At 48.3% G+C, this 57,671-nt stretch carries 44 protein-coding genes and 1 rRNA gene (1 of these 45 running past the window's edge); 4 read left to right on the top strand and 41 right to left on the bottom strand.

Features of this window, described 5'->3' with window-relative positions:
- The 7 genes from LBW89_RS12810 to LBW89_RS12840 form a co-directional block, all read right to left on the bottom strand.
- Positions 1–351, bottom strand: a 16S ribosomal RNA gene (locus LBW89_RS12810); the annotation flags it as partial.
- 398 nt (positions 352–749) lie between these two features.
- Entirely contained in the window at positions 750–2,171 is a 1,422-nt protein-coding gene (locus LBW89_RS12815; RefSeq protein ID WP_225039272.1) for an ABC transporter substrate-binding protein, read from the bottom strand.
- Positions 2,172–2,196: 25 nt separating this feature from the next.
- Positions 2,197–3,588: an ABC transporter substrate-binding protein gene (locus tag LBW89_RS12820; protein WP_225039273.1), complete on the bottom strand. Its 1,392-nt coding sequence runs from the start codon at positions 3,586–3,588 to the stop codon at positions 2,197–2,199.
- Between the two features lie 297 nt (positions 3,589–3,885).
- The gene (locus tag LBW89_RS12825) at positions 3,886–5,268 is read right to left on the bottom strand and encodes a radical SAM/SPASM domain-containing protein (RefSeq protein ID WP_225039274.1); all 1,383 of its coding nucleotides are present in this window, start codon (positions 5,266–5,268) and stop codon (positions 3,886–3,888) included.
- 181 nt (positions 5,269–5,449) lie between these two features.
- Positions 5,450–7,471 carry an NAD-dependent DNA ligase LigA gene (gene ligA, locus LBW89_RS12830; RefSeq protein WP_225039275.1) on the bottom strand — a complete coding sequence of 674 codons (2,022 nt, stop codon included), beginning with the start codon at positions 7,469–7,471 and terminating at the stop codon, positions 5,450–5,452.
- Positions 7,472–7,557: 86 nt separating this feature from the next.
- Entirely contained in the window at positions 7,558–9,903 is a 2,346-nt protein-coding gene (gene pcrA / locus LBW89_RS12835; RefSeq protein ID WP_225039276.1) for a DNA helicase PcrA, read from the bottom strand.
- 489 nt (positions 9,904–10,392) lie between these two features.
- Complete coding sequence (locus LBW89_RS12840) at positions 10,393–11,109, bottom strand: heptaprenylglyceryl phosphate synthase (RefSeq protein WP_225039277.1); 717 nt, start codon at positions 11,107–11,109, stop codon at positions 10,393–10,395.
- A 285-nt stretch (positions 11,110–11,394) separates the two neighbouring features.
- Here LBW89_RS12840 and LBW89_RS12845 point away from each other — a divergent pair, with 285 nt between their 5' ends.
- A complete protein-coding gene (locus LBW89_RS12845; protein ID WP_225039278.1) occupies positions 11,395–12,519 on the top strand; it encodes an acyltransferase in 1,125 nt (374 codons plus the stop codon).
- A gap of 70 nt (positions 12,520–12,589) precedes the next feature.
- Here LBW89_RS12845 and LBW89_RS12850 read toward each other — a convergent pair whose 3' ends face one another.
- From LBW89_RS12850 to LBW89_RS12955, 22 genes are all read right to left on the bottom strand, one after another.
- Positions 12,590–13,474 carry a phosphatidylinositol-specific phospholipase C/glycerophosphodiester phosphodiesterase family protein gene (locus LBW89_RS12850; RefSeq protein ID WP_148452768.1) on the bottom strand — a complete coding sequence of 295 codons (885 nt, stop codon included), beginning with the start codon at positions 13,472–13,474 and terminating at the stop codon, positions 12,590–12,592.
- A gap of 130 nt (positions 13,475–13,604) precedes the next feature.
- Positions 13,605–15,116: a sugar transferase gene (locus LBW89_RS12855; protein WP_225039279.1), complete on the bottom strand. Its 1,512-nt coding sequence runs from the start codon at positions 15,114–15,116 to the stop codon at positions 13,605–13,607.
- A gap of 24 nt (positions 15,117–15,140) precedes the next feature.
- Entirely contained in the window at positions 15,141–16,073 is a 933-nt protein-coding gene (locus LBW89_RS12860) for a glycosyltransferase family 2 protein (RefSeq protein ID WP_225039280.1), read from the bottom strand.
- Between the two features lie 144 nt (positions 16,074–16,217).
- Positions 16,218–17,183 carry a glycosyltransferase family 2 protein gene (locus tag LBW89_RS12865; RefSeq protein WP_225039281.1) on the bottom strand — a complete coding sequence of 322 codons (966 nt, stop codon included), beginning with the start codon at positions 17,181–17,183 and terminating at the stop codon, positions 16,218–16,220.
- A gap of 103 nt (positions 17,184–17,286) precedes the next feature.
- Entirely contained in the window at positions 17,287–18,162 is an 876-nt protein-coding gene (gene rfbD / locus LBW89_RS12870; protein WP_225039282.1) for a dTDP-4-dehydrorhamnose reductase, read from the bottom strand.
- The gene (gene rfbB, locus LBW89_RS12875; RefSeq protein ID WP_225039283.1) at positions 18,159–19,181 is read right to left on the bottom strand and encodes a dTDP-glucose 4,6-dehydratase; all 1,023 of its coding nucleotides are present in this window, start codon (positions 19,179–19,181) and stop codon (positions 18,159–18,161) included. The genes rfbD and rfbB overlap by 4 nt, the downstream gene beginning before the upstream one ends.
- Positions 19,182–19,194: 13 nt before the next feature.
- A complete protein-coding gene (gene rfbC / locus LBW89_RS12880; RefSeq protein ID WP_225039284.1) occupies positions 19,195–19,743 on the bottom strand; it encodes a dTDP-4-dehydrorhamnose 3,5-epimerase in 549 nt (182 codons plus the stop codon).
- A gap of 19 nt (positions 19,744–19,762) precedes the next feature.
- Entirely contained in the window at positions 19,763–20,506 is a 744-nt protein-coding gene (locus LBW89_RS12885) for a sugar phosphate nucleotidyltransferase (RefSeq protein WP_225039285.1), read from the bottom strand.
- A gap of 48 nt (positions 20,507–20,554) precedes the next feature.
- Complete coding sequence (locus LBW89_RS12890; RefSeq protein ID WP_225039286.1) at positions 20,555–21,037, bottom strand: GtrA family protein; 483 nt, start codon at positions 21,035–21,037, stop codon at positions 20,555–20,557.
- 1 nt (position 21,038) lies between these two features.
- Positions 21,039–22,019, bottom strand: a complete 981-nt coding sequence (locus tag LBW89_RS12895) for a glycosyltransferase family 2 protein (protein WP_225039287.1) — start codon at positions 22,017–22,019, stop codon at positions 21,039–21,041.
- A 38-nt stretch (positions 22,020–22,057) separates the two neighbouring features.
- Positions 22,058–24,733: a YfhO family protein gene (locus tag LBW89_RS12900; RefSeq protein WP_225039288.1), complete on the bottom strand. Its 2,676-nt coding sequence runs from the start codon at positions 24,731–24,733 to the stop codon at positions 22,058–22,060.
- A 52-nt stretch (positions 24,734–24,785) separates the two neighbouring features.
- Positions 24,786–25,376: a hypothetical protein gene (locus tag LBW89_RS12905; RefSeq protein ID WP_225039289.1), complete on the bottom strand. Its 591-nt coding sequence runs from the start codon at positions 25,374–25,376 to the stop codon at positions 24,786–24,788.
- The gene (locus LBW89_RS12910) at positions 25,373–26,974 is read right to left on the bottom strand and encodes a glycosyltransferase (protein WP_225039290.1); all 1,602 of its coding nucleotides are present in this window, start codon (positions 26,972–26,974) and stop codon (positions 25,373–25,375) included. The genes LBW89_RS12905 and LBW89_RS12910 overlap by 4 nt, the downstream gene beginning before the upstream one ends.
- Complete coding sequence (locus LBW89_RS12915; RefSeq protein ID WP_225039291.1) at positions 26,956–29,160, bottom strand: hypothetical protein; 2,205 nt, start codon at positions 29,158–29,160, stop codon at positions 26,956–26,958. The genes LBW89_RS12910 and LBW89_RS12915 overlap by 19 nt, the downstream gene beginning before the upstream one ends.
- A 51-nt stretch (positions 29,161–29,211) precedes the next feature.
- Positions 29,212–29,853, bottom strand: a complete 642-nt coding sequence (locus LBW89_RS12920; RefSeq protein WP_225039364.1) for an ABC transporter ATP-binding protein — start codon at positions 29,851–29,853, stop codon at positions 29,212–29,214.
- A gap of 127 nt (positions 29,854–29,980) precedes the next feature.
- Complete coding sequence (locus LBW89_RS12925) at positions 29,981–30,766, bottom strand: ABC transporter permease (RefSeq protein WP_225039292.1); 786 nt, start codon at positions 30,764–30,766, stop codon at positions 29,981–29,983.
- A gap of 30 nt (positions 30,767–30,796) precedes the next feature.
- Positions 30,797–31,918 carry a DegT/DnrJ/EryC1/StrS family aminotransferase gene (locus LBW89_RS12930; RefSeq protein ID WP_225039293.1) on the bottom strand — a complete coding sequence of 374 codons (1,122 nt, stop codon included), beginning with the start codon at positions 31,916–31,918 and terminating at the stop codon, positions 30,797–30,799.
- 6 nt (positions 31,919–31,924) lie between these two features.
- Entirely contained in the window at positions 31,925–32,551 is a 627-nt protein-coding gene (locus LBW89_RS12935; RefSeq protein WP_225039294.1) for an acetyltransferase, read from the bottom strand.
- A 21-nt stretch (positions 32,552–32,572) separates the two neighbouring features.
- On the bottom strand, positions 32,573–33,505 hold the full coding sequence (locus LBW89_RS12940) for a GDP-mannose 4,6-dehydratase (RefSeq protein ID WP_225039295.1): 933 nt from the start codon (positions 33,503–33,505) through the stop codon (positions 32,573–32,575).
- 24 nt (positions 33,506–33,529) lie between these two features.
- Positions 33,530–34,504, bottom strand: coding sequence for a GDP-mannose 4,6-dehydratase (gmd, locus tag LBW89_RS12945; protein WP_225039296.1), 975 nt, complete (start codon positions 34,502–34,504; stop codon positions 33,530–33,532).
- A 36-nt stretch (positions 34,505–34,540) separates the two neighbouring features.
- A complete protein-coding gene (locus LBW89_RS12950) occupies positions 34,541–35,620 on the bottom strand; it encodes a mannose-1-phosphate guanylyltransferase (RefSeq protein ID WP_225039297.1) in 1,080 nt (359 codons plus the stop codon).
- Positions 35,621–35,622: 2 nt separating this feature from the next.
- Positions 35,623–36,660: a glycosyltransferase family 4 protein gene (locus LBW89_RS12955; RefSeq protein WP_318249372.1), complete on the bottom strand. Its 1,038-nt coding sequence runs from the start codon at positions 36,658–36,660 to the stop codon at positions 35,623–35,625.
- Between the two features lie 360 nt (positions 36,661–37,020).
- Here LBW89_RS12955 and LBW89_RS12960 point away from each other — a divergent pair, with 360 nt between their 5' ends.
- Positions 37,021–39,477 (top strand): Wzy polymerase domain-containing protein, encoded by a 2,457-nt coding sequence (locus LBW89_RS12960; protein ID WP_225039299.1) that lies wholly within the window; start codon positions 37,021–37,023, stop codon positions 39,475–39,477.
- Between the two features lie 21 nt (positions 39,478–39,498).
- Here the strand turns inward: LBW89_RS12960 and galU are convergent, their stop codons facing one another.
- The 6 genes from galU to uvrB all read right to left on the bottom strand — a co-directional run bounded on the left by galU (position 39,499) and on the right by uvrB (position 49,428).
- A complete protein-coding gene (galU, locus tag LBW89_RS12965; protein ID WP_263639150.1) occupies positions 39,499–40,383 on the bottom strand; it encodes a UTP--glucose-1-phosphate uridylyltransferase GalU in 885 nt (294 codons plus the stop codon).
- 177 nt (positions 40,384–40,560) lie between these two features.
- Positions 40,561–40,758 (bottom strand): hypothetical protein, encoded by a 198-nt coding sequence (locus tag LBW89_RS12970; RefSeq protein WP_225039301.1) that lies wholly within the window; start codon positions 40,756–40,758, stop codon positions 40,561–40,563.
- Positions 40,759–41,169: 411 nt separating this feature from the next.
- Complete coding sequence (locus LBW89_RS12975; protein ID WP_225039302.1) at positions 41,170–43,686, bottom strand: U32 family peptidase; 2,517 nt, start codon at positions 43,684–43,686, stop codon at positions 41,170–41,172.
- A 264-nt stretch (positions 43,687–43,950) separates the two neighbouring features.
- The gene (locus LBW89_RS12980; RefSeq protein WP_213509198.1) at positions 43,951–44,160 is read right to left on the bottom strand and encodes a DUF2759 family protein; all 210 of its coding nucleotides are present in this window, start codon (positions 44,158–44,160) and stop codon (positions 43,951–43,953) included.
- 396 nt (positions 44,161–44,556) lie between these two features.
- Entirely contained in the window at positions 44,557–47,415 is a 2,859-nt protein-coding gene (gene uvrA, locus LBW89_RS12985) for an excinuclease ABC subunit UvrA (RefSeq protein ID WP_225039303.1), read from the bottom strand.
- 18 nt (positions 47,416–47,433) lie between these two features.
- Positions 47,434–49,428 carry an excinuclease ABC subunit UvrB gene (uvrB, locus tag LBW89_RS12990; RefSeq protein WP_148452818.1) on the bottom strand — a complete coding sequence of 665 codons (1,995 nt, stop codon included), beginning with the start codon at positions 49,426–49,428 and terminating at the stop codon, positions 47,434–47,436.
- A gap of 237 nt (positions 49,429–49,665) precedes the next feature.
- Here uvrB and LBW89_RS12995 point away from each other — a divergent pair, with 237 nt between their 5' ends.
- Positions 49,666–50,451, top strand: coding sequence for a flagellar motor protein (locus LBW89_RS12995; RefSeq protein ID WP_148452820.1), 786 nt, complete (start codon positions 49,666–49,668; stop codon positions 50,449–50,451).
- Complete coding sequence (locus LBW89_RS13000; protein ID WP_225039304.1) at positions 50,448–51,314, top strand: flagellar motor protein MotB; 867 nt, start codon at positions 50,448–50,450, stop codon at positions 51,312–51,314. The genes LBW89_RS12995 and LBW89_RS13000 overlap by 4 nt, the downstream gene beginning before the upstream one ends.
- A 75-nt stretch (positions 51,315–51,389) precedes the next feature.
- Here LBW89_RS13000 and LBW89_RS13005 read toward each other — a convergent pair whose 3' ends face one another.
- The 6 genes from LBW89_RS13005 to ftsE all read right to left on the bottom strand — a co-directional run.
- The gene (locus LBW89_RS13005; protein WP_225039305.1) at positions 51,390–51,683 is read right to left on the bottom strand and encodes a hypothetical protein; all 294 of its coding nucleotides are present in this window, start codon (positions 51,681–51,683) and stop codon (positions 51,390–51,392) included.
- Between the two features lie 178 nt (positions 51,684–51,861).
- Entirely contained in the window at positions 51,862–53,181 is a 1,320-nt protein-coding gene (locus LBW89_RS13010; protein WP_148452824.1) for a PDZ domain-containing protein, read from the bottom strand.
- A 96-nt stretch (positions 53,182–53,277) separates the two neighbouring features.
- The gene (locus tag LBW89_RS13015) at positions 53,278–54,744 is read right to left on the bottom strand and encodes a S41 family peptidase (protein ID WP_225039306.1); all 1,467 of its coding nucleotides are present in this window, start codon (positions 54,742–54,744) and stop codon (positions 53,278–53,280) included.
- Positions 54,745–54,915: 171 nt separating this feature from the next.
- Complete coding sequence (locus tag LBW89_RS13020) at positions 54,916–56,160, bottom strand: murein hydrolase activator EnvC family protein (protein ID WP_148452828.1); 1,245 nt, start codon at positions 56,158–56,160, stop codon at positions 54,916–54,918.
- 101 nt (positions 56,161–56,261) lie between these two features.
- Positions 56,262–57,176 carry a permease-like cell division protein FtsX gene (ftsX, locus tag LBW89_RS13025; protein ID WP_148452830.1) on the bottom strand — a complete coding sequence of 305 codons (915 nt, stop codon included), beginning with the start codon at positions 57,174–57,176 and terminating at the stop codon, positions 56,262–56,264.
- Positions 57,166–57,671, bottom strand: partial view of a cell division ATP-binding protein FtsE gene (gene ftsE, locus LBW89_RS13030; RefSeq protein WP_148452832.1) — the 3' portion only. Its footprint extends 181 nt past the window's final position; only the last 506 of its 687 coding nucleotides appear in the window; the start codon falls outside the window, past its right edge; the stop codon is at positions 57,166–57,168. Before ftsE ends, ftsX begins: the two co-directional genes overlap by 11 nt.

Consider the following 57,671-nt stretch of genomic DNA (forward strand, 5'->3'; position numbering starts at 1 on the left):
GAGTCTGGGCCGTGTCTCAGTCCCAGTGTGGCCGTTCACCCTCTCAGGTCGGCTACGCATCGTCGCCTTGGTGAGCCGTTACCCCACCAACTAGCTAATGCGCCGCAGGCCCATCCGTAAGTGACAGATTACTCCGCCTTTCCCAAGCCTCCCATGCGAGAAACTTGATTATCCGGTATTAGCTAACGTTTCCGCTAGTTATCCCGGTCTTACGGGCAGGTTGCCTACGTGTTACTCACCCGTCCGCCGCTAAGTCAACCAGGAGCAAGCTCCCGATTAACTCCGCTCGACTTGCATGTATTAGGCACGCCGCCAGCGTTCGTCCTGAGCCAGGATCAAACTCTCCAATAAGGGATGGAAGGATCTACTCGCCCAAAAGGGAGTGGCTTTCCATCCGAGTTGAAACTTATTGAATAAGCTGATAGCTCATTTTGAATCTGACGATTTATAAAAATCATCTAAATTGACGTGTTCCATTTGTTCAGTTTTCAAAGAACTTGATTTGTTCGCTAAAAGCAATCTAACAACCAACTTTTGTCGAACAGTATCTCATTATAGCGAAAATCCATTTCGCTGTCAACTTCTTTTTTTTAAAACGCTAGCTGCTAAGCAAGCATTCGTTCGAAGCGACAAATAATAATTTATCACGCCCTTGCTTGGTTGGCAACAGGTATATTTTCCCATCACAAAAAAAGAAGGTCGATCCCGTTTCTACGGAACCAACCTTCTCATGTTGCTTTTCGGATTATTTATTTTGCCGCATCGCTTCCGGCAGCCGAACCTTCTTTGGCTTTCTTCGCCTCTTGGTCCTTGACCGCCTTGTCGAGGGTAACCTGAGCCTCTTGTTCTATGACTTTAAGCGCGTCCTCGATGGACTTCTTCTTATTCTCAACCAGGCCAAGTTCCCGATCCATGATCGTTTGATATTGTTGGTAGAACTCCATCGGAATTTTATCGGAGCTGGAATACTGATCCTCCGAAACATTCGGTTTCAACTTATAAAACACATCGAGACTATGACCGTCGTACTCCTTGCTGTAGCCCATGCGGGAGAGCAGACCGTTATTCATGGATCTCGATTTGACTTTGGCGTAATCTTCCCCATTGATGAATTTGATGAAATCCCATGCCGCATCCGCGTTAGGAGAACCGGCACGGATCCCGAAGATTTCGCTAAAGTAGATGTTTCGGCTCGTTTCGGGGTTGGTCGGATCAACCGGTCCAGAGACCATCCCAAGTTCAAACGGCTTGTAATCCTTCATGGCGCTTCTGACTTCCTTCAAGCTCTGAAGCATATAAGGATCGCCTGTAGTAAGCGCAATCCGTCCCATCAAGAACATCTGGCTCTTATAATACTCTTCCATGGATCCGCCTTGGAATCCGCCGTCTTTCGGGTTGTAAACCGCTCCCGCACTGATGGCGTCCAAAGCCATTTGATAGGCTTTTTTCCAAGAATCCGTGTTCAATGTCACCTTTAAGGTGTCCGGATTAATGGCGTTCAAACCTTCCGCAGAGGCGATCTGCTGGGCCAATTGACTAAACGTCGTGGAGTAATTCGTTCCATATCCGTATATCCGGCTTTTCTCATCCCCCTCCGTAGGGAAACGCCGGGCAAGATCGAGAATCTCCTGCCAGGTCATTCCGTCGTGGGGTGGCTCGACACCGTATTTATTGAATAGATCGGCATTATAGAAAATGGCGTTTGCGTTAAAAGTCGGGCTCAGACCGTACAGCTTGCCGTTGCCCTTTTGCTTCAACATCTCGATCAATGCGGGATAAATCGTTTCGGTATTGTATTTGTCCCGGTCGATCAGCGTGTCCAGTTCCATTAATTTGCCGTCATTGGCCATCTTGCTGTAAGTTTCGGGATTCAGCATGACAACGTCCGGCTGCTCTTTATCGATAAAGTCCATCATCGCCTTGTTATAATCCTCGACCTGCCCGCCGCTATAGATAGATTGCGTATTGACCACTTCAATCTCAACATTAGGATACTGCATCGCAAACATGTCACCATACTGTTGAAAGAAGTAGCTCTCATCAAAAAACATCACTTTCATCATGCGCTGCGTCTCCGCCTGCTTGCCCTGTCCCGGGTTACAGCCCGCAATCAGCACCATTATAGCGCTGAGCGCCAGCAATAGGAGCTTGTTCAACTTGTTACCTTTCAAGGTATACCCTCCTCATATTCTTCGATTAATTAGTTTCCGCGTCCTTCTTGTCCTTCTTATCCTTCAGCGCCTTATCCAACTGAGCCTGTGCTTCCTGCTCAATGGTTTTCAAGGCTTCATCCACGGATTTGCTCTTCTTCTGAAGCAGTCCGGTCTCCCGCGAGAGAATAGAATAGTATTGCTCGTAGAACGCCGAAGGGATCTCGTCTTCCGACGATAAAAGGTTGCTCTCTGAACTCGGCTTCAGCTTATAAAAAGCATCCAGGTTGACACCCTCGAATTCTTTCACACTGCCCATCCGGGTGAGCATCCCTTCATTCAACGTTCTGGACTTAATTTTGGCGTATTCCTCGCCGTGTACAAATTTCATGAAGTCCCATGCCGCTTCAACATTCGGCGTATTCGCCCGGATCGATAAAACGCGGCCAAAATAGATTTCCCGCGATTCATCCGGTTTGGCCGGATCCACCGGGCCCGCAACGATGCCCAGTTGGAACGGTTTGTAATCCTTTAACCGGGTTTTGACGTCCCTCAGGTTCTGAAGAAAATAAGACCCGTCCGTAGTCATCGCCATGCGTCCCATCAGAAAGGGTTGGCTATTATAATACTCTTCCATCGATCCACCTTGAAATCCCCCGTCCTGCGGGTTGTATATGGCTTTGGATTCGATGGCATCCAGTGCGAGTTGATAAGCTTGTTTCCAACCTTCCGTATTTATAGTAACTTTCCGGGTTTTCGGGTCCACTTCTTTAATTCCATGGGTACTTGCGATCATGGACGCCAGGTCCTGAAGCTGATAACCGAAATTCGAGCCGAAACCATAGACCCGGCTTTTCTCGTCCCCATCGGTCGGGAAACGGCGGGCGGTATCGATAATCTCCTGCCAGGTCATCCCGTCATGCGGCGGCTCGACCCCGTATTTCGCAAACAGATCCGCATTATAGTAAATCACGTTCGCATAAAAGTAAGGGGACAGTCCATAGAGCTTGCCGCCGCCTCGTTCCTTTAACATCTCCAGCATCCCGGGAAGGAACGAGGACGTGTCAAATTTGTCACGGTCGATCAACGTCTGCAAATCCATCAAAAGCCCCTCGGAAGCCAGGATACTGTAGCTGTCTTTATCCAGCATCAAAACATCGGGCTGCTCCTTGTCCAGAAGCTCCTTCAGCGCTTTTTTCGTATCCTTCTCTTCCGCGTCATAGACGCTTTGCATGCTTACGACTTCAATGTTCACATTCGGATATCTCATGGCAAACAAATCGCCGTAGGTTTGATAGAAATACCCCTCATCTCCAAACAAAACCTTGAGCGTACGCTGCTCATTTTCCGCTTTGGTTCCCGTCTTCGCGCAGCCTGCAGCGAGCAAGCAAACGATGAACAGGATCAGCGGCTTATGTAGCTTTCGAAAAATCATCATTACCCCCTGTATAATAGATTCGAAATAATAACATTCCATCCTTATAACGTTTGAAAGGAAATGAAAGTTACACTTTTCGTATAATTTTTCCATTAGTATTAAAATGGCATTAAAAAATCCCCCGCCACGGAAGCAGGGGATAAGGAACATCCGAAATGGAATATTAGCTTAAATTGCCGGGCACCGACTTCGAAACCCGGCCCGTTTTGACCAACGCAGGCGCGGCTGCAGGGCGGATAATTTTCACGGCTCTCACCTCCTTTACAAGCTTCCCGGTATATCCGCTTCACATCGCGGTTACTTCATGAAGCTGGCCTGCTTGCTTTCGTTCTGCAGCCAGACGGTGCGCAGCGTCTGTTTGATCTGCCTCTTCTCATAAGAGCAAGGCCGCTGACCGGTCCGCATCCGATAGAGCGGACAGTGATTGCCCTGGCAAGCCGGGCGAAAGAAGCAGGCGCGGCAGTTTTCGTCGTGTTCCTCCCCCGAGGTCGTCCACAGCGCCAGCTTATCGTTATCCAGCTCCAGCGTGCCGTCCCGATATATCCGCCCGAGCCGGTTGTTATCCTGCTCCAGGGCGACGGAGCATTTATACAGCACACCGTCGGAACCGACGACGAATGAATTCGGCTTGGCCGCGTAGCATATGGCCCCGGTGGGCAGCAAAATATCGGAGATGAACGAACTGATGTGCAGCCCTTCGGCGATGGCCATTTCGTTGAACTCCCATATTTTATGGTCCTTGGTGCGCTCGTCGCACACCGGAAGATTCAGATCGTTCTCTCCCCCCATACAGCCGACGGGACGAAAGTAAACTTTAAACCGCGGATCGTCCGCAAACAAATCGCGCAGCACCGGAATAAAGCCAGCAACGGCCTCAAGATTGCTGTTGTCAAAATTAACGCGAAGATTGATCTCAAAGGGGCGGTCGACGTCTTTCAACGAAAGCAGGTTGTTCACGATCGTACGATACGTTCCGCCTCCGCCATGCAGCCCTCTGCGCTTGTTATGAACCTCTTCCTCCCCGTCCAGCGTGACCATAAATCGCCCGACATGCAAATCCAGTAGTTGATTTAATCGTTCGCGCGTCAAAAAATACCCGTTGGTGGACATCTCGGCCTCATAAACCACATCATTCGCTTCGCAAGACGCGATAAAGGAACGCGACAGCCTTTCGATGAGATGCGGCACCAACAGCGGCTCACCGCCATGCCAGCTGATCGTAAGCCGGTTCAGCGTTTTGCTCCGGGATGCGATATAAGCCTCCAGTCCTTCCATCACTTCCTGGCGCATCGCCCCTCTCGGAAAAGACTCATAACAATAGGTACAGCGGAAGTTACAGGCTTCGGTTGCCAAAAGAACCAGGTGCATCGTATCGGCCGCATGCAGGGATTGATGCAGAAACAAGGCTCTGCGCAGCTCATCCGTGTCCTCCCTGACCAGAAATCCCTGCTCTACGAGCAGCGGATGCAGATCCGCAGCAGGACCGGATGGGGGTTCGCCCGGCCGGAGGCATAGCATCAACGCCGCTCTCTCCTCCGCGGAAAAGGAGGCTACCGCCCCGGTATAACTGTTGTAAAGCACCACTCCTCCGTCATCGCTTTCACTTTGCGCATTAAACCGCGAAGGCTTCCAACCGAGTCCGTTTCCCATCAAGAACATCCCCATCCTTTTCATCTTCATTTCAAAGGAAGACTCGCCGGCTCCCCTGATCTAATCATCATGAAAGGAAATAGGCCGATGGTTCAATGACCCGCATCACTTCGCGGCAATGAACTTTGGCGGCGCAAAAAAAATCCCGGGCCGTCGGCGTGCTTAAAATGCACCGTTTCCCGGGATTACTCACTCTTTACCATGAAGAAAATTACTCGTTTTGTCCGTTCAACAGCTTGATCAATTCATCCTCGTCTTCGATTACCGGAATGCCCAGTTCCTGAGCCTTGGCCAGCTTGCTGCCGGCCTTCTCACCGGCGATGACCAAATCCGTCTTCTTCGAAACGCTGCCGGTCACCTTGGCGCCGAGCGCTTCAAGCCGCGCCGTAGCCTCGTCCCGGCCGAGCTGATGCAGCGTACCGGTCAGCACGACGGTTTTGCCGGAGAAGAAGGAATCCGTCACCGGAGCCGCCGCCTGCTGCGGCGGCTTTGCCTCCACGCCCAGGGACAGCATCTTATGGATACCGGCCTGCATGAACGGGTCGGCAAAAAAGGACACGATGCTCTCGGCCACAATCCCGCCGATATCCGGAAGCTCCGTCAGTTCCTCTACCGTGGCGTTCATGATTTTGTCCAAATCCCGGAAATGGTCCGCCAATACTTTGGTCGTCGATTTTCCGGTGTTCGGGATGCCCAGCGCATACAAGAACGAAGCCAGGTCCCGTCCCTTGCTCTCCTCGATCGCCTTCAGCAGGTTGTTCGCTTTCTTCTCACCGAAGCGCTCCAGCTTGATCAATTCCTCAAACGTGAGCGTATACAGTTCGGCTGGCTCGCGAACGTTCAGTTCATCGTGCAGTTGTTCGGCGGTCTTCTCGCTGAACGTTTCGATGTCCATCGCGTCCCGGGACGCGAAGTGCGTGATCCGGCTGACGATCTGCGGCTTGCAGTCCAGCCGGTTGTTGCAGAACAGATGAGCGCCGCGCTGTTCCAGCGGGAAGCCGCAGGCCGGGCAGTTTACCGGGTAGACGATCTCTCCGCCGTCCTGTTCCTCGGTCACTTTGCCGAGAATTTCGGGGATGACATCGTTCGAGCGGCGGATGAACACCCGGGTGCCCAGGGCGAACTTCAGGTTTTTGCGCTCGATATCGCCGACGTTGTTGAGCGTGCAGTTTTGCACGGTGACCCCGGCGAGCTCGACCGGTTCGACTCTGGCGAGCGGCGTGATTTTGCCGGTGCGGCCCACGTTCCAGGTCACGGACTCCAGCACCGTGGTCGTCTCCTCCGCTTCAAACTTAAAGGCGACCGCCCAGCGCGGGAACTTGTCCGTATAGCCCAGCACCTCGCGGGTGCGCATGTCGGTGATTTTGATGACGGCCCCGTCGATCAGGTAATCCAGCGAGGAACGTTTGTCCACGATGGTATGGAGGACATCGATCACTTCCTGGAAACTGTCGTGATACGTTACATGCGGATTGACTTTGAAGCGGTTCTCTTTGAGAAAAGCCACCATCTCCTGATGACTGGAAAACCGGATTCCGTCGGAATAACCGACATTATAGAAGTAAGCGTTCAGCTTCCGTTCCGCCGTCGTCCGCGGATTCAAATTGCGCAGTGCGCCGGCGGCGGCGTTCCGCGCGTTCTTCAAGGGCTCGGCGGCCGTCTCGTTGTATTTGGCGAGCACGGACAAATTCATAATGCCTTCGCCCTGAACTTCGATCGTCCCCGCGGTGAATGGAATGGTCAACGGCACCGATTTGATCGTTTTGACCTGAGCCAGAATGCCTTCCCCGACCACCCCGTTGCCCCGGGTCGAGGCTTGAACCAGCTTGCCGTCCGTGTACGTCAAATTCAACGTCAGGCCGTCGAATTTGAGCTCCACTACATAGGTAGGGTCCGGCAGCGGCGTATCGGGATTTTTGCTGTTGTAGTCGGCAATCAATCGCAGCACCCGATTGTTCCAGTTGATCAGTTGCTCCTCGTTCTGCGCTTTATCCAGACTCCACAGCGGAGCCAGATGGCGATGGGGCTTAAAGCCCTGAAGCAACTCGCCGCCGACCCGTCCCGTAGGCGAATCGGGGAGCGTTATCCCGGTCTCCGCCTCCAGCGCGGTCAATTCGTCGTACAACAGATCGTACTCCTTGTCGCTGACGAGCGGCTGGTCCAGGGTGTAGTAGTGGTAGTTATACTGGTTTAACTGCTCTACAAGCTGTTCCATTCTTTGCATTTTATCCATGCGGGGACAACCCTCCTTATTATGTAGGACGGAGGGACCGCCTGACCCGTTCGTTCAGGGGCCCTCCGCGTATTGATGACGGCTCCTTAGCCCTCGGTCACCTTCGTGATCGGGGCAAAGCTGGCGAGCAGGCGCTTCAAACCGATCGGTGCCGGAAAAGCGATCGTCAGCTCCGTATTATTGCCGGAGCCGGTGATCGACACGATGGTGCCGACGCCCCATTTGCCGTGCGACACTTTGTCGCCGGCCTGGAATTCGCCGGGGTCGGTCGACCCCGGCGGCTTGGCCATGGCGGACGACCCGGAGGCGCCCACCGTCATGGTCACGCCGCTGCGGCCGCCCGCAGCCGGCCGCGAAGCGGGGACTTCGGCAGCGCCGCGGTGGCCGAAGTTGCTTCCGCCGCCGCTGCCGAAGCCGCGGCCGCTGTACGCGCCGCCGATCCCCGCCCCCCGGCGGTACCGATCGCGCGCGATGCCCGTATCTTCTTTGAGTTCCTCCGGAATCTCATCCAGAAACCGCGAAGGCGGGTTGGCGGTGGTCCGGCCGAACAAGGTGCGCATCTGGGCGCAGGAGAGGAACAGCTTCTCTTCGGCACGGGTAATGCCGACATAAGCCAGCCTGCGCTCCTCCTCCAGCTCCTCGTTGTCGAGGAAAGCCCGGCTGTGCGGGAACACGCCTTCTTCCATCCCGACGATGAACACGACCGGAAACTCCAGGCCTTTGGCGCTGTGCATCGTCATCAGCACGACCGCGTCGTCGTTCTGTTTCTCGGCGTCACTGTTATCGTTCATGCTGTCGATATCGGCGATCAGCGCGAGGTCGGTCAGGAAAGAAACGAGCGACTTGTCTTCATTATTATTCTCAAATTCCATCGTTACCGACAGGAATTCATCAATATTTTCGAGGCGGGACCGCGATTCGATCGTATTCTCGTTCTGCAGCTCCAGCCGATACTGCGTCATTTCCAGCAATTTCTCGGTCAGTTCGGTGACGGAGAGATACTCGACCATTTGATGCAGCGCCGCGATCATATCGTAAAACTCAACCAGCGCGTTGCGGGTCCGCCCCGCGATGCCGAGATCGTCGACCGTCTCCAGCACGCGGAAGATGGATACTCCCCGCTGTGCCGCCGCGTCGGCCAGTTTGCCGACCGTCGTATCGCCGATGCCTCTTTTGGGCACATTAATGATCCGGGTTAAGCTGATATCATCGTCAGGGTTGGACAGCAGCCGCAGGTAAGCGAGCAGGTCCTTGATTTCTTTGCGGTCGTAGAACTTGATGCCCCCGACAATCTGGTAAGGGATATCCGATTTGATGAGAATTTCCTCGATGACCCGGGATTGCGCGTTGGTCCGGTAGAGGATGGCGTGGTCGCGGTATTTTTTGCCGGCCTTGATGTTGTTGGATATCTCCGACGTGACAAAATACCCTTCATCATGCTCCGAATCCGCCCGGTAGACCTTGATCTTGTCGCCCTCGCCCTTGTCGGTCCACAGCTTCTTCGGCTTCCGTCCCGTGTTCCGCCCGATCACCCCGTTGGCCGCGTTCAGAATCGTCGCGGTGGAACGGTAGTTCTGCTCGAGCATGATCGTCGTCGCTTCCGGATAATCCTGCTCGAAATTGAGGATATTGGTGATATCCGCCCCGCGCCAGCGGTAAATCGACTGGTCGCTGTCCCCGACGACGCAGATGCGGTGATGTTTGTCGGCCAGCATCCGGCACAGCATATATTGCGCCCGGTTGGTATCCTGGTATTCGTCGACGTGGATGTACTGGAATTTTTTTTGGTAAAAATCCAGCACCTCCGGCGTTTCCTTAAACAGCTCGATCGTCTTCATGATCAAATCGTCGAAGTCGAGGGAGTTGTTGCTGCGGAGCCGCTTTTGATACATCGTGTAGACTTTGGCGACGATCCCTTCGAAAAAGTCCCCGATCTTCTGTTCATACTGCTGCGGTGTGATTAGTTCGTTCTTCGCGGTGCTGATCATCGATTGAACGGCCTTCGGCTCGAACTTCTTCGTGTCGATGTTCAGTTCCTTCATAATGTTGCGGATAACGGAGAGCTGGTCGGTCGAATCCAGAATGGAAAAATTCGACGTAAACCCGATGCGCTCGATATCGCGCCGCAAGATCCGCACGCACATGGAGTGGAAGGTGGACACCCAGATGTCCCGGCCCTCCGCGCCGCCGACGAGGCGGGATACGCGGTCCTGCATCTCGCGCGCGGCCTTGTTGGTAAAGGTGATCGCCAGAATGGCCCAGGGCGGCGCCTTGCGGGTGGCGATCAGGTAGGCGATGCGGTGCGTCAGCACGCGCGTCTTGCCGCTGCCCGCGCCGGCCATGATCAGCAGCGGCCCTTCCGTCGTGACGACGGCTTCCCGCTGCTGCGGGTTCAGACGGGCGACCGCCTCTTGTATGTTAACAGGTTGCATAGAAATCATGCTCCTTTCTTAATATCGCTTCAACTGTCCAACTCAAGGTAAGGGTCAAGGATCGGATAAGGGATCCGATCTCTGGCGCTTAAGCCTTTTGCAGACATTTAACGGACTTTTGGGCCGTTATTGCGGCCGAACCTGGGATGATACCCCCAGCTTCTCTTGCCGACCGCGGAATAACGGTCTTTTAGGCCGTTATTTGGGCCAGATTCGGCTCCAAGGGCAAAATAGAGGTCAAAAAGGGCCTTATTTACTTTGTGCGGACCCCAAATCAGGGTTTGGAGCGCTTTTTTCCAAAAATAAGAGCCTAAACAGCCGCTATTCGGTTCCGATGAGCCAAATTCGACAAAATAGCGCCTTAAAAGTCCCTTATTCACCTACCCTACCTCAAACGGAGTTGGCCGCTATCCAATTTGCTCGTGTAATGCAACGCTAGCGCCCTAATTTCTCCTATTTTCCCACCTCGGGCCCCAGAACAAGGTTCTGTCAAACTTCTTCGTTTATCATTCGCCGCTCTTGCACCGCCTTCACCGTTTCAAGCGCCCGGTCGAGATCGGTGTACACCGCGTTGCCGACGACGATGGTGTCGCTGACCGCGGCCGCCCGCCGGGCCGACTCCGCGTCCGCGATGCCGCCGCCGTAAAACAGGCGGGCTTCCCCGAGCGAGCGGCGGACGTCCGCCACCAGCTCGAGATTCCCAAACGTGCCGCTGTACTCCACGTACACGATCGGTAGGCGGAGCAGTTTGTCCGCGACCTGCGCGTAGGCGGCGGCCTGAGCGGCCTCCAGCCGCGTATCCGCGGATGTGATCCGGGCCACGGTCGAATCGGGGTTCAGCACGATGTAGCCTTCCGGAACAAGCATGTCCCACGGGATCATGTAGCCAAACTGTTCCACCGCCCGGGCATGCTGCCCGACCAGCCAGTCGCTCTGCCCCGTGTTCAGCACCATCGGAATCAGGTACAGGTCGAACCCCGGCACGACGGCCTCCAGGGCGGAAACCTCGAGCACGCAGGGGAGCTCATATTGACGAATCCGGGACAGAAGGTCCACGGTATTGTCATAGGTCACTCCGCTGGACCCCCCTACCATGATCGCGTCGCTCCCGGACAAGCAGACCGCCTCCAACGCTTCGTCCGTCAATATCCGATCCGGGTCCAATTTAAAAACATGCCGCCAGTTTTGCCAATTTTGCCGCTGCATGAACACCCCATCCACCAAGCCTTTCCAACCGATTCAGCTCCCTATATGGTCGCGAAAAACGGGGCCTCTTTCCCGCCCCGCATCCAGTTTATGCCGCTTTTTTCACAGTACTGTACATCATAACATTTCTAGTCTAAGTTACCCCGGGGGGACTGTCAATGTTCGCATCGGAGGCGAACAAAAAAAGTTGGCCTCTTCCGTGTGATTCGATTCTATGGTCGGTTGACGGGCCAATTCCCCTTTTAATAAACTGGTCATAGTTCACAAAGATAAGAGGGGGATTATTTGAGAAAAGCCAAATTAGAAGAGATTGAAATATTGCGCGGACTGGCCTTTTTAGCCGTTGTTTTGCAACACGTCATCGCCGGTCTCTTTTACCAGCCTGGGTTGAGTCCCGGGGCGCTTACGGTCGGAACGACCGCACTCGGACTGAGCCGGTATGCGGTGCCTATGTTCGTCTTCATTACCGGGGTGGTTCTTTTTTATAATTACGACGGAGAATTGAAGTTCGGAGCCTTTCTGCGAAAAAGATTTCAGCAAGTCGTTGTTCCCTATGTGGCCTGGACCGTTTTCTACTATGTTTGGGTCGGCTTCCTGAGCGGGGTCTCCGCCAAAAGCACCTGGCTGCAGCTTTACGACATCCTTGAGTTGTCTTTGACCGGCAAAGCTTCTTATCATCTATGGTTTATGGTCATGATTATTCCTTTTTACCTGCTTTACCCTCTATTTCGGCTTCTGTTGTCCAGGCAAAGATCATGGCAGGTGAATCTTGCCGTTGCGGGCGCCATCTTGATGATCAACCTGCTGCTCGTTTACGCCCTTTCCCAAGGGAAAATTTACAGCGACAATCCTAACCTGGGCTTTATTTTTCAATATCTGGACCGAAATTTCGTCTTCTGGATCTTTTACTTTATGCTGGGCGGGTTGGTAGGCATATATTATGAACAGTGGAAAACCTTTGTACGGAAAACCTGGCTGATCAGCGCCTCGCTTCTGGTCCTCTGCATGGTTCGGATCTACTTTAAAGTCGCTGAGATCAATGAAGGCGTGACGGACAATCCGTATCTGTTCAGCTCGAATGTCACTGCCCCGTTAAATCCTTTTATGATGGCGACGATTATCTTCCAGATTCTACTGATCTTCCTTCTGGCCGAAAAAATAGCCGCTTCCTCCGGACGGGGCGCCAAAATGCTAAGAACGTTCGGAAAATACTCTTTCGGAGCTTACCTGGCCCACGCCTTCGTTCTGAATGTCGTCAGCAATTCGGTTATCGCCTATCTGGGTGTCCTGGGCGTCTACGCTCAAACGCTCGTGTCCTTTATCCTTTGTGCGGTTCTTAGTCTGGGGCTCTGTGTAGGTCTCAGCCGAATGAAGACTTCGGTTGGCGAAACGTTGGTAGGTAGAGTTTAAGGGTTTGGTGGGGAGGCTCCCCCCCCCCATCATCTCCCCCCACGGCATGGAAACGAAGCAACGGAGAGCATTAAAATCCGAGATAAGCGGTCCAGCCTGCCCGGGCGGCATCCTGCTCGCTCAAAAAATCGGTGTAGAATCCGTAAACTCCCATCCGCTTGAACTTCGCGATGCTTCTGGGCTCATTCACGGTATGAACATAGGACGGGACCCCGATGCTATTCAGGGCGGTCACGAGTTTTTCCGTGGCCCGGGTTTCCGACATGGTGACGGCGGCGAGCCGCTTTTCCTTGGCAAATTCGATGACCTGCTCATCCGAATCCTCGGATTGATAGAGCGTATAAATCACCTGCTCGAAAGAATGCAGCCTCTCCACGTCTCCCCACATCTCCCGATTGTAAATCTGCGGCACAACGCGATCCAACAGGGCAGCGTCCCGCTTTTTGGCGCTTTGCACGATCTTGGTGTAAATGCGATTAAACTCTTCCGTCTTAATCTGCTTGGTATCGGTAACCACATAGATGTCGGGATAGCGTTCCATCAAGTCCAGAATATCCTCCCAGCCCAAAGGTTCATACCGGCCGAGGATTTTGGCCTCCTTGAATTCCCGGTAGCTCCACACCGTCCCGCGCTCGTCAGGCTTCACCATCGCCTCCTGGCCCAGCATCTCGGTGAACTTCTCGCCCCATTCATGCCGGGCGATCAGCCGGTCATCTTTGCTTAAAAGGAGGTCCGCCTCGAAAACGCGGGTCCCTTTTTCATAGTTGGCAATGAAAGCTTCATAGCTGTTCGTATACGTCAGCCCCTCGATCCCGCCCATGGCGTGGGCCACCACCCGGTGCGCCTGAAACCCCGGAGCCGATGGCACCGATGCCTGCGGTTTGGAAAGGGTGAAGAACATAAGAACGGTAACGCCCGCAAACAGCAGCAAGTAATGCAGGGGTTTTGGATTCATGCTGTGCCGCCCCCTTTTTAGGATGATTTCGCCCGGAATCGGGCTCGCGATTTCTTATTAACTAATAAACGTAAAAAAGCCTGCAGACTCAGGGGAGTCTTGCAGGCTTTCACGATGCTATTTTATGAAATTAATAGGCCCCCGTACCTTTTATGACGATCGGCAGGGTCTTAAAGAGGATTTTCATCTCCAGGCCGAAGCTCCAATGCTCGATATAATATAAGTCCAACTTTACCCATTCTTCAAAAGGCAGGTCGCTTCTGCCGTTAATTTGCCAAAGCCCCGTAATGCCCGGACGAATATCCAGCCGCCGCCATTCGTAGTCCGTATATTGCTCCACTTCCTTCGGAAGCGGAGGGCGCGGACCGACCAGACTCATATGGCCGAGTACGACATTCAAGAGCTGCGGCAGCTCATCAATGGAATATTTGCGGATAAACCGCCCCACTCTTGTCACGCGAGGATCGTTCTTTATTTTAAATACCGGGCCGTCCGCCTCGTTTTGCGTAGTCAATTCCACTTGCAGCTGCTCCGCGTTCTCCACCATGGATCTGAACTTATACATGTTGAACGGAGCCCCGTTTTTGCCGATCCGCCGCTGTTTGATCATCACGGGTCCTTTGCTGTCCAGCTTGATGCTTACGGCTACGATGAGCAGTAAGGGAGAGATTAGGATCAGGCCCACTATGGAGAGCACCAGATCCGAGGCCCTTTTCAAGATTAGGTTAAGCCCACGCAACGGCGTCTTGACGATCTCGATACAAGGATATTCATAGGCCTGGTCAAACACGACGCCCGACGTCACCATTTCGAACATCTCCGGAATGATCTTAATACGGACATCATATTTGCGGATACGAGTGATCATGTTATTAATTACGTTCCGTTCCGAGGGAATCGTAATGTAAATCTCATGGATTTCGTACTGCTGTAGCAGCCTTTCCACCTGATCAATTGAACCGATCACCTGCTCCGTATCCTTTTTATAATCATCCAAAAAGCCTACAAACCGGTATCCGTTTGTTTTCCCGCTAAACAGGTTATCCCGGATTTCCTCGCCTACCCGCCCGGCGCCGATTATAAGGACATTCTTGCTGTATATGTTTTTGCGGGTTAAAAGAACCATGACCCCCTGGCGCAGCAGACGGGAGATAAAGGCGCTAACCACGATCAAGACCGCAAAAGAGAAAATGACCAAGCGGGAATAGACTACCCCGGTTTTCAAGAAAAAGATAAGGCCGAGAGCGATGAGGAAAGAAAAAAACACGGCTTTTCCCGCTTTTAGGGTGTCATCGATAACTCTAATATCCCGGTCCCATTTGTAAAGTCCGTGATGGGTCGTATAAATCGCGTAGATGGTAAAAATCACACCCAATAAGAGCAGATAATCTCTTCCCACCGGCAGCGTCTCCCAGTGATTGAACAGGTCGGTGACGCTGTCGATTTTATAGTCGGGGAGTACCCGGATAAAAAACAGCAGCATAAAACTGCAGATGTAAAAGACATATTCCAGCGCGATCAAACCAATGTTAAGAAACCTCTCCAAACGAAGCGTCCGTTTCTTGTACATGGAGATATTCTCCGCGATTAATAGATTGGTTGCATTCAATGATTTATTGTTCATGGATACCGACGAGCTCATTTCCACACTCCCCAAAAAGCATTGCTAGTTCATGCCTACACCGGAACCCTTATCCGAACTTTTCGGGAGCGATTCCGGTTTCCTGGTTCCTTTAAGCGGGAATGAGAGAGCGGATTTGGCCACCGCCATCATAAATTGAACACCGATTCCCGCGTAAATCACGGCACTTACCAAAGGATTATATTTCTTCCTATAGTGTTTATTATAGAACAACACCATGGAACGATGAAATTCGTAAATGATTTTTAAAGGTCTGCGAGGCGCACTGCCTCCTTTATAATGGACAATTGTGGTACGCGGATAATAATAATTGACCCATCCGGCCTCTTTGATCCGGTAACACCAATCCGTATCTTCCGCATACATGAAGAAGTCTTCGTCCAGCATGCCTACCTGCTCGATCGTCTCCTGGCGGACCATCATAAAGGCGCCGACCAGGCAGTCGATGGGGTATTCTTGGTCCGGGTCCAAATAACCCAATTGATACTGGTTGAATCTGGGGTTATCCGGGAACCATTTCGAAAACCCAAAGGCATAGTAGAACGAAGCGGATGGCGTAGGAAAACCACGCTTGCACGCCTTATCCAGCGAACCGTCGGGCAAAATCACCTTACAGCCCGAGGCCCCCACTTCCGGGTGGCCGTCCATAAACTCCAACATGATTTGCAGCGTGTCTTTTTGAATAATCGTATCGGAGTTGAGCAGCAAAACATAACGTCCACCGGAGACTTTCATCGCTTGATTGTTTGCGTACGAAAAACCCGTATTCTTCTCATTCACGATCAGAGTGACTTGAGGAAACTGCTCGCGGATTTGTTCCACCGAATCGTCGTGCGAGTGGTTATCCACCACAATGACCTCAAACCGATATCCCGTTTCCGAGGCATATACGGACTGCAAACAGTCCAACGTCAGTCGGCACGTGTTGTAATTGACAATAACTATGGATAAATCCACCGGCAACGCTCCTGACAAAAATAGTAATCTATCGACATTATAGCATAATGTGAGAGGTGGAGGGGAAATATGGGGAGAGAAATGGCGGAGAGAGCTGGATAAAAGACAAAAGGAACCGGTAAGAACCGGTCCCTTAATAGTCCCTTAATTTGAAGCTTCAGTAACCTTACTTTTGTTCTTGTTAAGGACCTTCTCCTTAAGTTCCCTACGCTTTGCCTTCAGATTCGGCCTTTGACGCCAAAAGTCTACCCAGGCACCAAGCACATTTGGCTCTCGCAGCAGCATGTATACGTGTACTGAAATTTCATAAGCTAGCAATTGAGGGAGGTTTCTAGTCCAACCGGCACCCAAAAGGTTTTTGTAGATCATTTTATACCGGTTGATGAACGAACGCTGGCGAATAAACAAGGGTCTTGCACCTCTCTGGCCTTTCTTCCATCCCCGCTTATGAATGCCGAGCGCCTCAGCGCAATAATACGCCTTCCAACCCAACAGTTCAGCGCGCCAGGCCACGTCTACATCTTCTTTATATGCAAAAAAGTCTTCATCAAAAAATTGTCCTTGGATCGAAATGTCATCGATCATGTTTCGCGAATAGATCGCCGCAGCCCCGGAGACGCCGAACACCTCTCCCGAAGCGCTCCATTGCTGTCTCGGCTCCCCCGCCCCTCGATCAAACGCTCTCCAGATCCGGTTCATCACAAGGCCGGTACTGTCGATGATCTCTTCATTATCTTGAAATACGAGCATTCCCGTAGCACTGCCGACTGTGGGATTTCGCTCCATCATCTCTACCAACAGCTTAATATAATCAGGAGCTAATACGACATCCGGATTCAGCACCAAAACGTAATCGGACTTTGAGAGCCGAATTCCCTGGTTATGAGCAGGGGCAAAACCGGTGTTACGTTCATTTTGGACCAAATGGACTCGGGATTCATGTCTTGATAAAAAAGCCTCCACTACCTTTACCGTATGATCTGCGGAGGCATTATCCACAACGATGATCTCATCAACAGGATGAGTTTGATGGATCACTGCCTCCAGGCACGATGCTATATCATGAGAACTGTTATAAGTTACGATCTGGACACTAACCTTGGGTGGCATAATAGCACGCTTCCTTTTCGCTTCAAAAATAAAAAAGAACATTACCGATCGATAATGTTCTTTAAGCATACCATGTATTTGCATGTTCGTCAGTTTACTATAACTATTCCTGTGGGTGTTGCAAATACTGGTTGAGAAAATCTCGGAGCCCTTCCTTCCATGGCCGCAAATCCTCGAATCCGTTGGTCCGAATCGATAAATGCTCCATTACCGAGTTCATCGGACGAGGTGCCGGGCGGGGAAAATCCGCCGTAGTACATGGATGGACCTGAACCGAAAAAGTCCCCGGAAGCATTTTTTCGGCCTCGGCAAAAATTTCTTTAGCGAACTCATACCAGGTGCACGAATCGGCATTGGAAGCATGATATATCCCGTATTTCTCTGTCTGAACCAGTTGCAGGAGGAAATTCGCTAAATCCATCGTAAATGTAGGCGAACCCTTCTGATCATGAACCACCTTAATTTCCGGCTTTTCCTTCCCCAGCTTTAGCATGGTTTTGACAAAATTATTGCCGTGCAGGCCATAGACCCAGGAGGTTCGAACGATAAAAAAAGCGGTAGATAAACTCTGAACCAAGATTTCACCGGCACGCTTTGATTTTCCGTATACGCTCTGCGGGTTTGTGTTATCGTACTCATGATACGGGCTCAGCGAGGTGCCGTCAAACACGTAGTCGGTGCTGATATAGCAAAATCTCGCCCCTACCCGCTCGCTGGCCAGAGCCATATTGCGGGTGCCGACAGCGTTAACGGCATAAGCGGCCTCCACTTCTTGCTCCGCTTGGTCCACCGCCGTATAAGCCGCACAGTGGATGACCACGTCTGGTTTGGATTCGTTTAATCGCATGAAACAAGCTTCCAGGTCCGTGATATCAAGCGAGTTCCGGTCAAAAGCATCAACCGTATGCCCCGCTTTTTGAAATAAAGACACCACATCTTTACCTAACTGCCCGGCGGCTCCTGTCACCAGGATGTTCATGCTTGATCCCCCAGACGTTCGCCATATTGCTTTGCATAATACTCCTGATAGGCCCCCGACTGAATCCGAGTCCACCATTCTTTATGGTCCAGGTACCAAGCAATAGTTTCTTTAATTCCCGTCTCAAAAGAATGCTTCGGCTTCCAGCCAAGCTCGTTCATCGTCTTGGTCGGATCGATGCCGTAGCGGCGGTCATGGCCGGGGCGGTCCTTAACATGAGTAATCAAGGATTCAGGCTTGCCGAGCTCCTGCAAAATCGTCCTCACAATCTGCAAATTAGTTCGCTCGTTATTCCCGCCGATATTGTAAACCTCGCCGTTACGCCCTTGATGGATCACCAGATCTATTGCGCTGCAATGATCCTCAACGTATAGCCAGTCGCGAATATTCAGCCCATCTCCGTAAACCGGAAGAGCCTCGTCGTTGAGAGCTTTGGAGATCATTAACGGAATTAATTTTTCCGGGAACTGATAAGGGCCGTAATTGTTTGAGCAGCGCGTAATATTGACAGGCAGATTGAATGTTTCATGATAGGCGCGAACTAACAAGTCTCCCCCAGCCTTACTTGCCGAGTAGGGACTATTTGGAGCAAGGGGAGTCTCTTCTGTGAACAGGCCGGTTTCCCCAAGCGTGCCGTATACCTCATCTGTAGAAACTTGAACAAACTTAGTGATGTTGTGCTTTCTTGCAGCGTCCAGCAGTACTTGTGTTCCCAGGACATTCGTCTTCACGAAAATATCCGGCTCCATAATACTCCGATCCACATGCGACTCCGCCGCAAAATTGACAACGACATCGACGCCTTGCCCAATCAACTCGCTCATTTTCTCCGAATCCTTAATATCCGCCTTAACGAATAAGTGATTGGGGTGATTCTCTACGGATTTCAAGTTCTCCAAGTTTCCAGCGTAAGTAAGCGCATCAACGTTGATGATTTGGTATTCCGGATATTTTTCAAGCATATATAGCACAAAGTTGCTGCCAATAAATCCGGCGCCCCCGGTAACGAGCAGTTTCATGAAGTAAATCCTCCTAATCGAAATTCAACTCGGCATCCGCAAATAACGGATGACGTCGGTCCTTGTCCGATAGCTGCGGCTCACTCACGGGCCAGTCAATCTGCAGCGCCGGATCATTCCATAGTATGCCGCGATTATGCTCAGGGGAATAATATTCATCCACTTTATACAAAACTTGGGTGTCAGGCACAAGTGTACAAAAACCATGGGCGAATCCCTTAGGAACCAACAGCTGACGTTTGTTGTACTCACTCAAGATGACTCCAACCCACTGTCCGAATGTGGGAGAGCTGCGGCGGATATCCAGAATTACATCATAAATAGCACCTGACAAAACCCGAACCAGTTTGGTTTGCGCTTTAGGATTTAATTGATAATGCAGCCCTCTTAGTACCCCTGGCTCCGCCGAAAGGGAGTGATTATCTTGAATAAATTTATAATTTACGCCTAGACCATGCATTACAGCTTCATTATAGCTTTCCATAAAAAAACCCCGGTGATCGCCGTGTACCACCGGTTCAAGCAATGCAGCGCCTTCCAACTTTAAAGGAGTCAGTTTCATTTCGGATTTCCCCCTTATTCTAAAGCTTGAGCTTACCGAACTCTTCACCAAATACGATATCCTTCGCTAATTCGTTGGCCCGGGCTAACGATGCATGCGTCCCGGCATCCGTCCACCAGCCTTGCAAAATATCGAAAGTTAGCTCGCCTCGTTTAATATATGCATTGTTAACGTCAGTGATCTCCAGTTCGCCGCGGGCGGAAGGCTTTAATGTTTTAATAATTTCAAAAACATGATGGTCGAACATATATATGCCTGTAACGGCGTAATTTGATTTCGGCTGCTGCGGCTTCTCTTCAATTGAGATAATCCGATCTTCCCGGAGCTCGGGGACTCCGAAACGGGTTGGATCGGGGACCTGCTGGATTAATATTTTGGCACCTGTCTGTTGATTCCTAAAATTATCAACGTAAGGAGTAATATCATCCGCAAACACGTTATCCCCCAGAATAACAACCGTTTGTTCGTCACCCACAAACTGCTCGGCCAAACCAAGCGCCTGCGCGATCCCGCCGGCCTCGTCCTGAACCTTGTAGGTAAAAGAAACACCCCACTCATGACCGCTGCCAAGAAGGTTTACGACATCCCCCATGTGTTCTTTTCCAGTGACGACGAGGATATCGGTAAGACCGGCTTGTTTTAACTTAAATACGGAGTGAAAAATCATGGGGTATTTGCCGACTGGGAGGAGGTGTTTGTTGGTAACCTTAGTTAAGGGAAAAAGGCGGGACCCGGTCCCGCCTGCAAGGATGATGGCTTTCACGGAGAAAACATCTCCTTTGTAGTTGTCCATAGGTAATAATAAGACAATCTAATCATGTTTAGATAACTCCTTTTTAGGCTTTGGACTCCTAAAAGTAATTAGTCTGTGCAAAAAATACGAGAATACTGTATATAGTATTGCCTCAAATAAAACCAAAGGATATTTTTTATTCAATTCCACTGATATTAATATTATTGTTTCTTCTATTAAAAGATTCTCTAGAAAATTATGAAATAACACATAGGCAAGATAATAACAAAATAAACTAATTCCAATAAATATAACAACTGATTTAAGAGGGCTTCCTTTATGATGAAAGGTGAATTTACGATTCAAATAAAAACTTAAGAACATGCCAACCGTATTCCCAATAAATGTAGCCAAAAAATGCGACAAGTGAAAAAAGAACAGCAACAAAAAAATACTGCTAATGCCAACTATAGTATTTATTATTCCGACTAATGCATATTTACTGAATGACTTAATAGTTGAGTAACCTCTAAATATGTTTTGTTTTTCTTCCTCGATCATGTCATCTCACTTCCATATATAACTCTTCTTTCTGCATTGATGCAACTTCCTCGATTATATAAGCTGGTCTTCGTTTAACCTCTTTGTATATTTTCCCAACATACTCTCCAATTACACCTAATGCTAAAAGTTGAATACTTCCTATAAACCAGATTGATATCATTATTGAGGTCCATCCCCATACAGTATCGTAAAAAATCTTGGAAAATAGAGCGTATAGGCCAACAACTATGCTAATTGCTAGACTAATAAAACCAAGCATTGTAACTAACCTTATAGGCCTCACACTAAAAGAGGTTATTCCATCCCAAGCAAACGACAGCATTTTTTTTAATGGATACTTTGACTCCCCAGCAATTCTTTCATTACGGGTATAACTCACAACTGTTGAGCGAAACCCAATTAATGGGACGATCCCTCTTAAAAAGAGATTCGTTTCCTTGTAATGTGCTAATTGGTCTAAAACTCTTTTACTCATAAGTCTATAATCTGCATGATTAAATACTACCGGGACACCTAATTTATTCATTAATTTATAAAAACCTTCTGCACTCCATCTTTTAAACCAACTGTCTTTATCACGATTCTCTCGGACACCATACACTACCTCATATCCATCTTGGTACTTAGTAATAAATTCACGAATAGCCCAAATATCATCTTGCAAATCAGCATCCATTGATATTACACAATCCGAATATTCCTTAGAGTACATTAGACCTGCTAGCAAAGCTTTTTGATGTCCTGCATTCTTAGACAGTTTCAACCCTAAAATTGATGAATGAGAAGACGAAAGTGTTTTTATAATATTCCAAGTCCTATCATAACTTCCATCGTCTATATAGAGTATCCGACTTTGTTTAGAAATTAATTTTTCACCTATCAGGTGATTTAATACTTCTAGTAACTGTTTTGTTGTAATGGGTAAAGCGTCCTCCTCATTATAGCAAGGAATAGCAATATATAATGTAGGTGTCGACATAATGTTACCTCCGTAAAATCTCCTCAAGATCGTATTACTTATACTTTACGTTTTTTAATTTGATTATATAAGAATGACTGTAAGAGATGGTAAAGACACAATAAAACACCAAAAAGTGATATAATTGCCCCTATCTTCACGTCAAGTGGATCATATACAAAAGAAATCACGTGAGTCCCTTTCGGCACTTCTGCTCCTTGTATCAGGTTATTCACTTTATAAATTGGTACCTGTTTACCATCCACATATGCCTTCCAACCAGGATAAAACAATTGCGTATGATTTATAAAAGTGTCGTTATTGGAGGTGACAGTTGCCTTTATACTATTATTCTTTTGTTCTATATTGCTAATTTTCGTATTGGCTTTACCCAAGTCTAATTCCTTATTGAAACTTTGAATAAAGCTTACCTCATCTAATCTTTCATTACTATTCGAATAAATGGGTTCGAATGAATCTACCGACTCAATTTTCGACGGAGAAAACAGAATAGGTTTAGCATATATATTTTCATATACTACTAAATCTCCCTCATTTAAAATTTCTTTATATCCTTGAATAGTCTTTAGTTTATTGATATTGAGCTGATTTATTGTGATATCATCATCAGTTTCGGTAACAATTCTAAAATACACCTGATCACTCGGTACCGAATCTCCAGTAAATATTACAGTTTTATAGTCAACTAATTCTGGTAAAATTTCTCCAAAACTTCCATCCTGTTCCGGGTTATCATAAGTGTTATTGTAAAAATCTACATAGAATAGTTTTGGCGTAGTTGTAGTTTTCATATTAATCTGGATCTGATAAGCCGTATCTGGCTCCAATTTGATCGGAAAGCTCATAACTGACAATTGAGAATTATTTTTGTTTATAACCAAATTTTCTTTGTTTAGCAGTACTTCCTCTACTTCATTAGTTGCGATGTATTTATTAAATTCTTGATTCCATGCATCATAGATGAAACGGATTGACATCATTGATAAGAGATCATTTTTTGTATTAAATAACTCCATAGTATGTGGGTAGAATGCCGTTTCGTCAATGTTATAGGTTTGGAGTTTTTTATCAATAAAAGTTGAATAGCTATTAAAAAACTTTAATTTAGCTATCATACTTCTTTGAAATTTTGCGGTCAGCAATTGATCATCGTAATACTGCTCTGGTAACTTTAATAATGCAAAAGATCGATAATCAATATTCTCCTTTGCCAGACTATATATTTTCTTAGAAGAATCTCCTAAAGCCATTTCACTAGAAGTTGCGTTTTTGACAATACTATATTTCCCGACATCAAATATTGTTACAAAACAAAGAAGAGACAATATAGTTGGTATTATGCGCTGTGTATATTTTTCTTTTTTCTTAATAACATAAATTATACATAAACATATAAGATTAATGAAACACAGAGCCAGAATGGGAAGAAAAACCTCCCCTTTTAAGCTATAATGTTGGGAAATTTCACTTGGTATCTGGTGCTGAGATAAAGTTGAAAATATAGCGAAACAAATTAGGATTATTCCTATAGTCAATAAACCGCTAAATTTTATTAACCTTTTAATTTCCCGTATTTCATCTAATTTACTTAAAGTATAAGCAAACAAAATAAGGCCGCATATTAAAAATATACTCAGTATTCTTGCCGAAACTCTGAATGAACCTAATATAGGAAGCGAATGAATGATTTTTCCCAAAATTGGAATATGAGGGGCCATTCCATAAATAAAGGATCCTATCATAATTCCAGCAATTAATCTAACAAAGGTATCTTTGAAATAATAAACTAATGAATACAGCAAATAAATAAAAGGAATTATTCCAAGATATATCTCAATGTCCATTCCGGAGGAAGCATATTCACCAAAGGACTCAAATTTATTTAAATAAACATTGGGAAAAATCATCATCATAAGAATTCGTAAATCATATGAAAGAACAGAAAAAAAGTCATAAGAAACATCATTTCTTCCTGATTGCATCATTAATTGCATCGTTGGTACTAGCTGGACTCCACATAGTAAAATGTAAGGAGAAAGCCACTTTACCATCTTCTTTAGAGTTTGTCCAAGGGAATACTTTAAACTTTTGCAAACATAAAAAAAATAAACTAAGAAAACTAGATTATAGTATATGACAATTTGTGTAAACCCACTGAGAAAATGGAATGCCATCACTACAGACAAAAATATTAAATAAGAATCTTTAGCTGTTCTCTTAAATCGTTCCAAAAGAAATAGAATTAACGGAAAGAAAATAATTGTAGTTATAATTGTAGTATGCTCTATTCTATTTCCACCAAGCATTCCGCTAAATAAAAAGATGAATCCAACCAGAACACCAATATACTTTTTTTGGAACAGTTCATTAATATATAAATACATAAAAAAACCAGCAAAAGTAAGCTGTAAAACATGATATACATTAAATCCAGTAATTGGGCTGAAGAAAAGAAATAATAGATTAAATGGTGAGAAAACTGTTTGCTGAATATCAGCCAAAAAGGGGTTTCCTATACTTACAAACGGATTCCATAAAGGTAATTCACCAGACTTTAAACTATCTACTAAAAAAAACTTTGAAATAAAGTATGTTATTCCGTCACCATTTACTAATAAAGAATTCTTAATTGTTCCCATATAAACAATCAATACTACCCCAAGAAAAAATAAGAACACAAGAAGATTCGTTCCTTTTGATGTAATTTTATTCATTTAAAACCCAACCCTCTTTTCAAGTTCTTATTTCACAAAGAAAGAACACTTCCTAGTTAATGAATAACTGACTCTTTTTGAATTTATACATTGCTACTATAAATATAATTGTGAATATAATATTTACAGAAAAAATAAAAGGACTTCGCTTAATAGCAGAAGTTAAGGTACCTATTATTTTTTTTATAGTATTGTCTTCATAAATGATTTCGTCAGTAGAGAAGGTGATTTCTTTATTTGTTGAAAACCAATATTCTTTTTGCTCATTAATAAGATCAAATTTTAGTTTAACAAATGAGGAATCTATGGGAATTCCTTTTAAATCAACTAATTGAATATTCATTTTTACTTTCCCTATCCCATCACCATTTACCGAAAAAGGGACTCTCTTACCTTCCCATAATATTTCCTTATTCTCTTTATCATACAAATGATAGGACAAAAAGACTTTATTACTATACAGATCAAGGTTATTAAAATCAAGAATCACATCTACATTAAAACTGCTAGTATATACTTGTTTTTCGGAGTTAACTCGTATAGCCACATCATCCTTCTTCGATTCGGCACTTGTATACAAGTTTGGAATAAATATAAGAAATACAAGTAAGATAATGACATGAATTAGTTTATTTTTTTTCATATAAAGGTCCCATTATTATAGTTTTTTTCAAATAATTCATTATACTCATTAACAACTTTTCCCCAATTTCTTTGATTGAATTTTTGATAAAGTGCGTTTTGTTTCGAGAATAAGAAATCGGAGTTTTCAACAGCCCAGACAATCTTTTGGGCAATGGACATTGGGTTGAATGGGTTGAATAACATTAGTTTTTCAAGTTCTTGATCATCAATCTCCGCTTTTACCACTGTAATTCCACTCATGATTGATGGGGTTCCTACCGAATATGCTTCCGAAAAAGTAAAAGGAAATCCCCCTTCAAACAAAGTGGGGTTCACAGCACAATTTGCCAATTTGTTTAATGCTGCTAGCAATTCCGAAGAAATATTATGCATTACAAATATATCATTCTCCAAGTGATTAAGATGAATATAGTCATTAATATAAGATTGTTTATAAATGTCGCCTGTTAACACCAATTTGATGTTTCTATGCATTTCTTTGTTAACTATTTTCATTGCCTTAATCAAGTTAAATATATTTTTGTGTGATCTGTATTGCGTCGAGTATATAACATAATCAAGTTGTTCAAAATCACAATTATATAATATATCACCTGGATGATAGTTGAGTCGTGTATATTTATTTATTACTTGTTTTGCGTTTTCTGACTGTGAAATATAAGTTTTAATGGATCTAGGGACTTTAATATACCGGCTCATATCAATGTTGGCGTGTTTTATGACTTTTATTTTCTCTGGCTTGACACCACACATTTTTACTAAATGCTCTTCTTTTACATAATCACTATAACTAATTAATTGATCTGCAGAAGAAATGCTTTCTCGAATTCTCCGATGTATTAAATTCACTCCATTATACTGAGTAGGAAAATCGTAGAACACTATATCTGGAGCGGCTAGAATTTTTATGCTTTTAAGATTCTTAATTTGTGGCCAAGCCATAGAAGGAATATAACAAATATCGATATCCTTACGTTTGTTAATTAAATTAACAAGATTATTAAGCTCCTCATCAATCAGTGTTTGATAAACTCCTCCAGCAATTCGCCTAAACACTGGTGAGATTTTCTTCAATAGTTTACTTTTAGTAACTTTAGCGAGTCGTTTTTTTGCAATTGCTATAATCTTAATAACTCCCGCGATAATTAAAAATGGCAGAAGCAAAATTCCTATCAAAGCAAATAAAAGGGTTTTTAAAATTAGAAGAACCCTTGAAGAAGTGCTCATATAATTGGCAACGAGATTCCGTCCGAAATTTTTTACTTTGCTCATTACTTTCTTTAGAAACAGTTTTGTTTTTGATTCTTTTGCAACTTTCTTTCTTCTTGCTGCTATTAAATTTCTCAATTTAATACCAAATGGAATTTTTTTTGTAGTAACAATCTCAAAACAATTTAGTGAAATCTTATGATCTTTTAATAATAAGGAAACCGACTCTCTACTCCATTCGGGACAGAATAAAACAAAGCGATCATTTTTCTTTTCATTTTCTTTCAAAATAAATGCAATTAATCGCCCTATTCCATGTATTGATAAATTATCTCCAGGGCCAAAGCCCAAAAAGAATGCAACCTTATTCACATCAATTTCCTCCATATGTCAGAGATTCCTTCAAAATGAGAATTTGAACTAGTGAAGTTATCAACTGATGCTATGGATCTATCTAAAGGTAAATCCTCTTCACACAGAAGATCAAGCATAACATTCTGATGTTGATTAAAATTCACGTAAATAAATTCATATAATAGACTACTTTCAAATTCACGATAGATTGGAAAATCGCTAAGTATCAACTTTTTTCTATAAGTAGCGGCCTTAGCCAACTTAAAGAATATATTTTCGATATGATAAGGAATGATTATTTTTAAAGCATTAGTAAATAGAGCATTATATTCATTGTCTCGTAGGTTGGTATATAGTTCAACAGTATCTTTTAGCAAATCAGAGTCTTTAACAAAAGCATTCATTTCATTAATATATCCTAAATCATTTTCAGGATCATAATTGTTAAAAAACACTTTGATTGTTTGGCTGCTGTGAGATAACCTGTAAAAGTCTAAAATGTCATTAAAAAGCTTACTTACAATTTCTTTACGCTTAAAATCTAACTCTATAAAAATATAACGTTCTTTATTTAGTAGTATACTTTTAACATCAGACTTATAACGCACAAAAGGTATTGTCATTACTTTCCGCTCATCGATACCAAGGTGCTTAGTCAGTTCCTTCTTCGTATACTCCGAATACGTTAATATGAAAGAAGCCATTTTAATGTTGAAAATCTGTATTTTTGATAAAGACTCATAGTAACGATCAGTCAAACTATCGATGAGAATTCCATATGGCTTAATAGGTGCTATTGGTAAGGTTTGACTAAAGTCTAAAAAAAGCCAATAATCAGCATCTACAAAATTCTTAACATGATCTGTAGGTAGCAAATAATTGTCAAACCACAATGGTTCTTGCTTGAACATTAATGTCAAAGAATCGATAAGGTCATTGCTTGTTGATAATTCAAAACTAAATTCACGTGTAGAAACACCTGAATTTATAAGTTCACCAAAGTCATTCTCTAAATCATACTTATTCTGAACAACATTTAAAATCAGTCGATTATTAGGATTGACACTCTTAAAACTTTTATCCAACACTTTAATTAATTCAATATAATCACTCTTATGATTATTCAATTGATTGGTTTTTGCAAAAACAGCAATAGACTTCTCTTGTGTGTGTTTAGGAGAAAATGTTTCAACAAGGGGTAAAAAATTTTTTTTCCAGTGAAACTCATTAAATTCGTAAGAAAACTTGAATAGGATTTCTCTTTGATCTCTTTTAATGTTATTAATTAGTTCAGTATCTCCATCTAAAATTCTCCTTACCTTTTCACGAGCCTCATTGATATTCCGACAGCAACCGGATTGTCTCTCACCACCAAGAATATTCAAAAGTCCACCTTGAAGATATACAACAGGCATCCCAGCAATCATAGCCTCTAAAGGATGATAATGCACATGACGGGGATATGTTGAATGATAAAACATAACCTTACAACATTTGTATAACTCATTCAATTGTTCTCTTTCTAAAAATCCAGTGACTTGTGGATCATCAACTGGAATGGGTTGATTTCCGGCAATGATGTAATCGAATCCACTAAAATCCTTTTTAAATTGCCTATATATCCTTTCAGATTCCTCAAATACTTTTATCCTACTGCAAAAGAAAAGCAATTTCTGCTCATTTCCGTTCCATTCGTTCTCGATATTATAAAAATCATCCGGAAGCCCTAACGGCATAAATAGAGCCTTCTCGTTGAATATCCCCGTCTCATTCTCAGAAATGTTACTATAACATTGAGAAAACCAAAATCGCTCTTTGATTTGTTCTAATTTTAAAAGCAGTCCTTCGGAATAAACTTTTTGGGTTATGTCTGTATAAGCAATGTTATCACCTAACCCAAATGCTCGGGCAAATATGTGACCTTCAAAGCCCACTATTAACTTTTGAAGTGCATAGAAGTCAAACATCACAAAAGCAATATCAAAATATTTGTTAACTAAATGCTTTATAAAAAAAGGCATCTCCTCATTCTGGTAAAAGTTATATTGGTTTAATACCTTTATATCTTCCTCAGGAATGGTTAAAGTTTTATCATAATCAAATACTACCGATCCACTCGCTTGCAATATTTCCTTAGGAACAACCTTTGGAGTATAAATCTCAAATCCCAAATTCCGTAATAAAGGAAGTTCAAATTTGCTCAGTGTATCGTGATTCAAGATCCATAGAACTCTTTTTCTTAACACTGTAACCATCCTTCTCCTTACCTTTTAGATAGAGTTTTTGTAATATCTGATTACTTCTTCAGGGTTGCCATCCATAACTACTTCTCCCTGCTTCAGCAAAACAACCCTATTGCAAATTTCCGTAATCGTAGTTAAATCATGCGAAACAAGAACAAGGATTTTGGCACGATTCATTAAATTGTGCATTCTGTCTCTGGCCTTAGCTACAAATGAAGCATCACCTGCGCCTATTACTTCATCAAGTAACAATATCTCGCCTGATACAGAAGTAGAAATCGAGAAGGCAAGTCTTACCAGCATTCCTGCAGAGTAAGATCGGATAGGATAGTCGATGAATTCCCCAATGTCCGCAAAATCTATAATTTCTTTTTCTTTTTCCCGCATCGTTTTGGGAGATTCGCCAAGCAAAAGACCACGATACATAATATTCTCCCGTCCCGTGGACTCAAGGTCAAAGCCCAAATTCAAATCAAACAAGGAGCGAATTTCTCCCTTTACATCTAGTGATCCTGATTTAATAGGATAAATTCCTGCTATAGTTTTTAATAGAGTACTCTTGCCTGCTCCATTATGTCCTATTATCCCTACTTTTTCTCCCTCATTGATTTCCAAACTGAAATTTTTAAGGGCATGAACATCTTCCAACCTTTCTTTTCTCTTCTGCATTTTCAACAATGAAAACACTTCCTGTTTCAAGGTTGTAGCATTATATATATGAGAAGGATAGTAAAGATCTATATTATTAATTCGTATATAGCAACTACTCATTCGGGATTCCAACTTCCTTACAAATTTATAAGTAAAAAATCACCTTAGAATGGTTCTTTTTATATAAAGCCCCTGCAAGTAAAGCCATAATTAATATGGTTACAATCGTAAAAATGTAATCACTGGACGATGGCACCGTTCCATTTAAAAATGGATTTCTAACAAGATTTAATATATGAGTGATAGGATTAAAGAAAAAGGCAGCTTCAAGAGCCGGGCTAGAGCTAAACATTTCCTTTTTGAAAAATACCGGTGAAACATACCACACAGCTTGAATGACTAAAGCGATAACTTGCGGATAATCTCTGTATTTGACATTTAAGAAACCGGCAATTGTAGTAACAGCCCATGAGAGAAAAAAATAAAGCAATGTGGTTAAAGGCAAAGTAACGATACCTAAAAAAATGTTTTCAGGGTTCATGAATAAGACCCATAGACCTAAAGACGCTATAGATATTAGAAAAGTAATCGTCGAAACCAAAGAAGACCTCAGGGTATAAATTAATACTGGATGGTTGAACTGCCGTATATATTGTTCGGCAGTTAGTATCGAATAACCACCGCCTATGAACGATGAACTAACAAGATCCCAAACAATTAGCCCCGATAGAACATATGGGGCATAGTCGCTAAAAGGCATCTTGAAAACCACTCCAAATACGGTAGACATCAATGCCGTAAGTAGCAATGGATTCATGAATGTCCACAAGATCCCTAATTTAGATCTTCTAAATTTATTTTTAAGTTCTGCTCTTACTAAATGCGACCAAAAATAACGGGTCTGATATATCTTTTGAATATAGACTTTCAAAGTCTTACCTCCGAATGTTGCAGCTTTATTCTACAGATTGTTTTGACAATGATGGACGAGCCTATCGCAAATATAATCCAATTCTTCTTCACTTAATGTTGCATTGGTCGGAATATTAAACCCTCTTGAAGAAATAGCGTCAGAAACAGTATAGTCGGAACTGCCATCGTAATATGGAGGCATTTGATGCATAGAATAAAACAAAGGTCTAGTCTCAATTCCGTCATCTTCCAACATAGACATAATTTCATCACGACTCGCTTTAACTTTATCACTCAACAAAATTGAAACCATCCAATAAGCATGCTTTGCCCATGGCATTTCAGGCTGTAAAGTAAACAATTCGCTATATTGGGAAAGCCTCTCAATGTACTCAGCGGCTATTCTTCTTCTTTGACCCATATGCCATGATATATTTTCTAACTGACCTAGACCCACTGCCGCTTGCAGATTAGTCATTCGATAGTTATAGCCCACTTCATTAAACCAGTATCTGCGAGTCGGATCCATTGCCTGACCTCTGAGCAGCCTCATTCTATCGGCTAGTTCATTATCGCTAGTAGTAATCATACCGCCTTCCCCGGTAGAAATAATTTTGTTTCCGAAGAAGCTAAAGGTCCCTACATCACCAATCGATCCGACAACTTTTCCTTTATACTCAGCTCCATGGGCTTCCGCGGCATCTTCAATGACAAAAAGATTGTGTTTTTTGGCAATTTCCATGACAGGATCCATATCGACCGGGTGTCCATACAAATGTACGACAATAATGCCTTTTGTTCTAGTTGTAATTTTCTCCTCGATTTTGTTCGGATCAATTCCCCATGAGCCGTTCTGACAATCAACTAACACGGGAGTTGCACCGCAATATTTGACAGCATTTGCTGTAGCGATGTAAGTAAAAGTGGGGATAATAATCTCATCCCCTTGTCCTACTCCGTACGCTAATAAAGGTAAATGCAGAGCCACAGTTCCATTTGCGCAGGAAAGGGCATGTTTCGTTCCGCAAAAATCAGCAAATTTCTCTTCGAATTCAGTCACGTACTTACCGTTCGCGGAAATCCAACCGGTATCTATGCAATCAAGAACATATTTTCTCTCGTTACCATTCAATACAGGGTTAGCAAGTGGTATTCTATTTACAGCTTTCATAACAAATCATCCCTTATTTATAATTTTGTTAGCAGGAATACCTACCACTTTAGTAAATGGAGGAACATCAGAGATTACTACTGCTCCAGCCCCTACAACAGACCATTTCCCTACAGTTATATCAGGGATCACCTTGGAGCCTGTGCCAACAAAGACGCCTTCTTCCACAGTTATGTTACCAGTTAGCGAAGTGCCTGGTGCTATATGGGAGTGAGAAGATATAGCGCAGTCATGATCCACTCCCGACAATGTATTAATAATCACGTTATCCTCAATCACCGTGTATGGTTGTATAACCGCACCGGCCATGATAACTACTCCCTGACCAATTTGAGCATAAGGCGAAACATAAGCATGTGGACTTATTGCATTGACTGCTTTAAACCCAAGTGAAAGAGTTTTTTCGAAAAGCAGTTTTCTAATCCTGTTATCCCCTATTGCAACGATAAAATTAGAAATCCCCTTGTTCAAAAGCTCCAAAAGAACAGCATCATCCCCTAAGTGAGGTATATCCATAATAGCTGCCGGTTCCCTGGCTACAAATCCTGCAATTTGGTAAATCCCCGCACTTTTTAAAACGTCAACAACTACTTTAGCATGGCCACCGCCGCCTAGTACCACGACTTTCTCCAATAAAAGCTCCACCTTCCACGCTTAACTTCTCAGCCGCTTTCTCCAATAGTCGAGCAAATCCCACATGGTATGTTTAATATCTCGGATAGGCTTCCAGCCAGTCTCCGACGTGATTTTTGAAGCATCCCCGATTTTAACCTTAGTTTCGTTTGGTCTTATTTTATCCGGGTCCACTTTGACTTCCAATGAGTTGAGGGTTGAATTTTCAGCAAGTACGTGTAGCAATTCTGAAACGGAAACCGGACTTTGGGATGAAACGTTGTAGACATCCCCCCGAGCTCCGCTCTTCATTAATAAGATATAAGCATCCACAACATCCCTCACATCAAGAAAGTCTCTCTTGACATGAATATTACCGACATTGATTACATTCTTCCCACTGAGCTCCATCTCGGCTATTTGTTTGGCAAAACTCGAGCATACGAAGGAAGGTGATTGTCCGGGGCCCGTGTGGTTAAACGGCCTCACTCGTATTACATTCATCTGATATGCCTTTGCATACTGTTCGCTGATCAGATCAGCGCATGCCTTTGCACCAGCATAGGGATTGGTTGGAGACAAGGGATCCGTTTCCTTAAATGGAATCCCTATCCCCTCTCCGTAAACTGCAGCCGAACTTACATACAGCACTCTTGGAGAGATGTCCAAGCTCCTTAAAACTTCATATATTCCAAGTGTGCCATCTACAATCGTTCTATACGTCTGTTTTGGCTCTTTATAAGAGATTGGTACGAATGCTGTTCCCGCTAGATGATATATTTCATCCGGTTTTTCCGATTGCAGCACATTTCGCAACTTTTCTTCATCCAGAATGTCGCAGGCAATGAAGTTAATATCCTTATTAAATGTCTGATTTCGACGCGCAATCCCCGTTACTTCATAACCATTATCAAGCAACTTCTGACTCAGATAGGTTCCGGCAAATCCGCTAATCCCTGTTACCAGAGCTTTCAATTGATCACATCCTACGGATATAAATTAGTTGCTAATCCGCTTCACTTTCTCCATATCAGAGTCAACCATTAGATATACCAGTTGTTCAAAAGTCGTCTTTTGAGGGCTCCAGCCTAATTTGTTAATGGCCTTGGCAGGGTCACCCAAAAGCAAATCCACCTCGGCTGCTCTAAAAAATTTAGGATCTGTTATAACATAATCCTTATAATTCAAGCCGACATGACCAAAAGCAATTTCACAAAAGTCTCTTACCGAATGTGTCTTCCCTGTTGCAATCACGTAATCATCGGGTTGTTCCTGCTGAAGCATTAGCCACATGCATTCCACATAATCTTTGGCGTAACCCCAGTCTCTAAGAGCGTCAAGATTCCCCAGTCTAAGCTCAGATTGAAGCCCTTGTTTAATTCTAGCAACGGCATCCGTAATTTTACGAGTTACAAACTCAATCCCCCGTCGCGGTGATTCATGATTAAAAAGTATGCCCGAGCAAGCAAACATATTATAACTTTCGCGGTAATTTACGGTCATCCAGTGTCCATATACTTTTGCAACACCGTATGGGCTTCTTGGATAAAATGGGGTTGTTTCGGTTTGGGGCGTTTCCACTACTTTCCCGAACATTTCACTGCTCGACGCCTGATAGTACTTAGCATCCGGCTTAACAATTCTTACAGCTTCAAGCATATTAGTTACGCTTAATGCCGTTGCTTGTCCGGTCAGGATCGGCTGCCCCCAGGAAGTCCCAACAAAGGACTGTGCAGCAAGGTTATAAACTTCGTCGGGATCAGAAATTTTAACGGCATGGATCAATGAACTTAAATCCTGCAAATCTCCGTCTATAAACTCAATTTCTTTTTCAATATGTTGAATATTTTCCATGATAGGAATGCTCGTTCTTCTTCGTAAGCCAAACACCTTATAACCCTTTTCCAATAGTAAGTCAGCTAGATATGATCCATCTTGTCCAGTAATCCCCGTAATAAGCGCTCTTTTTGTCATTGTTTTCTCCTTATAATTAATGTTTTAAAAAATCACTTATAAATACTGTTCCAATTTTTGAACTTTCAATTCCTTAATAAGGTTCTTCACTTCCTGGGCTTTATCTTTTCTGCATATTAAAGTAACATCATCTGTTTCTACAATAATTAGATCTTCAACTCCCAACGTAGCGATCAACTTCCCGTTACTTTCTATGATGCACCGTTTGGTGTCTATGCTTAGTATGTTTCCGTTGATAGCATTCCCGTTTTCGTCCAAATCATTAATCCGTTCCAACGCCGTCCAACTCCCTGCATCATCCCAACCGAGTACGCAAGGAATTACATAGATATCTGTAACCTTTTCCATAATACCATAGTCAATAGATTGATCAGGCATTTTTGGAAACTCGGATCTTATAACTTCTATTCGCGAATTACTTTTAAATAAGGATTTCATAGCTTCGAGTAAACTGTGCATTTCAGGCATCAATACTCGAATGTATTCCCGGATCACCTTTACTCTCCATATGAAGATCCCACTATTCCAATAAAAATTCCCTGCAGAGATATATGATTTAGCCGTCTCCTCATCGGGTTTTTCTACAAATTTATTAACTTGATAAGCACTATGGTTAAGAATTTCAACTCTGTTACTAGTACTCTCAATGTACCCATAACCAGTCTCAGGATAAGTTGGAGTGATCCCCAGAGTAACCAAGCTTTCACTTTGCTGACTTATAGCTACAGCCGCTTTTAAGATGCTAACGAATTCTTCCTCATTTTTAATAATATGGTCTGAAGGCAGGACGATCATTGAACTGTCTGGATATTTTTCCTCAATGATAATCGAAGCAAGCCCCACGCAAGGAGCGGTATTACGCCCAACAGGCTCAATAATTATGTTTTCAGGCGATAAGTCGGGGATCTGGGCTTTAATCAATTCCGCATATGACTCGTTTGTAATAATAAATACCTGTTCTATTGGTATGAATCTTTTCAGACGGTCTACAGTCTGCTGAATCATAGATTTACTGCCGGAGATGTTCAAAAATTGCTTAGGCAGATTCGTACGGCTTTTCGGCCAGAACCGTTCCCCTTTGCCTCCGGCTAAAATTAAACAAGTAGTCGTTGCCATGGTTAACCTCCAAGATTATACTTACTGATATATTCCAACCTTTTTTTCATTTGGTTGCCAATAGCTTCCGGAGAATGGAATTGTTTTATATATCTTTCTCCATTCGTAGCGACTTCCAAATAAAAAGCTGGGTCATTCACCAACTTTATCATATATCTACTGGCGTGTTCTATATCAGGGTCAGCCCATTTCTGATACGCTTTATAAGGACCAAAATCCTTTTTTAGAGGAACCAGTTTATAATCAACTAGGCAAGAGTTTCGTTGATTCATGAAATCAGTGTTTGATGACCAACTTGTTCCTATTACCGGTTTTCCTAGATACATTGCCTCAGCCATAACCAGCCCGAACCCCTCACTCCGATGCAATGATACAAAACAATCCGCTAGGCTTATCAGAGCGTTAACATCATTACGGCTAATGGTATTGTCGAGAATATGAATATTTTGATAACCCTTGGCCATTTTCCTGATCTCGTCCAGTTCCTCAGAGTTTCCCCCAGGGTTGTTCACTTTGACGACTAACCCAACATCCTCATCATTCGGACTAAACGCTAACTTAAAGGCTTCTATTACAGCCTTCGGGTTTTTGCGCTCCTGAAAGCTGTTGATATCGTACATCGATAGAAACAAAAATACATTTTCAGGTAACCCGAAATAATTGCGCGACCTAGGTTCGCTAATTTTAACCTCTATAGAATGGGGAATTTTAACTACAGGGATAGGACTTTTTATGGAAATTGAATCGCCTACAAAAGTTGAAGGTGCCCATATTTCATCCAAGAAATGAAACCGATCAATCCAATCATCTGGAAAATCGGGAAGTTCCCAATGCCAAACAGCGATATTAAATTTATCTTTAAATAGAGATTGCCCAAAATATGCATATACGTCTCTCATTTCCTCAGCATTAATATGGAAAATATTGATACCGTATTTAGGACTATCTGCCTCTTTGAATTCCCATGAAGTATCCTTCATCCTTGCGTTACTGGTTCCTTTAAAATTGATAATCACAAACGGAATGTCCGCGGCATACATACTTCTGGCCGCCGCCCTGCACGATTCCCCGACCCCCATCTCCGCACGAGCGTAACCGATAAGGTTAATTCCGTCCAACCGAAAATTGGGTTCCCTTGAGAATGAACCAGTTTTATTAGCTAACGGGGAAGACTTCTTCAAAAGTAAATTTCTAATTTTTTTCCTAAAAGAAGCAGGCAGGATGTAAGTAGCGAATGGTTTGCAGTAAACCGCGCATCTATACAAAAAACGAAATAAACCCTTGCTTATTTTAAACACCACCATCTTTTGTCACAATTGTATACAATAAATCCAAATCTAGCTCCAACCTATTCCTTATGCTAAAATACTAACGTATCTATTAGCAAAGGAGATAAATACGTGTCGAATCCAGTATACGGGAAAAAAACCGAAACGTCGAGAAATGGGGAAAAATTGCCTGCGGCGTTGTGGGTGTTGTTGATTGGACTGATTGTATTCTTGGTTTGGGCGCCGTTCCAGGCCGGATTGTTTAACGGACTTGTACTTAATTTTGAAAAGCCGATGTTTGGGGCGGTGTTGATCGGCAGCTTGCTGATGCTAGTTTGGGTAGTAGCTTTTTTCAAGCGGATCAAGCTGGACGAGGAGCGGGACTGGACTGCGGTCTGGGTTTTGCTGATTCCGATCACCTATGTTCTGGCGCTGATTTCGGCGGCCAGCCATTATTTTGCGATGAATATGGTGCTGATTCAGTGCCTTTATGCGATCCTCTTCATTATCGGTCTCTATCTGTTGCAGGATAGAAAAGCTAATTCCGTGATAGAGACTACTATAATCACTGTAGCATACCTTATCGTTATGTTCGGTTTGCTGAACTGGCTGGGGCAAGGGAAAACCGCATCCGCCTTGATCGGCTGGTTCTCGAGCACGGTGATTAACGGACAATATAACCAACCGATCTGGATCGACGCCAACGGACCTCGTTTGGCCTCGGTGTTCCAGTATCCGAATACGTATGCCGCCTTCTTGATGGCCTTTTTCTTTGTGGCGGTATTTGCGATTACGCGTTCGAAAAAGTCGTACAGCCAAGCCATTCACGCCTTCATGCTGGTACCGATGGTGCTGTCCATTCTGCTGACGCTGTCGCGCGGCGGTTTGATTTTCCTGCCGGTTGTTTTCGTCATCCTTTTGCTGTTCCTGAAGCCGGCCAAGCAGATTTTGTGGATCCTTTACTCCCTAATCGCCGGGGTTGCAACGATTGCTATCGCCAAACCGGTCACGGACCTTGGGCAGCAGTTCCACCTCGGGCAGATTGGAGACCCTGCCAAGGGCTGGGGCTATATCCTCGGCGTCTCGGCTTTGGTGGCCGTCATCGCCTGGCTGATCCAACGCTTCGTCGCGCCGAAGCTGGAACAGATCACGGAGCGCTGGTCGGCGAAAAAGCTCGCCAATCTCTGGCTTCCGCTCGTATCCGTCGTGGCTGTTGTGATTTTGGCCGTTCTGCTGCTCGGAACCAACCTTAAACATGTATTGCCGGGGAATATCGGGCAACGCCTCGAAAACATCAACATGCAGCAGCACAGTTTGCTGGAACGTCTCACGTTTTACAAGGACGCCGTAAAGGTACTTAAAGACTACCCTGTAATCGGAGCAGGCGGGGGGGCTTGGGCTAATATTTTTGAAAAATATCAAAACAACCCGTACTCCAGCCGTCAGGCGCACAGCTTTATCATGCAGTATCTCGTTGAAGTCGGTATTCTTGGAATTATTGTTCTGGTCGCGTTCCTCGCCTATGTTTTTTACAAGTACATCCGCGGATACGTGCACGCCGACGAATCGAAGCGAAATGATTATTTCGTCTACTTTATTGTCGTTCTCTCGATTTTGATTCACAGCTTAATGGACTTCAATATGAGCTACGTCTTTATCGGAATGCTTGTCTTCCTCGGGCTTGGCGGTATGGCCGCAGCGATGGAAAGCAAACCGGTCAAGCGGTTGGCCGTTAAACCTTCAGGAATCCGCCCGATATACAGTGCGGTGATGGTGATCGGCTCATTGATTCTCCTGTTTGTCTCCACCCGTTATATTCAGGCCAGCGGAGCCGTGGAGAAAGGCAAAACGCTGATGACGACCAGCTCCAACTTCCAGGAGATTCAGTCCCAGTTCGTGGAGGCTTTGAAGAAGCGCGCCGATCAACCGGATGCGGTCCTGAACTACAACGTTCTTCTGCGTGCGGGATATGAGCAAACGAAGGATGAGTCCTTCTATGAGCAAGACCTCAAGCTGTTGACGGACGCCATCCAAAAAGATCCGTTCAACAAAAACATGTACAACCAGTTAATCGCGCTCTATGAGCTAAAAGGGGAGCCTGAAAAGGCTTATGAGGTTCTTAAGGACAATGCCCATCGTTATGTATATGACCAGAACTGGTACGAAAAGCTGATCGTACAATCCTTCGAGCTCGGATACCAAGCCTTGGGCAAGGGGGCCGCAGACCAAAAGGATAAATACTTCAGAAGCGGCTTGGACGCCTATCAACATGTCGTGAATGGCGTGGAGCATCTGAAGACCCTGCCGAAGGGGCAGATGCAGGGCGGTGCCTTCGCTGTGACGCCGACCATGGCCCTGAACGCCGGGAAAATGCAATATATGATGAATCAACCGGCAGAAGCTGCGGCCATTTTGAAGCAAGGGCTCGGTCCTGACCTGAACGATTCGGCGAACAGAGAAATCGCCCGCTGGTATCTGGCCGCGCTGCAAAAGTCCGGCGGCAGCGATCAAGCGCTGTACGACCAGCTTATTCAACTGGACCCTAGCGAAAAAGAATCGATCGACAATCTGACGATGTTGAATTTCTAAGACAAAAAATCGGCGTCTCTGTTAAGAGAGGCCGATTTTTTTGTCCGTAAGCAGGTCCGCCATGTAAGCCAGCAGATCCTCCCGCAGTTCCTGATTTTGCAACGCGTAATGAAGCGTCGTTTTAATAAAGCCGAGCTTCTCTCCAACATCATGGCGTACCCCGTCAAAATGATAGGCGACAATCCGTTCGGTCTCCTTCAGCCGGGAAATCGCATCGGTCAGCTGAATTTCTCCGCCGACGCCTTCATGCTGCCCTTCGAGAATGTCAAAAATCGCCGGAGTTAAGATGTATCGTCCCATGATCGCCAAATTGGATGGAGCTTCGTCGGCCGACGGTTTCTCTACCAGCTGTTTCGCCTGATAAACTCGGTCGCCGATTTCTGTCCCGTCCACGATCCCGTATCTGGACACTTCTTCCGGAGGCACAGGTTGAACCCCCACGACCGAGGCTTTTTGAAAATTGTAAACATCAATCATTTGTTTCAAGCAAGGCACATCCGACTCTACGATGTCATCGCCGAGGAGCACCGCAAACGGTTCGTTGCCGATAAACTTGCGGGCGCACCAGATCGCATGGCCAAGACCTCTTGGCTCCTTCTGGCGGATATAATGGATATCGGCCATCTCCGAAGACTTGCGGACCTCGTTCAGCAGGTCCCACTTCCCTTTCTCGGACAGATTCTGCTCAAGCTCAAACGAATTGTCGAAGTGATCCTCGATCGCGCGCTTGCCCTTCCCCGTAACGATGATAATATCCTCAATTCCCGAAGCCACGGCTTCCTCCACGATATATTGAATCGTCGGCTTATCCACGATCGGCAGCATTTCCTTCGGCATCGCCTTGGTCGCGGGCAGGAAGCGGGTTCCCAGCCCCGCCGCAGGGATGATCGCTTTGCGAATTTTCATCACGGCTGTTCTTCCTTTCCAAGTACTCTATTGATAAGATGGTGCCATTATATCATAATTACGTCAAAAAAAAGACAGGCAGTTATGCACCATGACGGCCCATTATCTGCCTGCGAATAGAATAACTTTGAAGCTATTCACTCAATTCATTTCAACTGATCTCAATTCACAATCAAATTAATGGATCCAGAATTTAAAGCGTGATGCGAGCGACTGAGGGGTGTCCTCGTACCGTTTCCAGGCGTCCGGGTCCGGTGTATGAAGATGGCGCTCGGTGCCGTACTCGATCTTCCGGTACTCCTGATCACCGCCGATTTCCAGCCGACTATGGACCTTGGAAACTACCGACTGCATTTCGAGGAATCCTTCAAACATCACTTTCACCCTCCTGAAAATAATGATTTAAAATGGAATTATGTTGAAATCTTTATCGTTTTGGTTACGCTTTCATTATAGCATATCACTGAATTTTTGCGTGGTGATAAATCTCGTTTATCACGAATTTTTCGCCGGATTTCACAACCTCGTCACAAGCAAAAAAGCCTACAGTGGCGCGGGTTAACCGTTTGTATGTGCCTCAAAAACAGCTGTCCTCTATCAGCGTACTGTTCTCTCAGCGAACGGTTCATTCTTGCGAACCGCCCCTTCAGCTAACGGGATTTTCTCCCGTTATTATGATACATTCACCTTGATTAATAGGGGGTACTAAGAAAAAAAGACCCTCCACCGCATAACACACAAATGTGCCGCAATAGAGGGCCTTTCCAACCACCCAACTCAATTCGATTATTTCACTAACTGCCCCCGGGTTACGCCGAGCTGGTTGGTGGCTTTTAGCGTTTTCCAAACCTGGGTGCCGCTGATTTCACCGCTCAGTGCGCGGTTATACAGGTCAATCACCTGATGAACCTGCTCCGGCGTTTCCTCCAGGAATTCCACCCGGTAGTTCGGTACCCCGAGCTCCAGGAAGTGGCTCAAATATTCCGCGCCGGACTGCTCGATCGCGTTATAGACCGTGTTGCGGCAGCCTTCGTCGACCCGCACCGGATGGCTCATGCCGATCCGGTCCTGCAGCGAAGCGCGGTGCTCTTCGCACGGGCGGCCGCAGTTGGTGTAGTCCGTGCCTTCGCTCAGGAAGGTGCAGTACACGCAGTGCTCGGTATGGAACATCGGCAGATGCTGATGGATGACGATTTCCATTTGGGCCGTCCGGCTGTGCCGCAGCAGATCGACCATCTGCTGGACGTTCAGATCGTAGGAAGGCGTGACAAGGTCACAGCCCGCCTCGAGGAACAGCTCCACCGTCTTGTGGTTGGCGATGTTCAGCGAAAAATCGCCGATCAGCCGCGGATGCGAGGCGGACGGGTTTTCCATCCGGTGGCGCAGGTAAAAATACAGCGCGCCGGTATTGCGCACCAGCACCGCGTCCGGCTGGAGGCGCAGGATGTTGTTGTGGTAGCCGTTCTCGCCCGGCATATGGATGCGCGGCGTCGCCAGCGCGATCTGCTTGCCGGCGGCCCGAACGGCCTCCACCGCTGCCGGGAACTGCTTGATAAACTCGAAGTCGGCGTAGATCATGCCGACGCCCGCCTCCAGCGCAGCCTCCACCTGCGGGAGGCTGCGGCACAGCGCGGTGAGCTGCGCTTCACCGCGCCCCACCGGCGCGCCGCCCCGCTTCGCCGGGGCGGACGGCGCCGGAGCCGCCGCCCGCGTGTACACGGGCGGCTTCGGCCGCTCGCCGGCGAGCAACTCGACCGCGTGCCGGCGCAACCCGTTCAGCTCTCGCATGGGCAGGATCACGTCGCCTTCCAGCGACGTTTCCAGCCGCTCGAGCTGAAACACCGTGCCGCCGAGACGCCCGAACTGCTCTTCGAGCAGCGCGGCGTCCATCGGCCGTTTTTGCGCGACCTCGAGCGTGAGCTCCGAGTCGACGCGCACGGTCGTACCCTTCTGGACATCGGTCCAGAAGGTCGTCAGCGGCTCGCCCGCGCGGCCGACCGCCCGCACATGTACCGGGAATACGCGGTACGGCTTGTCGGTCTCGAACGTCTGGCGCAGCCGCTTGTCCAGCGCCGGATCGCTCGTCTTCCAGATCCGGTCGCCCACGTGCACGCGGCGCAAATCCACGTCGTTGCGCCCCGGAACGATGTCGACGATCCAGGACTCGCCGGCTTCGCCTTCCAGCTTCACGCCCTTGCGCCGCAAATCATAGACGCGGCCGCCTTCTTCCTTCTTCGTCGGATCGCCCGCGTCGAACACGATGCCGTCGCCCCGCTTCAGCGGGGCTTCCAACTTGCAGACGACTCCGTCGCGAAGCACCTGCTCCACCCGGCCGAGATAAACGCCACGGCTTTTCGGGAACGTGCCTTCCACCAGCTTCTTGTTGTTCGTCCCCTCCAGGAAGCCATGCGTAAAGCCGCGCGAAAAGCTCTGCTGCAGCTCGCGGATTTCCTCTTTGGAAGGACGGGTGTCATCCCCGTCAAAATAACGGTCAATCGCCTTCCGATACTTGCTCACCACATTCGCCACATATTCCGGGCTTTTCAAACGCCCTTCGATTTTAAACGAAGTGACGCCGGCTTCGATCAGCTCCGGCATGATATCGATCGCCGCCAAATCCTTGGGCGACAGCAAATAGGCGATATCCCCCATCGGTTTGGGCTCTCCGTCCACGATCAGATCATAAGGCAGCCGGCAGGCCTGCGCGCACTCGCCGCGATTGGCCGAGCGGCCGCCCCACATTTCCGAGGTCAGGCACTGGCCCGAATAGGAGACGCACAGAGCACCGTGCACAAACACTTCCATCGGCAGCTTCGCTTGTTCGCCGATCTTTTGGATCTGCTTCAAGTTATTTTCCCGTCCGAGCACCACACGTTCCATGTTCCAAGGCTTCGTAAACTCCACCGCTTCAGGCGACGTAATCGTCATTTGCGTCGATCCGTGAATCGGAAAGTCCGGCGACAGTTCCCTGATCAGCTTCACCAGGCCGAGATCCTGTACGATCACCGCGTCGACCCCGGCTTCGATGCAGCGCTCGATGAGGTCCTGCGCATCGGCCAGTTCATTTTCAAACACGAGAATATTGAACGTCAAAAATCCCTTAACTCCATAGCTATGCAAAAAAGCCATAATTTCAGGCAGCTCGTCCATTCGGAAATTGTTGGCGCGCGCCCGGGCATTAAACTTCTCCACACCGAAAAACACCGCGTCCGCCCCGTTCGCCACCGCCGCTCGCATGCAATCCCAATCCCCCGCCGGAGCGAGCAGCTCCACATCTTGTCTAGTCAATGCCTTCTGGCTCATGATTTCCTCCCGGATGACAGAGAATCCGCGCAACCCCGGATCGTCTTCATCTTTATAATTTATAACAGGTACATGGCATACCCAAGATCATAAACGCCATAACTAAATCATTTTAACAGACATCGGCCTTTCTCTCTAGCCACCTGGCAGCGGAAACCGCTGGTCCTCTTCCCAAATCGCGCTTTCCCGCACATAAAAAGACACCTCATCCCGCCCTCGGAATAAAGTGCCTTCCCTCTGTCCCCCGCTTGTCTGTAAAACCGATTAACTAAACCACGATTTAATCATGATGGCGTCGGATGCCAAAAAGATCAGCAAGCTGAAAATCCCGAATCCGATCGCAAACAAATTCTTCTTCGGGCGCTCTCTCAGCAAACGAACTACCCCGATAAGAATCACGATTGTAAACAGAATCATAAAAATATCAAAGCCGTTAAAGGTCGTCGTTACTTCCCCCGCTGCAGCGAGTAACATGGCTAGCCCTCCTTGAGAATGTTCACGGAATTTCCATCTTCTTATATGTTATCTTCTCATGAATGCGGATGCAAGAGAAAAGACAAAAAAAATCAACATTTACTTCGCCCCACGTACAGATATCTCCTTGACTTTCCCCTTATACTATTATCGCCATTTTCGAAAAATCCATAACGTCCATTCCACAAGGACAAACCCTGAATATGTCTTTCTAAAAGTGGACAAACCGGGTTACTTCCTCTTCGACAAAATTTAAACGCGCGTAAAATAATAAGACCGTTCCGCCGGGCTTAACCCGACTGGGAACGGTCCTCGTTTCTTCGTTTTATTTGCCCGGTTCGGTTCCGATTCGGTTCCGGTTTGGCTCCGATCCGATTCCGGCCTGATTCGGCTCGCTTAAGAGTGGACCTTGAGTTCTTCCGTCCGTTTTCTGTCGCGCTCCAGGACCGGGGCCAGGTACCGCCCGGTGTAAGATTGCTCGACCTTGACGATATCCTCCGGGGTTCCCGTGGCAACGATCGTGCCGCCGCCGCTGCCGCCTTCCGGACCGAGGTCGATCAGATAATCGGCGGTTTTGATGACATCGAGGTTGTGCTCGATGACCAGCACCGTTTCCCCGGAATCCACCAGGCGGTGCAGTACGGTAAGCAGGCGGTCGATATCGTCGACGTGAAGACCGGTGGTCGGCTCGTCCAAAATGTAAATCGTCTTGCCCGTACTCCGCCGGTAAAGTTCGGAAGCCAGTTTCACGCGCTGCGCTTCGCCCCCGGACAAGGTCGTGGCGGGCTGCCCCAGATTCACGTAGCCGAGGCCGACATCCATCAGCGTTTGCAGTTTGCGGTGGATCTTCGGAATGTTCTCGAAAAATTTCGTGGCATCCTCGATCGTCATATCCAGCACATCGGCAATGCTCTTGTTCTTGTATTTGACCTCGAGCGTCTCCCTGTTATACCGTTTGCCTTTACATACCTCGCAAGGTACGTAAACATCCGGCAGGAAGTGCATCTCGATCTTGATAATTCCGTCCCCCCGGCAGGCTTCACAACGGCCGCCCTTAATGTTGAAGCTGAACCGCCCTTTCTTGTATCCGCGAACCTTCGCTTCGTTCGTCTGCGAGTACAGATCGCGGATATCGTCGAAAACGCCGGTGTATGTCGCCGGATTGGAGCGCGGCGTACGGCCGATGGGCGACTGGTCGATATCGATGACCTTGTCGATATGCTCCAGGCCTTTGATTTCACGATACTGGCCCGGTCGAACCCGGGCTTTGTTCAAATCGCGAGCCAAGGTTTTGTACAAAATCTCATTCACCAGCGTCGATTTCCCGGATCCCGATACCCCGGTTACCGCCGTGAATACGCCGATCGGAAATTTGACGTTGATGTTCTTCAAATTGTTTTCCTTCGCGCCCTTCACTTCCAGCCAGCGTCCGTCCGGCTTGCGACGCTCCGCGGGAACCTGAATGAACTTCTTGCCGCTCAAATACTGACCGGTCAATGAGTTCGGATCGGCCATAACTTCCTGCGGCGTCCCCTGCGCGATCACCTGGCCGCCGTGCTTGCCCGCGCCGGGACCGATGTCGATGATATAGTCGGCCGCCATCATCGTGTCTTCGTCATGCTCCACGACGATCAGCGTGTTGCCCAAATCCCGCATATGGGCCAGCGTGGAAATCAAACGATCGTTATCCCGCTGATGCAGCCCGATGCTGGGCTCGTCCAAAATATACAAAACGCCCATCAGGCTGGAACCGATCTGCGTCGCCAGGCGGATCCGCTGCGCTTCTCCGCCGGAGAGCGTGCCCGCCGCCCTGCTCAGCGTCAGGTAGTCCAACCCCACATTGACAAGAAACCCCAATCGGCTGTTGATTTCCTTTAGGATCATGTGGGCGATCGCTTTTTCTTTTTCGCTAAGCTCAAGCCCATGGAAGAACTCCATCGCCTCGCCGATGGACAGCGAGGTGACGTAGGCCATATTCTGGTCATTTACCGTGACGGCGAGCACTTCCTTCTTGAGGCGATGGCCTTTACACGTTCCGCAAGGCTTCGTTCCCATGAACTCCTCGATGAATTCGCGGATGCCTTCCGATGCGGTATCCCGATAACGGCGCTCCAGGTTATGCACGATTCCTTCGAAGGTCACGTAAGCATCCTTGCTCATCCCGAAGTCGTTCTGATAGCGGAAGCGTACCTTGGTGTCCCCGGTGCCGTACAACAATTTATCCATTTGTTCCTTGCTGAGCTCGGAAACGGGCACATCCTGCGGAATGCCGAAGTGCTCGCAGACCGACCGCAAAAATTGCGGATAATAGTTCGACGTGCTGCCCGCCCACGCTTCAAAGGCGCCTTCTTCGATCGATTTCGATTTGTCGGGTACGAGCAGGTCGGGGTCGATAATCATTTTGACGCCGAGGCCGTCGCATTCCGGACAAGCGCCGAAGGGACTGTTGAAGGAGAACATCCGCGGGGATAATTCCTCCATGCTGAATCCGCAGATCGGGCAGGCGTAGTTGGAACTGAAGCGCAGCTCCTCCTGTCCGATAATATCGACCAGCAGCTGTCCGCCGGACATTTTCAGCGCCGTTTCGATCGAATCGGCCAACCGGCTGCGGACATCCTCCTTAATGACGATCCGGTCCACAATGACTTCGATGGAGTGCTTCTTATTCTTCTCCAGCTCGATGTCTTCCGAGAGGTCGCGCTGTTCCCCGTCCACCCGGACGCGGACAAAACCCTGCTTGGCAATCTCGCTGAACAGGCTCTTATGCTCGCCCTTCTTGCCGGAGACGACCGGCGCAAGGATTTGCAGCCGGGTTTTCTCAGGATACTGCATAATCCGGTCCACCATCTGTTCCACCGACTGGGATGTGATCTCGATCCCGTGCTCGGGGCAGTGCGGATGTCCTATCCGCGCAAAAAGAAGGCGAAGATAGTCGTAAATCTCGGTGACCGTGCCGACGGTGGAGCGAGGGTTGCGGCTCGTCGTCTTCTGGTCGATCGAAATCGCCGGGGACAAGCCCTCGATGGAATCGACATCCGGCTTCTCCATCTGACCGAGAAACTGGCGGGCATACGCAGACAGGGATTCCACATATCTGCGCTGTCCTTCCGCGTAAATCGTATCGAACGCCAACGACGACTTGCCGGAACCGCTCAATCCCGTCAAAACGACGAAACGGTCGCGCGGGATGGTGATGTTGATATTTTTTAAATTGTGCGCTCTCGCGCCTTTGATGACGATATTCTCACTAGCCAAGGTTTCATCTCCCCACTCTTATTCCGCCTTCAGTTCCATTATGGCGTCACGCAGCTCCGCAGCCCGTTCGAACTGCAGGTTTTTGGCGGCTTCTTTCATTTCTTTCTCCATGCGGCCAATCAATGCCTCGCGATCGCGCTTCGACATCTTGCCCTTCGTCGCGTCGGCCAGATAATCGCTCTTGCTTTCGGCCACCCGCGTCGCCTCAATAACGTCGCGCACTTTCTTGCGAATCGTCTGCGGCGTGATTCCGTGTTTTTCGTTGTAGGCTATCTGGATCGAACGGCGCCGTTCGGTTTCCTTGATCGCTTTATCCATCGACTCCGTAATCTGGTCGCCATACATCAGCACGCGCCCTTCCGAGTTCCGGGCCGCGCGTCCGATCGTCTGAATCAGCGACCGTTCCGAACGCAGGAAACCTTCCTTGTCGGCATCCAAGATCGCCACGAGCGAAACCTCGGGCAAATCCAGCCCTTCCCGCAGCAGGTTGATCCCGATCAGAACATGGAACGTCCCCAGGCGCAAATCGCGCAAAATGCTCATCCGTTCCAGTGTTTTGATATCCGAGTGCAAATAACGGACCTTAATGCCGATTTCTTTCAGATAATCCGTAAGGTCTTCCGACATCTTCTTCGTCAGCGTCGTCACCAGCACCCGTTCGTCCCGGTCGATCCGGTCCCGGATTTCGCCGATCAGATCATCGATCTGACCCTTCGTCGGACGCACTTCGATAATCGGATCCAGCAATCCCGTCGGCCGGATAATCTGTTCCACCATCGTATCGCAATGTTCGATTTCGTAAGGTCCCGGCGTAGCCGATACATAAATCAGCTGCCCGGCCTTCTCCTCAAATTCCTCGAATTTGAGCGGTCGGTTATCGAGCGCCGAAGGAAGGCGGAAGCCGTGGTCGACGAGCACGTTTTTCCGAGCCTGGTCACCGTTGTACATCGCGCGGATTTGCGGCAGTGTGACGTGGGATTCGTCGATCACGATCAGAAAGTCGTCCGGAAAATAATCCAGCAGCGTATACGGCGTCGCCCCGCGCTCCCGGAACGTGAGCGGTCCGGAATAGTTCTCGATGCCCGAACAGAATCCGACTTCCTTCATCATTTCGATGTCGTACCGGGTCCGCTGCTCCAGCCGCTGCGCTTCCAGCAGCTTGCCCTGGGAGCGGAACAGCTCGAGCCGCTCTTCCAGCTCGCGCTCGATATTTTGCAAAGCGATCCGCATCGTCTCTTCCTGGGTCACAAAGTGCGAAGCCGGGAAAATCGCGATATGATCGCGTTCCGCGACCAGCTCTCCGGTCAATACGTCGATTTCGGTAATCCGTTCGATTTCGTCGCCGAAAAATTCGACCCTTACCGCCTGCTCGCCTTTCGATGCCGGAAAGATTTCCAGGACATCGCCGCGAACGCGAAAAGTCCCCCGCACGAAGTTAATATCGTTCCGTTGATACTGGATATCCACCAAGCGGCTCAAAATCTGGTTCCGCGGTTTCTCCATCCCCACGCGCAGCGAAAGAACCAGGTTCCGGTACTCCATCGGCGAACCGAGGCCGTAAATGCAGGACACGCTGGCCACAATAATGACGTCCCGCCGTTCGAACAACGAACTGGTCGCGGAGTGTCTTAACTTATCGATCTCTTCGTTAATACTGGAATCTTTCTCGATGTAGGTGTCGGAGGATGGAATATAGGCTTCCGGCTGGTAGTAGTCATAGTAACTTACGAAGTAGTCAACGGAGTTGTTCGGAAAAAACTCTTTGAATTCGCTGGCCAATTGGGCCGCCAGCGTTTTGTTGTGGGCGATGACCAGAGTGGGCCTTCCGAGCTTGGCGATCGTTTGGGCGATCGTGAAGGTCTTTCCTGTACCGGTGGCTCCCAACAGCGTCTGGTGCTTTTTACCCATTTTTACACCCTCGACCAATTCCTCGATGGCCTTCGGTTGGTCGCCCTGTGGCGAAAATTCGGAAATTAGCTCGAATTTATTGTTGCTTAAGACAATTTCACTCATTGTCCACATCACCCTTATCGTCTAAAATGAAAAATGTACCTCTTGTTATATGCAGTAGATTTGAACCAGGCACTTTATATTAACCTGTATTCTCATCTCTTAATTAAAGATATACAGGGAAGTCTCATTTTTATCGGCTCATCCCCAAAAATAAGAATGAGTGTTCCCATTGATTATACCTTGTTTAGAAATGGGATGCAATCGATAAGTCATGGAATAGGAGTTGTTTAACAGTCGATGGATATCGCAACGATTCTGGGCATCATTATTGGACTGGCCGCGCTGATCGGCGGATTTTTATGGGAGGGCGGAGAGCTCGGCGGGCTCATGCAGATCGCTTCGGCCGTCATCGTGCTAGGCGGTACGCTGGCCGCCGTTATGGTTAGCTACCCGCTGGCCAAACTGAAGACCGTCCCGCGCGCGCTCGCCCTGGCCTTTACTTCCCGCAAAGAGGATACGACCGAACTGATCGAAGAGCTTGTCGGCATGTCGACGATCGCCCGGCGCGAAGGCGTGCTGGCTTTGGAGCAAAAGGCGGCGGAACACCAGAACCCTTTTTTAAAGGAAAGCATCCAACTCGTCGTTGACGGTACGGAGCAGAGCATGGTCAAACAAATTATGGATTTGGAAATCGACGCCATTCAGCATAAATACGAAGGGTATGCGAAAATTTTTGAATCCGCCGGCGGCTATGCCCCTACGATGGGAATCATCGGTACGGTCATGGGCCTCATCCATGTCCTGGGCAGTCTGAGCGAGCCGACGGCGCTCGGTCCATCCATCGCGCTCGCTTTTACGGCTACGCTGTACGGGGTTGCCAGCGCGAATCTGATCTTCCTTCCGATCGCTTCCAAGCTGAAGGACCGGGGCGAGGAGGAAGTCGCGCGAATGGAAATGATGCTTGAAGGCGTCCTATCCCTGCAAAACGGAGACCATCCGATTCTCGTGCGGCGCAAGCTGGAATCTTATACCGCCGGGGCTCGCCATGGCCTGCCGCAATCCGGGGAGACGGAAAGCGTATGAGCCGGAATCCAAGACCGCAGCGGCGGGGCCGGCGGGAGGGCAAGGAAAACCATGACCGCTGGCTGATCACCTATGCCGATCTGATCACGCTGCTGCTCATTTTTTTCGTCGTCATGTACGCGATGAGCCGCCTGGACGTGGAGAAGTACGACATCGTCACGCAATCCCTGCAGCTCACCTTCAGCAACGGGGACTCGTTGATTGAAAAAGGCACCGGGGTTCTCGGAAGCGAGGATCGCCACTCATTCAAAAATCCGCCGACGGACTCCGCCGGACAAGGAGAACAAGGCCCGGGGCAAGGCGGTCCGAACGGGCAAAACGCCGGTCAGCCGGAGCAGGGCGACGGCGACTCGTCGCAAAAGCCGCTGACCGACCGGGAGCTCGCCTTCCGCAAGCAGGAGGAGGAGCTGCAAAACCTGATGGGTCTTATCGAAGCTTACGTGAAGGAGAACCAGTTGGAGGACCAGATCCGGGTGGCGGATTTGCCTAAGGGAATCTCGATCACCCTGAGCGACCGCTTCCTGTTTGATCAGGGCAAAGCCGCGCTGAAGCCCGACTCCGCCAAAACGCTAACCAAACTGGCCAGCTTATTCCGCCGGTTGGATACGATGATCAGCATCGAAGGCCACACGGACAACGTCCCGATCGGCAGAGGCTCCGATTTCAAGGACAACTGGGAGCTGTCGGGGGAGCGGGCCTTGTCGGTGCTGCGGTTTTTCCTCGACCGGGAGAAGCTCGATCCCGAGGACTTCCAATACGCCGGTTACGCGGATACCCGCCCGGCCGCCGACAACGCCACCGCGGCGGGACGGCAAAAAAACCGCCGCGTGGAAATCACCGTGCTGCGGCAGCTGCAGCAGTAAGAAAAAGCGCAACCCCCGTCCCGGCTGGACGGGGGTTTTTGGGCTTTAGGCGGAAATTAACGGGAGTTGTTCCCGTTAATTATGTGTAAGCCGCCTGTAGGCCACAAGTGCAGGTCTGGTACCCGCAGCTTCTTTTGCCTCCCGCAGCTTCCCTAGCCGCCCGCCGAAATAACGGCCTTTTGGGCCGTTATTTCGGGCCGATTCGCCTCCACGAGCATAATAGGGGTCAAAAAGGGCCTTATTTACCTTGCGCGGATCCCAAATCAAGGTTTGGAACGCTTTTTTCCAAAAATAAGCGCCCAAAAAGACGCTATTTCGTTCCGATGAGCTAAATTCGACAAAATAGCGCCTTAAATGACGCTTATTCACATCCCCCCCACCTCAAAACGGAGTCGGCCCGCTGACAAATGGGTTCGAGTTTAATTGGCTTGGGCTGCGGCGCAAAAAAACGCCGAAATCGCTGAAGAGGTCCCAGCGATTTCGGCGTTTATCGGCCCCGGCGGCGCGAAGCCGCCGCCGAGCCGAGGCGACCCGCCCGCGATGCGCGCTAGCGGGCGGCGTCGCTCACGCCCGCCTCGCCCTCGGCGGCGGGCGCTGCCCCGCGCCGCGCGGCGTGCGCGCCGCGGCGCGGCTTCAGCAGCTGCAGCAGCGAAAGCGGCTGCAGCCGCACCGTCGCCGGCGCTTGCTCGTCCGGCGCCAGGATCGCGCCGAGCTGGTGATGCTCGCCGGCGTAGATCGCGCGCTGGAGGAACTTGCTCTCGCCCGCGAGGTTGCGGACCTCCAGCTTGCAAAACGCCGACTGGATGCGCAGCGCCGCATGCAGCTCCTCCTTCGTGGGAACCGGCACGCCGTTCACACGGACGATCGTTTCCCCGGGCTGGATGCCGAGCTCCTCCGCCGGACTGCCCGGCAGCACGGCCAGCACTTTCAGCCCGCCCTGCGGATGCACGAACAGCGGACTGCGCTGCTGTTCCTCCAGGCGGCTGAACCACACCAGCGCCTCGTGCAGCCCGAAAGCCGCCAGCGCGGCCACCAGCGTCAGCGGTGCCCACCAGTTCGCCAGCAGGGCCAGCGCGATGACGATCAGGCCGTAGATCAGCAAACGGCCTGACGTCACTCGCGCCTTCTGCTGCGGCAAGAGGCCGGTCGTCACCTCCGCGAAGCCGATGACGACCGGCAGGGCCATCATCCCGAAGCCGCCCTGCCAGGCTTCGCCCCCGAACAGCGGGGTCCACGGCAGGACCCCGCCCGCCGTCTGCGCCGGGATCAGCAGCAGCAGCGGCACCGGCCACAGGCTCTGCATCGTGTACCCCCCGACCGGCTTGCCGCGCTTGCCCTCAAAAAACAGCGGGCCGGCAAAAGAGGCCCCCTGCCAACGGACCAGCATGCCTTCGGCCAAGTGCAGCAGGCCGACCAGACAGAGCAGTGCCGGGATATTCAATTCCCGAACCGCGCTGACGCAAGCCTCCACCGGGCCGCTTCCCGTAAACCCCGGGAATAAATTGAGCCCGAACTGAACCGCACCGAGCAATCCGACCGAGTAAGCCAGGCAAAGATAGCGTACCCGCAGCAGGAGCAGCAAAATCGCGGCAACCCAGATGCACAGCAGCCCTTCTACGGTCAGCGTCATCCCGATAAACGCCGAAACCAGCGAAACCCCCAATCCGGCGAGCAGGCCGCCGAGCACGGTCCGCCAGGTCTGACGCAGCCAGCCGTGCAGCCGGACATGAAACAGCTTGCGCTCCAACATCACCTGCCTGCGGTACAACAGCATAATCAGTATGATCGAAATATAGTAAAACGGCTGCAAGAGCAGCTGTACTCCCGCCTCCGTCAAATTCCACAATCCTTCCAGCCATAGCTCCACAAGAGTCCACTCCCCTTATCCCCGATGATGAGCTTCCGCGATGCCGTTTCCTCCGCTTCTAACCACAGAAAAAAAGAAGGCCGGAAAGCAGCCTTCTTACTTCTTCGACACCGGGCTTTCGATTTCCTTCCGAATCTCGGCGATCGCCCGGTTCATTTGGTTGTCATTTTTTGGATCACGGATTTCCTTTACCAGAGCCGCTTCGAGCGCTTCGGCCGTTTTGGCGTCCAGTACTCCTGTGGCTTCGAGTTTCTGCGCCTCCTGGAACTTCTTGAGCGCATTCTCCGTCGCTTTGCTGAAATACCCGTCGGTCCGCCCCGGTTCATAGCCCAGGCCCTCCAGCATCGTCTGCGCGCTCTTGATGTCTTCGCCGAGCATATCGTACTTGAACGTTTTCTCTTTATTGATCGGCGCTACGGAAAAATAACCCGGCTGGGACACCGCGACGTCCGGCTGAATTCCCTTTTTGTGAATCCATTCGCCGTTCGGGGTCAGCCATTTGGCGATCGTCACCTTCAGCAGGCTGCCGTCGCCGAACTCCTTGTTGAAGCTCGTCTGTACCGTGCCTTTGCCATAAGTCGCCTCGCCGATCAGCTTGGCTCCCGCCGATTCCTGCAGCGCACCCGCCAATATCTCGGACGCGCTCGCGCTGCCCTTGTTGGTAATGACAGCGACCGGATAGGCTTTTCCGCTTCCGCCGGAATCGGTCTTGCCCCGCCGCTTGTTCTTGTCCTCGACCTGCACGATCGTCTTACCCTTCGGCACGAACTGTTCCGCCATATCAATGACGATATCCAGCACCCCGCCCGGGTTGTTTCTGACGTCGATCACAAGCCCCTTCATCCCCTGCTTCTCCAGGTTCTCCAGCTCTTTGCGGAAACGTTCCGCGGTATTCATCGAGAACTCGGTAACCTCGATAACGCCGACGCCGCCCTTTTCCATGCGGGCATAGACGGTTTCCAGGGCGATATCGTCCCGGACGATCGTGTATTCCAGCGTATTGGCCGAACCGGCCCGCTTCAGTTTGATCTTAGCTTCCGACCCTTTCGGGCCGCGGATTTTGGAGACCGCTTCATTCAGGCTTAAGCCTTCAAAAGACTCCCCGTTCACCGACAGCAAAATATCCTTCGGCTTGATCCCCGCCTTCTCGGCCGGCGAGCCTTTGATCGGCGAGACGACGACCACATTGCCGTTCTCCATCGACACCTCGGCCCCGATCCCGGTAAAGGAACCTTCAATCTGTTCCGAGAACTGCTGAGCCGTCTCCGGTCCCATATAGGAGGAGAACGGGTCGCCAAGGGCGTTCATCATCCCGTCGATTGCGCCGTCCACCAGCTTTTGCTGGTCCACACCTTCCACGTAATTGGCTTTGACCAGTTCCAGCGCCGTCTCGATCTTCTTAATCCCGTCTTTGGAGGCCGTCTTCCCCGTATCGGCAAAAATCCCGCTCCGTGCCGGTCCCGTGTCCGCAAAGCTCAACTGACCCGTTAAGGACAGCGTAAACAAGCAACTGATCAACATCGATGCGACAATGAGAAATACGACTGTTCGTTTCTTATACATGATTAACTTCACCGCCTGTGTTTGTTCGGTTTCCCAATTTCCTGCCAAAAAATAGAACGTCCCATAGTATATGCCCGGCTTGTACGGATTATTTACAAAACTACATGAACGAAAAACGGATGCGCCGCCCTTGCGGACGACGATCCGTTTGTAATCGGCATTTCTATTTTATTATAAATAAGGCATCGGGTCCACCGGATTGCCGTTAATCCGGACTTCAAAGTGGCAATGCGGCCCCGTGGAGTTCCCCGTGCTGCCGACCTCGGCGATTTTTTCGCCCCGTTTCACCTGCTGCCCTTTCTCCACCTTGATGCCGCCGTTGCGGATATGGCCGTACAGCGTCCACACGTTATCGCCATGGTCGATAATCACCGTGTTTCCGTAGCCGCTCCACCACTCGGCGACGATCACGACGCCGCCCTCCGCGGCATGGATATCCGTGCCTTGAGGAGCCGCGAGGTCAACCCCCGTATGCGTCTTCCGCTTGCCCGTAATCGGATGGATCCGGCTTCCGTAACCGGAAGACAACCGGGCTCCGTTAACCGGCAGCCCCATCGAGCCGCCGTTTCCATGAAATCCGCCGGACGACGAGCCCGACGAAGCCGAGGAGGATGAGGATTTTTTGCGTTTGTAAGTATAGATCTGAGCCGCTTTCAGCTTGTTCTTCTCTTTCTCCAGCGAAGCCCGTTTGGTCGCCAACTCCACCAGAAGCTTCTCCTGCTCTTCGCTGATATCGTCGGATTCTTCGATCTCCGCGTAATATTTGGCAATGAGCTGCTGTTTCTCTTCTTCTTTCTTCTCGAGCGTGCTTCTCCGTGATTCCGCGTCGGCGTAGAGCTTCTTCACCTTATCGTACTCGTTGTTCAGCTTCTCCTGCTGCTCCACGAGCAAGTCCTTGTCCTGCTTGTGTTCCTCCAGCAGCACATGGTCCTGGTTGGCGATCGCCTGCAGCGAATCGGCGCGCTCCAGAAAATCCGTGAAGCTCGTCGAAGACAGCAGCACGTCGAGATACGAAACCGCGCCATCCGTGTACATGAGCCGGATCCGCGAATCCAGCAGATCGGAACGCTCGGCGATCCGCGCCTTGGTCTCCTCCAGCTTGACGGCGGTGTCCCGCAGTTGCTGTTCGGTATTCTCGATGTCCATCGAGATATGGGCCAACTCGTTGCTGACGGTGGTGATTTGCTGCATCACGATATTCAGATACTCTTTGTTCTTATTTACATAGTGCTGGGCGGACTGTTTTTGCGCCTCCGCCTGTTCCTGCTGTTTCTTGGCCTGCCTGGCCTGCTCCTGGAGCTGCTTCAGCTCCTTGTCGATCTGATTGATCGTCTTCGATTTGGCAAAACCCTCAGTAGGTTGAAAAATTACAGCGGCTAAAGCGATCACGGCAACAATGGATATCCATCTTTTCAAAATCGTTTCCCCATCCTTTGTTAAAGGTAGTCCAAAAGTTAAAAGCTTCCTTCCACTCCCTAAAATTCACAACCGACTATTAGCCATAACTTCGATAAAAACTAAACTTTCAGGAATTTGCGAATGGACATCGTACTGCCCCAAATCCCGATCAACAATCCGAGGCCGAGCAGCAAGCCGCCCACCTGCAAGCCGATTTCACCGACAGGAATGAGCCGGAACGCCAGCGTGATGTCCGCTTTAACCGAGTCGACCAACTGATTGTATCCCACAAATAACAGCGCTACGGTAATGGCGGAGCCTACGAAACCGATCAAGGCCCCCTCCACGAAAAACGGCCACCGGATGAACATGTTCGTCGCGCCGACCAGCTTCATAATTCCGATCTCCCGGCGCCGGGCCAGGATAGTGACGCGAATCGTATTGGAAATCAAAAACATCGCCATCAGCGCCAGCCCACCGACAAAAGCGAATCCGATGTTGCGGATGGCCTTCGTGATTTTGAACAATTTCTCGATCGTGCCTTGTCCATACCGCACTTTGTAGATGGGGTCGTTCGGATACTGGTCGCTCAGGGCGCTGATTTTGCTCGCCACGTAAGGCACCGTCGTCGGTTCGACCACTTCGATTTTGAGCGTATCGGGGATCGGATTGGTCTTCTCGTCATACCCTTCGAGCAGATCCTTCATCTCGTCGCCCATTTTTTTCTTGAAATCCTTGAGGCCTTCCGCCTTCGGGATCAAAGTGACCCGGCTGACCTCGGCCATCGAGCCGATGTCGTTCTGCAGCTTCTCCCGGGTCGCCTGATCCACGTCCGAATTCAGGTAAGCGCTGATCTCCACCTGGCTGTCCGCCGCATCGGCAAAAGAGTTGACATTCAGCACGAGCAGCATGAATACGCCCAATATAAACAGCGAAACGATAATCGACGTAATGGACGCGACCGACATCCACCCGTTGCGGAACACGTTTTTGGCGCCTTCCCGCAAATGTCTGAGGAGGGTGTTAAAAGTCATAACCGTAATCCCCTCTCAGCTGGTCTCGGACAATGTTGCCGTGCTCGATCGCAATTACGCGCTTGCGCATCGTGTTGACGATATCTTTGTTATGGGTGGCCATCACGATGGTCGTTCCCCGGAAGTTGATCTCATCGAGCAGTTGCATAATGCCCCAGGAGGTTTCGGGATCGAGGTTCCCCGTGGGCTCGTCCGCGATAATGACGGACGGATTGTTGACGATGGCGCGGGCGATCGCCACGCGCTGCTGCTCTCCCCCAGACAACTGGGACGGGTCGCGGTTGGCTTTATTTTTGAGCCCGACGAGCTCGAGCACTTCCATCGTGCGTTTCTTGATCACTTTCTTGGGCGCTTCGATAACCTCCAGCGCAAAAGCGACATTCTCATAGGCCGTCAGCTTGGGCAGCAGGCGAAAATCTTGGAAAATCACGCCGATATTCCGGCGAACATAAGGAATTTTGCGGGGTTTCAGCTTGCCGATGTTAAAACCGTTGA

Source organism: Paenibacillus sp. alder61, assembly GCF_020179875.1.
Lineage (GTDB): Bacteria > Bacillota > Bacilli > Paenibacillales > Paenibacillaceae > Fontibacillus > Fontibacillus faecis.

Coding starts and splice junctions, on each gene's coding strand:
- LBW89_RS12820 (WP_225039273.1), bottom strand. CDS start 3,588: ATGATGATTTTTCGAAAGCTACATAAGCCGCTGATCCTGTTCATCGTT.
- LBW89_RS12825 (WP_225039274.1), bottom strand. CDS start 5,268: ATGAAGATGAAAAGGATGGGGATGTTCTTGATGGGAAACGGACTCGGT.
- ligA (WP_225039275.1), bottom strand. CDS start 7,471: ATGGATAAAATGCAAAGAATGGAACAGCTTGTAGAGCAGTTAAACCAG.
- pcrA (WP_225039276.1), bottom strand. CDS start 9,903: ATGCAACCTGTTAACATACAAGAGGCGGTCGCCCGTCTGAACCCGCAG.
- LBW89_RS12840 (WP_225039277.1), bottom strand. CDS start 11,109: ATGCAGCGGCAAAATTGGCAAAACTGGCGGCATGTTTTTAAATTGGAC.
- LBW89_RS12850 (WP_148452768.1), bottom strand. CDS start 13,474: ATGAATCCAAAACCCCTGCATTACTTGCTGCTGTTTGCGGGCGTTACC.
- LBW89_RS12855 (WP_225039279.1), bottom strand. CDS start 15,116: ATGAGCTCGTCGGTATCCATGAACAATAAATCATTGAATGCAACCAAT.
- LBW89_RS12865 (WP_225039281.1), bottom strand. CDS start 17,183: ATGCCACCCAAGGTTAGTGTCCAGATCGTAACTTATAACAGTTCTCAT.
- rfbD (WP_225039282.1), bottom strand. CDS start 18,162: ATGAACATCCTGGTGACAGGAGCCGCCGGGCAGTTAGGTAAAGATGTG.
- rfbB (WP_225039283.1), bottom strand. CDS start 19,181: ATGAAACTGCTCGTTACCGGGGGCGCCGGATTTATTGGCAGCAACTTT.
- rfbC (WP_225039284.1), bottom strand. CDS start 19,743: ATGAAACTGACTCCTTTAAAGTTGGAAGGCGCTGCATTGCTTGAACCG.
- LBW89_RS12890 (WP_225039286.1), bottom strand. CDS start 21,037: ATGATCGAGGAAGAAAAACAAAACATATTTAGAGGTTACTCAACTATT.
- LBW89_RS12895 (WP_225039287.1), bottom strand. CDS start 22,019: ATGTCGACACCTACATTATATATTGCTATTCCTTGCTATAATGAGGAG.
- LBW89_RS12900 (WP_225039288.1), bottom strand. CDS start 24,733: ATGAATAAAATTACATCAAAAGGAACGAATCTTCTTGTGTTCTTATTT.
- LBW89_RS12905 (WP_225039289.1), bottom strand. CDS start 25,376: ATGAAAAAAAATAAACTAATTCATGTCATTATCTTACTTGTATTTCTT.
- LBW89_RS12910 (WP_225039290.1), bottom strand. CDS start 26,974: ATGGAGGAAATTGATGTGAATAAGGTTGCATTCTTTTTGGGCTTTGGC.
- LBW89_RS12920 (WP_225039364.1), bottom strand. CDS start 29,853: ATGCAGAAGAGAAAAGAAAGGTTGGAAGATGTTCATGCCCTTAAAAAT.
- LBW89_RS12930 (WP_225039293.1), bottom strand. CDS start 31,918: ATGAAAGCTGTAAATAGAATACCACTTGCTAACCCTGTATTGAATGGT.
- gmd (WP_225039296.1), bottom strand. CDS start 34,504: ATGACAAAAAGAGCGCTTATTACGGGGATTACTGGACAAGATGGATCA.
- LBW89_RS12950 (WP_225039297.1), bottom strand. CDS start 35,620: ATGGCAACGACTACTTGTTTAATTTTAGCCGGAGGCAAAGGGGAACGG.
- LBW89_RS12955 (WP_318249372.1), bottom strand. CDS start 36,660: ATGTATGCCGCGGACATTCCGTTTGTGATTATCAATTTTAAAGGAACC.
- galU (WP_263639150.1), bottom strand. CDS start 40,383: ATGAAAATTCGCAAAGCGATCATCCCTGCGGCGGGGCTGGGAACCCGC.
- LBW89_RS12970 (WP_225039301.1), bottom strand. CDS start 40,758: ATGTTTGAAGGATTCCTCGAAATGCAGTCGGTAGTTTCCAAGGTCCAT.
- LBW89_RS12975 (WP_225039302.1), bottom strand. CDS start 43,686: ATGAGCCAGAAGGCATTGACTAGACAAGATGTGGAGCTGCTCGCTCCG.
- LBW89_RS12980 (WP_213509198.1), bottom strand. CDS start 44,160: ATGTTACTCGCTGCAGCGGGGGAAGTAACGACGACCTTTAACGGCTTT.
- uvrB (WP_148452818.1), bottom strand. CDS start 49,428: ATGAGTGAAATTGTCTTAAGCAACAATAAATTCGAGCTAATTTCCGAA.
- LBW89_RS12995 (WP_148452820.1), top strand. CDS start 49,666: ATGGATATCGCAACGATTCTGGGCATCATTATTGGACTGGCCGCGCTG.
- LBW89_RS13000 (WP_225039304.1), top strand. CDS start 50,448: ATGAGCCGGAATCCAAGACCGCAGCGGCGGGGCCGGCGGGAGGGCAAG.
- LBW89_RS13015 (WP_225039306.1), bottom strand. CDS start 54,744: ATGTATAAGAAACGAACAGTCGTATTTCTCATTGTCGCATCGATGTTG.
- ftsX (WP_148452830.1), bottom strand. CDS start 57,176: ATGACTTTTAACACCCTCCTCAGACATTTGCGGGAAGGCGCCAAAAAC.